60 protein-coding genes (1 of these 60 running past the window's edge) are annotated in these 55,316 nt (G+C 68.8%); 24 read left to right on the top strand and 36 right to left on the bottom strand.

The window, feature by feature from the left end; translation table 11 throughout:
- The 3 genes from L687_RS29940 to L687_RS43310 form a co-directional block, all read right to left on the bottom strand.
- Positions 1-469, bottom strand: partial view of a peptidoglycan-binding protein gene (locus tag L687_RS29940; RefSeq protein WP_084487301.1) — the 5' portion only. Its footprint begins 752 nt before the window's first position; only the first 469 of its 1,221 coding nucleotides appear in the window; its start codon is at positions 467-469; the stop codon falls past the left edge of the window.
- Between the two features lie 63 nt (positions 470-532).
- Complete coding sequence (locus tag L687_RS29935; protein ID WP_021199483.1) at positions 533-1,405, bottom strand: hypothetical protein; 873 nt, start codon at positions 1,403-1,405, stop codon at positions 533-535.
- 29 nt (positions 1,406-1,434) lie between these two features.
- On the bottom strand, positions 1,435-1,884 hold the full coding sequence (locus tag L687_RS43310; protein WP_084487299.1) for a peptidase inhibitor family I36 protein: 450 nt from the start codon (positions 1,882-1,884) through the stop codon (positions 1,435-1,437).
- Positions 1,885-2,119: 235 nt separating this feature from the next.
- Here L687_RS43310 and L687_RS29925 point away from each other — a divergent pair, with 235 nt between their 5' ends.
- Both L687_RS29925 and pnuC read left to right on the top strand, forming a co-directional pair.
- Positions 2,120-2,647 (top strand): GNAT family N-acetyltransferase, encoded by a 528-nt coding sequence (locus tag L687_RS29925; RefSeq protein WP_021199481.1) that lies wholly within the window; start codon positions 2,120-2,122, stop codon positions 2,645-2,647.
- A 2-nt stretch (positions 2,648-2,649) separates the two neighbouring features.
- Positions 2,650-3,363, top strand: a complete 714-nt coding sequence (pnuC, locus tag L687_RS29920; RefSeq protein ID WP_021199480.1) for a nicotinamide riboside transporter PnuC — start codon at positions 2,650-2,652, stop codon at positions 3,361-3,363.
- 67 nt (positions 3,364-3,430) lie between these two features.
- On the opposite strand, the gene L687_RS29915 is transcribed toward pnuC, so the two are convergent.
- The 7 genes from L687_RS29915 to L687_RS29885 all read right to left on the bottom strand — a co-directional run bounded on the left by L687_RS29915 (position 3,431) and on the right by L687_RS29885 (position 10,629).
- Positions 3,431-4,798, bottom strand: coding sequence for a heparan-alpha-glucosaminide N-acetyltransferase domain-containing protein (locus L687_RS29915; RefSeq protein ID WP_021199479.1), 1,368 nt, complete (start codon positions 4,796-4,798; stop codon positions 3,431-3,433).
- 130 nt (positions 4,799-4,928) lie between these two features.
- The gene (locus L687_RS29910; protein WP_021199478.1) at positions 4,929-5,666 is read right to left on the bottom strand and encodes an amino acid ABC transporter ATP-binding protein; all 738 of its coding nucleotides are present in this window, start codon (positions 5,664-5,666) and stop codon (positions 4,929-4,931) included.
- A complete protein-coding gene (locus L687_RS29905; protein WP_021199477.1) occupies positions 5,663-6,529 on the bottom strand; it encodes an amino acid ABC transporter permease in 867 nt (288 codons plus the stop codon). The genes L687_RS29910 and L687_RS29905 overlap by 4 nt, the downstream gene beginning before the upstream one ends.
- Positions 6,526-7,377 (bottom strand): ABC transporter substrate-binding protein, encoded by an 852-nt coding sequence (locus L687_RS29900; RefSeq protein WP_021199476.1) that lies wholly within the window; start codon positions 7,375-7,377, stop codon positions 6,526-6,528. Before L687_RS29900 ends, L687_RS29905 begins: the two co-directional genes overlap by 4 nt.
- Positions 7,378-7,454: 77 nt before the next feature.
- The gene (locus L687_RS29895) at positions 7,455-7,883 is read right to left on the bottom strand and encodes a cupin domain-containing protein (RefSeq protein WP_021199475.1); all 429 of its coding nucleotides are present in this window, start codon (positions 7,881-7,883) and stop codon (positions 7,455-7,457) included.
- Positions 7,880-9,175, bottom strand: coding sequence for an amidohydrolase family protein (locus L687_RS29890; protein WP_021199474.1), 1,296 nt, complete (start codon positions 9,173-9,175; stop codon positions 7,880-7,882). Before L687_RS29890 ends, L687_RS29895 begins: the two co-directional genes overlap by 4 nt.
- Positions 9,172-10,629 carry an adenosylhomocysteinase gene (locus tag L687_RS29885; RefSeq protein WP_021199473.1) on the bottom strand — a complete coding sequence of 486 codons (1,458 nt, stop codon included), beginning with the start codon at positions 10,627-10,629 and terminating at the stop codon, positions 9,172-9,174. Before L687_RS29885 ends, L687_RS29890 begins: the two co-directional genes overlap by 4 nt.
- 121 nt (positions 10,630-10,750) lie before the next feature.
- Between L687_RS29885 and L687_RS29880 the strand changes: the two genes are divergently transcribed.
- Entirely contained in the window at positions 10,751-12,133 is a 1,383-nt protein-coding gene (locus tag L687_RS29880) for an LLM class flavin-dependent oxidoreductase (protein ID WP_021199472.1), read from the top strand.
- 73 nt (positions 12,134-12,206) lie between these two features.
- Here L687_RS29880 and L687_RS42770 read toward each other — a convergent pair whose 3' ends face one another.
- Positions 12,207-12,383: a hypothetical protein gene (locus L687_RS42770; RefSeq protein WP_021199471.1), complete on the bottom strand. Its 177-nt coding sequence runs from the start codon at positions 12,381-12,383 to the stop codon at positions 12,207-12,209.
- 17 nt (positions 12,384-12,400) lie between these two features.
- Entirely contained in the window at positions 12,401-12,769 is a 369-nt protein-coding gene (locus L687_RS29870) for a hypothetical protein (protein ID WP_021199470.1), read from the bottom strand.
- Between the two features lie 54 nt (positions 12,770-12,823).
- Between L687_RS29870 and L687_RS29865 the strand changes: the two genes are divergently transcribed.
- Positions 12,824-13,573 (top strand): DeoR/GlpR family DNA-binding transcription regulator, encoded by a 750-nt coding sequence (locus L687_RS29865; protein WP_021199469.1) that lies wholly within the window; start codon positions 12,824-12,826, stop codon positions 13,571-13,573.
- On the opposite strand, the gene L687_RS29860 is transcribed toward L687_RS29865, so the two are convergent.
- Positions 13,557-14,303: a MerR family transcriptional regulator gene (locus L687_RS29860; RefSeq protein ID WP_031207160.1), complete on the bottom strand. Its 747-nt coding sequence runs from the start codon at positions 14,301-14,303 to the stop codon at positions 13,557-13,559. The two genes, L687_RS29865 and L687_RS29860, sit on opposite strands and share 17 nt — an antisense overlap.
- Positions 14,304-14,364: 61 nt before the next feature.
- On the opposite strand from L687_RS29860, the gene L687_RS29855 reads away from it, so the two are divergent.
- The 5 genes from L687_RS29855 to L687_RS29835 all read left to right on the top strand — a co-directional run bounded on the left by L687_RS29855 (position 14,365) and on the right by L687_RS29835 (position 18,310).
- Positions 14,365-14,805 carry a DUF6194 family protein gene (locus L687_RS29855; protein ID WP_031207158.1) on the top strand — a complete coding sequence of 147 codons (441 nt, stop codon included), beginning with the start codon at positions 14,365-14,367 and terminating at the stop codon, positions 14,803-14,805.
- 2 nt (positions 14,806-14,807) lie between these two features.
- On the top strand, positions 14,808-15,341 hold the full coding sequence (locus L687_RS29850) for a putative immunity protein (RefSeq protein ID WP_031207156.1): 534 nt from the start codon (positions 14,808-14,810) through the stop codon (positions 15,339-15,341).
- 72 nt (positions 15,342-15,413) lie between these two features.
- The gene (locus tag L687_RS29845; protein WP_021199465.1) at positions 15,414-16,091 is read left to right on the top strand and encodes a response regulator transcription factor; all 678 of its coding nucleotides are present in this window, start codon (positions 15,414-15,416) and stop codon (positions 16,089-16,091) included.
- Positions 16,084-17,400 (top strand): sensor histidine kinase, encoded by a 1,317-nt coding sequence (locus L687_RS29840; protein ID WP_031207154.1) that lies wholly within the window; start codon positions 16,084-16,086, stop codon positions 17,398-17,400. Before L687_RS29845 ends, L687_RS29840 begins: the two co-directional genes overlap by 8 nt.
- A 79-nt stretch (positions 17,401-17,479) precedes the next feature.
- Entirely contained in the window at positions 17,480-18,310 is an 831-nt protein-coding gene (locus L687_RS29835; protein WP_021199463.1) for a hypothetical protein, read from the top strand.
- A 58-nt stretch (positions 18,311-18,368) separates the two neighbouring features.
- On the opposite strand, the gene L687_RS29830 is transcribed toward L687_RS29835, so the two are convergent.
- Together L687_RS29830 and dgoD are read right to left on the bottom strand one after the other, a co-directional pair.
- A complete protein-coding gene (locus tag L687_RS29830) occupies positions 18,369-19,010 on the bottom strand; it encodes a bifunctional 4-hydroxy-2-oxoglutarate aldolase/2-dehydro-3-deoxy-phosphogluconate aldolase (protein ID WP_021199462.1) in 642 nt (213 codons plus the stop codon).
- The gene (gene dgoD / locus L687_RS29825; protein WP_021199461.1) at positions 19,004-20,146 is read right to left on the bottom strand and encodes a galactonate dehydratase; all 1,143 of its coding nucleotides are present in this window, start codon (positions 20,144-20,146) and stop codon (positions 19,004-19,006) included. The genes L687_RS29830 and dgoD overlap by 7 nt, the downstream gene beginning before the upstream one ends.
- A gap of 151 nt (positions 20,147-20,297) precedes the next feature.
- Here dgoD and L687_RS29820 point away from each other — a divergent pair, with 151 nt between their 5' ends.
- The 3 genes from L687_RS29820 to L687_RS29810 are packed head-to-tail and all read left to right on the top strand — an operon-like array spanning position 20,298 to position 22,530.
- A complete protein-coding gene (locus L687_RS29820; RefSeq protein WP_021199460.1) occupies positions 20,298-21,068 on the top strand; it encodes an SDR family NAD(P)-dependent oxidoreductase in 771 nt (256 codons plus the stop codon).
- Positions 21,068-21,751 carry a FadR/GntR family transcriptional regulator gene (locus tag L687_RS29815; RefSeq protein ID WP_021199459.1) on the top strand — a complete coding sequence of 228 codons (684 nt, stop codon included), beginning with the start codon at positions 21,068-21,070 and terminating at the stop codon, positions 21,749-21,751. The genes L687_RS29820 and L687_RS29815 overlap by 1 nt, the downstream gene beginning before the upstream one ends.
- On the top strand, positions 21,748-22,530 hold the full coding sequence (locus tag L687_RS29810) for a hypothetical protein (protein WP_021199458.1): 783 nt from the start codon (positions 21,748-21,750) through the stop codon (positions 22,528-22,530). The genes L687_RS29815 and L687_RS29810 overlap by 4 nt, the downstream gene beginning before the upstream one ends.
- 50 nt (positions 22,531-22,580) lie before the next feature.
- On the opposite strand, the gene L687_RS29805 is transcribed toward L687_RS29810, so the two are convergent.
- The 3 genes from L687_RS29805 to L687_RS29795 all read right to left on the bottom strand — a co-directional run bounded on the left by L687_RS29805 (position 22,581) and on the right by L687_RS29795 (position 26,242).
- Complete coding sequence (locus L687_RS29805; protein WP_046398922.1) at positions 22,581-23,600, bottom strand: ABC transporter permease; 1,020 nt, start codon at positions 23,598-23,600, stop codon at positions 22,581-22,583.
- Positions 23,601-23,629: 29 nt separating this feature from the next.
- Positions 23,630-25,129 (bottom strand): sugar ABC transporter ATP-binding protein, encoded by a 1,500-nt coding sequence (locus L687_RS29800; RefSeq protein ID WP_021199456.1) that lies wholly within the window; start codon positions 25,127-25,129, stop codon positions 23,630-23,632.
- Between the two features lie 75 nt (positions 25,130-25,204).
- The gene (locus tag L687_RS29795) at positions 25,205-26,242 is read right to left on the bottom strand and encodes a substrate-binding domain-containing protein (protein WP_021199455.1); all 1,038 of its coding nucleotides are present in this window, start codon (positions 26,240-26,242) and stop codon (positions 25,205-25,207) included.
- A 202-nt stretch (positions 26,243-26,444) separates the two neighbouring features.
- Between L687_RS29795 and L687_RS29790 the strand changes: the two genes are divergently transcribed.
- Genes L687_RS29790 through L687_RS29780 form a run of 3 tightly spaced genes read left to right on the top strand, consistent with a single transcriptional unit; the run spans position 26,445 to position 29,365 of the window.
- Positions 26,445-28,181 (top strand): IlvD/Edd family dehydratase, encoded by a 1,737-nt coding sequence (locus L687_RS29790; RefSeq protein ID WP_031207145.1) that lies wholly within the window; start codon positions 26,445-26,447, stop codon positions 28,179-28,181.
- Between the two features lie 24 nt (positions 28,182-28,205).
- Positions 28,206-29,141 carry a dihydrodipicolinate synthase family protein gene (locus L687_RS29785; RefSeq protein ID WP_021199453.1) on the top strand — a complete coding sequence of 312 codons (936 nt, stop codon included), beginning with the start codon at positions 28,206-28,208 and terminating at the stop codon, positions 29,139-29,141.
- On the top strand, positions 29,138-29,365 hold the full coding sequence (locus L687_RS29780) for an RNA-binding S4 domain-containing protein (RefSeq protein ID WP_021199452.1): 228 nt from the start codon (positions 29,138-29,140) through the stop codon (positions 29,363-29,365). The genes L687_RS29785 and L687_RS29780 overlap by 4 nt, the downstream gene beginning before the upstream one ends.
- Before the next feature lie 57 nt (positions 29,366-29,422).
- On the opposite strand, the gene L687_RS29775 is transcribed toward L687_RS29780, so the two are convergent.
- From L687_RS29775 to L687_RS29765, 3 genes are all read right to left on the bottom strand, one after another.
- Positions 29,423-30,016, bottom strand: coding sequence for a hypothetical protein (locus tag L687_RS29775; protein ID WP_021199451.1), 594 nt, complete (start codon positions 30,014-30,016; stop codon positions 29,423-29,425).
- A gap of 145 nt (positions 30,017-30,161) precedes the next feature.
- Positions 30,162-30,623 carry a hypothetical protein gene (locus L687_RS29770; protein WP_031207144.1) on the bottom strand — a complete coding sequence of 154 codons (462 nt, stop codon included), beginning with the start codon at positions 30,621-30,623 and terminating at the stop codon, positions 30,162-30,164.
- Between the two features lie 118 nt (positions 30,624-30,741).
- Positions 30,742-31,365 carry a LysE family translocator gene (locus tag L687_RS29765; RefSeq protein WP_021199449.1) on the bottom strand — a complete coding sequence of 208 codons (624 nt, stop codon included), beginning with the start codon at positions 31,363-31,365 and terminating at the stop codon, positions 30,742-30,744.
- Positions 31,366-31,463: 98 nt separating this feature from the next.
- Between L687_RS29765 and L687_RS29760 the strand changes: the two genes are divergently transcribed.
- Complete coding sequence (locus L687_RS29760) at positions 31,464-31,919, top strand: Lrp/AsnC family transcriptional regulator (RefSeq protein WP_021199448.1); 456 nt, start codon at positions 31,464-31,466, stop codon at positions 31,917-31,919.
- An 11-nt stretch (positions 31,920-31,930) separates the two neighbouring features.
- On the opposite strand, the gene L687_RS29755 is transcribed toward L687_RS29760, so the two are convergent.
- Genes L687_RS29755 through L687_RS29715 form a run of 9 tightly spaced genes read right to left on the bottom strand, consistent with a single transcriptional unit; the run spans position 31,931 to position 40,896 of the window.
- Positions 31,931-32,425 (bottom strand): gluconokinase, encoded by a 495-nt coding sequence (locus tag L687_RS29755; RefSeq protein ID WP_021199447.1) that lies wholly within the window; start codon positions 32,423-32,425, stop codon positions 31,931-31,933.
- Positions 32,422-33,660 carry a D-mannonate dehydratase ManD gene (gene manD, locus L687_RS29750; protein ID WP_021199446.1) on the bottom strand — a complete coding sequence of 413 codons (1,239 nt, stop codon included), beginning with the start codon at positions 33,658-33,660 and terminating at the stop codon, positions 32,422-32,424. Before manD ends, L687_RS29755 begins: the two co-directional genes overlap by 4 nt.
- Entirely contained in the window at positions 33,657-34,883 is a 1,227-nt protein-coding gene (locus L687_RS29745) for a mannitol dehydrogenase family protein (protein ID WP_046398918.1), read from the bottom strand. The genes manD and L687_RS29745 overlap by 4 nt, the downstream gene beginning before the upstream one ends.
- Positions 34,880-35,740 carry a sugar phosphate isomerase/epimerase family protein gene (locus tag L687_RS29740; protein WP_021199444.1) on the bottom strand — a complete coding sequence of 287 codons (861 nt, stop codon included), beginning with the start codon at positions 35,738-35,740 and terminating at the stop codon, positions 34,880-34,882. Before L687_RS29740 ends, L687_RS29745 begins: the two co-directional genes overlap by 4 nt.
- Positions 35,737-36,855 (bottom strand): Gfo/Idh/MocA family protein, encoded by a 1,119-nt coding sequence (locus L687_RS29735; protein ID WP_021199443.1) that lies wholly within the window; start codon positions 36,853-36,855, stop codon positions 35,737-35,739. Before L687_RS29735 ends, L687_RS29740 begins: the two co-directional genes overlap by 4 nt.
- Entirely contained in the window at positions 36,852-37,685 is an 834-nt protein-coding gene (locus tag L687_RS29730) for a sugar phosphate isomerase/epimerase family protein (protein ID WP_021199442.1), read from the bottom strand. Before L687_RS29730 ends, L687_RS29735 begins: the two co-directional genes overlap by 4 nt.
- A complete protein-coding gene (locus tag L687_RS29725) occupies positions 37,682-38,593 on the bottom strand; it encodes a carbohydrate ABC transporter permease (protein ID WP_021199441.1) in 912 nt (303 codons plus the stop codon). Before L687_RS29725 ends, L687_RS29730 begins: the two co-directional genes overlap by 4 nt.
- Positions 38,590-39,519 (bottom strand): carbohydrate ABC transporter permease, encoded by a 930-nt coding sequence (locus tag L687_RS29720; protein WP_021199440.1) that lies wholly within the window; start codon positions 39,517-39,519, stop codon positions 38,590-38,592. Before L687_RS29720 ends, L687_RS29725 begins: the two co-directional genes overlap by 4 nt.
- Positions 39,520-39,537: 18 nt before the next feature.
- Positions 39,538-40,896: an ABC transporter substrate-binding protein gene (locus L687_RS29715; protein ID WP_021199439.1), complete on the bottom strand. Its 1,359-nt coding sequence runs from the start codon at positions 40,894-40,896 to the stop codon at positions 39,538-39,540.
- Positions 40,897-41,012: 116 nt separating this feature from the next.
- Between L687_RS29715 and L687_RS29710 the strand changes: the two genes are divergently transcribed.
- Both L687_RS29710 and uxaC read left to right on the top strand, forming a co-directional pair.
- Positions 41,013-42,059, top strand: a complete 1,047-nt coding sequence (locus L687_RS29710; protein WP_021199438.1) for a LacI family DNA-binding transcriptional regulator — start codon at positions 41,013-41,015, stop codon at positions 42,057-42,059.
- Complete coding sequence (gene uxaC / locus L687_RS29705; protein WP_021199437.1) at positions 42,056-43,474, top strand: glucuronate isomerase; 1,419 nt, start codon at positions 42,056-42,058, stop codon at positions 43,472-43,474. Before L687_RS29710 ends, uxaC begins: the two co-directional genes overlap by 4 nt.
- A gap of 3 nt (positions 43,475-43,477) precedes the next feature.
- On the opposite strand, the gene L687_RS29700 is transcribed toward uxaC, so the two are convergent.
- The gene (locus L687_RS29700) at positions 43,478-44,188 is read right to left on the bottom strand and encodes a helix-turn-helix transcriptional regulator (protein ID WP_031207137.1); all 711 of its coding nucleotides are present in this window, start codon (positions 44,186-44,188) and stop codon (positions 43,478-43,480) included.
- Between the two features lie 61 nt (positions 44,189-44,249).
- Between L687_RS29700 and L687_RS29695 the strand changes: the two genes are divergently transcribed.
- Entirely contained in the window at positions 44,250-45,386 is a 1,137-nt protein-coding gene (locus tag L687_RS29695; RefSeq protein ID WP_021199435.1) for an epoxide hydrolase family protein, read from the top strand.
- Between the two features lie 27 nt (positions 45,387-45,413).
- Here the strand turns inward: L687_RS29695 and L687_RS29690 are convergent, their stop codons facing one another.
- A complete protein-coding gene (locus tag L687_RS29690) occupies positions 45,414-46,028 on the bottom strand; it encodes a class I SAM-dependent methyltransferase (protein WP_021199434.1) in 615 nt (204 codons plus the stop codon).
- 93 nt (positions 46,029-46,121) lie between these two features.
- Here L687_RS29690 and L687_RS29685 point away from each other — a divergent pair, with 93 nt between their 5' ends.
- The 3 genes from L687_RS29685 to L687_RS29675 are packed head-to-tail and all read left to right on the top strand — an operon-like array spanning position 46,122 to position 48,485.
- Positions 46,122-46,658 (top strand): Chromate resistance protein ChrB, encoded by a 537-nt coding sequence (locus L687_RS29685; protein WP_021199433.1) that lies wholly within the window; start codon positions 46,122-46,124, stop codon positions 46,656-46,658.
- On the top strand, positions 46,655-47,851 hold the full coding sequence (locus L687_RS29680; protein WP_021199432.1) for an MFS transporter: 1,197 nt from the start codon (positions 46,655-46,657) through the stop codon (positions 47,849-47,851). The genes L687_RS29685 and L687_RS29680 overlap by 4 nt, the downstream gene beginning before the upstream one ends.
- Positions 47,852-47,894: 43 nt before the next feature.
- A complete protein-coding gene (locus L687_RS29675) occupies positions 47,895-48,485 on the top strand; it encodes a DUF2165 domain-containing protein (RefSeq protein WP_021199431.1) in 591 nt (196 codons plus the stop codon).
- A 21-nt stretch (positions 48,486-48,506) separates the two neighbouring features.
- On the opposite strand, the gene L687_RS29670 is transcribed toward L687_RS29675, so the two are convergent.
- Positions 48,507-48,950 (bottom strand): VanZ family protein, encoded by a 444-nt coding sequence (locus L687_RS29670; RefSeq protein ID WP_021199430.1) that lies wholly within the window; start codon positions 48,948-48,950, stop codon positions 48,507-48,509.
- 492 nt (positions 48,951-49,442) lie between these two features.
- A complete protein-coding gene (gene dnaB / locus L687_RS29665) occupies positions 49,443-50,816 on the bottom strand; it encodes a replicative DNA helicase (RefSeq protein ID WP_017829839.1) in 1,374 nt (457 codons plus the stop codon).
- Between the two features lie 531 nt (positions 50,817-51,347).
- Here dnaB and L687_RS29660 point away from each other — a divergent pair.
- Both L687_RS29660 and L687_RS29655 read left to right on the top strand, forming a co-directional pair.
- Complete coding sequence (locus L687_RS29660) at positions 51,348-52,337, top strand: hypothetical protein (protein WP_021199428.1); 990 nt, start codon at positions 51,348-51,350, stop codon at positions 52,335-52,337.
- Positions 52,338-52,438: 101 nt separating this feature from the next.
- The gene (locus L687_RS29655) at positions 52,439-53,974 is read left to right on the top strand and encodes a hypothetical protein (RefSeq protein ID WP_021199427.1); all 1,536 of its coding nucleotides are present in this window, start codon (positions 52,439-52,441) and stop codon (positions 53,972-53,974) included.
- Between the two features lie 199 nt (positions 53,975-54,173).
- Here L687_RS29655 and L687_RS41845 read toward each other — a convergent pair whose 3' ends face one another.
- Positions 54,174-54,521, bottom strand: coding sequence for a hypothetical protein (locus L687_RS41845; RefSeq protein ID WP_021199426.1), 348 nt, complete (start codon positions 54,519-54,521; stop codon positions 54,174-54,176).
- Positions 54,518-55,316 (bottom strand): hypothetical protein (locus L687_RS0121490; RefSeq protein ID WP_021199425.1); only part of this gene is annotated, 799 nt, incomplete at its 5' end. The genes L687_RS0121490 and L687_RS41845, both read right to left, overlap by 4 nt.

Below are 55,316 nucleotides of genomic sequence, written 5' to 3'. Positions count from 1 at the left end.
GCTGGTACGACCGCGCCACGAGTGCAGCCTGCAATGCCTCGACATCCGGGCCACGATCCCCGACGCCCATGTCGCGGTAGAAGGAGAAGGCCGACTGCACACCGAAGAGAGGGCGCCCGTTGACCTCGGTGAGAACCTGCCCCGAAGAAGCGGTCGCACCCGTCGCCAGTGGGCGTTCGGTGACGACGGTGAGCGACGCTTCCGCGACAGGGAGCACCGTCACCGGAGTCTGCGTCGACGGCCCCGCCTGCCCGGTGAAGCCGACCTCGCCAGCCAGCGCCCCCTGCGTGACCTCTGCGAAGACCGGCCCGGGGGCGGGCGCCTTGGCGTTGGCCTCCTGCTGCGCCGACGACTGGAACTGCGCCGCAAACCAAAACCCGGCACCGATCAGCGCCACAATCAGCACCACGGCGATCACGGCCATCCAACGGGACCGTCTCGCCGTCTCCGGCACACCTACGTCATCCATCGGACTCTCATCACTCACTGATCGGCCAAGGCTCGTTACCGAGCCAACTCTCGCGCCGCCTCTCTAGGGCGCGGCTGGCGCGTTCTCCGCCACGATCGTCAGCAGCTTCTTCTTCCGTTCGATCGCTTCCGCACGAATCCGATCGAGCTTGTCCCTGTTCTCCGCGACGAACTTCTCCTGCTCCTCCCAATTCCGCTCATACCAGAGCGAGGCCCACCCACTCGACTCCTGGCACTCCGCATCAGCAACAGCCGCAGCAAGCTCCTCCGCCGAAGGCGCGGACGACGACCCGGTCACCGCACCCCACACCTCTGCCACCTCATAAGGAGCTCCTTCCCAAGGTTGCTCTTGAGTCACCGCGTAATCCACCCGTGGGGTCAGACACTCCCGCCAGGCTTTCACCGCCTTGACCACATCCGGATCCTGCTCCACGATGTCCCAAGCCTGGGCGGATAGCTCAGCGTTGTAGTTCAGCCCGTCGGCGGTGGATGCGAAGTCCTTGTCTTTCGCGCGGATCTTGTCAGTGCAGGCCACGAGCGCGTCATCCAGTTCCTGATTCGGAAAGTACGAATCCACTGTCTCTGTGTATGTCAACCACAGCTCAGCGCTCTCCGGATCATCCAGCCGCGCGAAATGGTAACCCCACTTCTTTGCCAGTTCCAGATTGAACAGCCGCAGACCTACCCGGTTGAAGTCTTCCGCACGGGGGAAGTCGGTATCCTGCCACGGCACCGGCCACTCATACCCCTGCGCACCCAGACAATCCGAGATCAACAACTGCTCCGCATAGTTGTCCAGGTCCGGGGAATACACGACGAACTCATCAAGAGGCATCTTCCAAGCCGCTTGATTCCTCACCCCCGCATCCGCCTCACTGTCGGACGCGGTACACCCCACCAGACCCCCGGCAACCGTGACCGCAAGGACGGTCGCCATGACCAGGCGGCCACCTACGCGCGGAGAAGTCACCGGCATAGAGCCGAACCAACGCTACTGAGGGTGCCGCTGAAGTATCCCGACTCGATCTCGTCGTTATAGCTACCCACATTGCCGAAGCCCTGCCCCCGGAGGATAAGGAGGCCCTTCCCTCCTGTCTGGTTCTGTCCTTTGTAGAGGTAGGAGTTCTGGGAGCGCCCGTTGTTGAAGGTGGAGGAGATGACGTCGCCGTAGGACCTCCAGCCGATGGCCATGACATCCACGCAGTTCGCGAACTTGTGCGTAGACGGCTGCTGCCAAGCATCATTCCCATAGTTGTAACCCGAGTAACTGCACGTGTACCCGGATGGGCAATCACTCGGCGCGGCTGCGGCAGGGCCCGCCAAGGCGAGAACTCCCACCCCGGACAGGACGAGTGCGATCAGCGCGCTGGCCGCTCTTGTGCGCCAGGTTGCGCGACGCGCGTGTTCCAAAGACATGAGATCCTCCGATGCACCCGTCAACTAAAACAATACGTTCTACACAGTAGACATGGTTCGTGTGCGCGTCTGTAGGCCGTTCGGGGGACAAGCGCGGTGCCCGCACGTCGCCCCCGTAACTGTTCGGCCGCAGCACGCCCAGCGCCCGTTCCTCCTGCTAGCGTCGGCGATGCGCACCCGAAGCGCCGAAGAAGGATGCGCACCCGAAGCGCAGAAGAAGAGAGAACGCCCGCCGATGACAGCCGTGCGAATCAGGGACGCCGAGACCGCCGATCTCGAGACCATCACCGCGATCCACAACCATGCCGTGCTGCACACCACCGCGATCTGGAACGAAGAGGCGGTCGACCTCGCCGACCGCGTCGCCTGGCTCGCCGATCGCACCGCCCGCGGCTACCCGGTCATCGTCGCCGTCGACGACACGGGGGTGCTGGGCTACGCGTCGTACGCGCAATGGCGTCCGCACAGCGGCTATCGCCACACGGTCGAGCACTCGGTCTACGTCCTCGACGGCCAGCACGGTCGCGGCATCGGCACCGCCCTCATGTCGGCGCTCGTCGATCGTGCGCGGGACGCGGGGATGCACGTGATGATCGCCGGGATCGAAAGCGGGAACGCCGCCTCCATCGCCCTGCACGAGCGCCTGGGCTTCGTCGAGGTCGGACGCATGCCGCAGGTCGGTGCCAAGTTCGGACGCTGGCTCGATTTGAACATGCTGCAGCTGGTGCTCGACGACCGCCCCGAACCCGACGCCGGATCCTGACGATGAACCTGCTGCAGTGGTTCGTCGACGCCTTCAACTCGCAGTGGATGCTGCCCGGCGGGCAGACGCTCCTGGTCCGGGAGGTCGTGGGCAACGCGTTCGGTCTCGCCAGCGCGCTCGGCGGCATGCGACGCAAGGTGTGGGCATGGCCGGTCGGCATCATCGGCAACCTGCTGCTGCTCACCGTCTTCCTCGGCTCCGCTCTCAGCCCCGATCCGTCACTGCCGCACCTGCTCGGCCAGGCCGGGCGGCAGATCATGTTCATCGCGGTCGCCATCTACGGATGGGTGCGCTGGCGGAACCTCGACGGCGGACGCGTGGTCCCCCGCTGGGCGCCGACGAGCGCCCGCATCGGCATGGTGCTGGTGATGATCGTCGGCACGGTCGCCCTGACCCCGCTGTTCCGCCTGCTGGGATCGTGGGAGCCGGTGTGGGCCGACGCCTGGACGTTCGTCGGCTCGCTGCTGGCCACCTACGGCATGGCGAAGGGCTGGACCGAGTTCTGGCTGGTCTGGATCGCTGTCGACGTCGTCGGGGTGCCGCTGCTGTTCAGCTCCGGCTACTACGCCACCGGCTTCATGTACGTCTTCTACGGCGTCTTCACCGCGATCGGCTTCGTGATCTGGTGGCGGGCGCAGCGCACCGCCGCGCATCCGATCGAGATCCTGCCGCCCGACCCGAGCCCGCGACGGCCGGAGGAGGAAGAGCTCGCCTGAGCTCCCCTCCCCCCGGACGCCCCCCTCCGCCGCCTCGATGTCGCCCCTCCTCGACACGAGGCCGTCTTCAGTCCCGGCGCTTCGCCGTGCGCGTCGTCTTCACTGTCAGCGCCATGGCGTCGGCCGCCCACGCCGTGAGTCGTTCGAGCGGCCCCTTGCCGACCGTGCGCGTCCAGATGAGCGCGCCGGCCATCATGAGCAGTGAGAGCGCGATCCACGGCAGCACCGGGTTGGGCAGCCAGGTCGCCGCCCCCGCCAGGATGAGGATCGCCTGGACGACGTAACCGGTGAGCGGAACCGCGCCGTAGGCCGCCAGCGGGAGAACGGCCCACCGCGCATACCGGGTCACCAGCAGGCACAGGCCGAGGACGGCCACCGCGAAGCCGCCGGATGCCAGCACCTCCAGCACGCCGCCGGAGTGGGCCGAGACGCTGATGACCGCTTCGAGCATCTTCGCGGGCGGGTCCTCCGAAGCCACGCGATCGATGTACGACTGCCCCTCTTCGATGCCGCCGCCGTCGTCCGTGAACAGCGAGGCCTTCTCCGGCGGGAAGCAGACGACGACGCCGTCACTGGTCTGGCACGCCAGTCCGGAGACGTCGACCTCGTCCCCGGGGATCATGCTGATCGAACCCGAACCCGAACCCGAACCGGACGTGGAGCTCGACGACGCGACTTCCTGCGGCGGCGACGTGAGGAGCGCACCCAGCGCGTAACCGCCGATCGCGATCAGTCCTCCGCAGACGAGCATGACGACTGCCGTCTTCACCCGGGTCAGGTCGAGGCGTCCGATCACGAGACCGGCGCAGAGCAGCGCAGCCCAGACCGTGATCGGGTAGGTGCCGAACAGCACCAGCGACAGCCCCGGGCCGCCCAGATCCGGCGAGAGCGTGCCGATCAGGGCGAGCAGCGGCGGACCGAGGATGCCGAGTGCCGCCCCCGCGATCACCAGCACCCTGGTGCGCAGGTGCACCGTGAACGCCGCCAGGATGTACAGCACGCCGTAGAGCGTGAGGATCACGGCGATTCCCGAGCCCAGCAGCTCGACCACGAGCCCGATCACGAAGATCGCCGCCCCGCGACCGACCAGGCGCAACCGGATCTTCCGGAGCTCGTCCGGTGACGCGGTACGGGCACCGCCCGTCATCAGCGCGAGCGAGACCCCGGCCAGCAGGGCGAACAGGATCGAGGAGCGACCGTTGACGATGTCCAGCCATGTCGACGGGTCGGTCAGGGTCAGGTCGGGACCGCTCGCGACCATCAGATGTGCGCCGAACATCCCCACCAGGGCGAGTCCGCGCGCGACGTCGACGCCGACGATGCGGCGCCGACGTGTGGAGGCGCCTCCGCCGCGGCGTGGGCCGTCGCCGGAGTCGGCCGCGGAGGCGTCGGCCGTCGGCGCGGCGGAAGACGGGATGATGTGGGGCGTGCTCACGTGGGACCTCTCGAGGAATCGGCGGAGACCTCAAGCTCAGCACGCGCCTCCGAGGGCGCGCATCCACCCTCAGTACCGCTTCGATCCGTCGAGCGGATGAGCGTCGACGCCGCGCGCTTCCCGCCGGGCGTCAGTGCTGCACGCGCGCCAGGAACTCCGCGGTGGCCGCCTGCTGCGGGGCATCGAACACCTGGGAGGGCGGTCCCTGCTCGACGACGACACCGTGCTCGAGGAACACGATGCGGTCGGCGACCTCACGCGCGAACGACATCTCGTGGGTCGCCATCACGATCGTGGCGCCCTGCTGCTTCAGCTGTCGCACCAGATCGAGCACCTCGCCCACCAGTTGCGGGTCGAGGGCGCTGGTGATCTCGTCGAGCAGCAGCACCTCGGGCTGCGTGAGCACCGCGCGCACGATCGCCACGCGCTGCTGCTGTCCGCCGGAGAGCCGGTCGGGGTACTCGTCGGCCTTGGCGCCGAGGCCGAGCGTGTCGAGCAACGCGCGTGCCTGGGCGCGCGCCTCCGTCTTGCGCATGCCGTGCACGCGCACGGCGGCGAGCGTGACGTTGTCGAGCACGGTCAGGTGCGGGAACAGGTTGAAGTGCTGGAACACGACCCCGATCCGGGCCCGCACCGCGTCGGCGTCCACCCGCGGGTCGGTGATGTCCTCGCCGGAGAGGAAGATCTGCCCGTCGTCGATGCCCTCGATGAGGTTCATGGTCTTGAGGAGGGTCGACTTGCCCGAGCCGGACGCGCCGATCAGCACGACCACCTCGTGCGTGCCGACCGCGAGGTCGATGCCGCGCAGCACGTCATGATCGCCGAAGCGCTTGCGCACACCCCTGGCCTCGATCACGGGCACGCTCATACGACTCCTCCGGCTTGCTCGCGCTTGTTCAGACGCGCGGTGACGACATCGGTCAGGCGGATCATCGGCCAGCTGAGCACGATGAACATGAGGCCGGCGACGACGTACGGTGTGAAGTTGTAGGTCTCGGCGACCATCAGCTGTGCCGCACGGACCGCATCGACGGCGCCGAGCACCGAGATCAGCCCCACGTCCTTCTGCATCGAGACGAAGTCGTTCATGAGGGCGGGGACGACCTTGCGCACGCCCTGCGGGATCACGACGATCCGGAGCGTCTGCCCGTGGGTCAGCCCGAGCGACCGCGCGGCGATGCGCTGCGAGGGATGCACGGCCTCCATGCCTGCACGGAGCACCTCGGCGACATAGGCGGAGTAGGTGAGGACCAGCGCGATCGTGCCCCAGAACATCGGGGGCATGCGCGGGAAGATCATCAGCGCGGGGATGCCGAACCCCACGAGGTACAGCACGATCAGCAGCGGGATGCCACGGAAGAAGTCGGTGTAGGCCGCGGCGATCGCGCGCAGAGGGAAGAACACCGGGCCGCGCAGCGAGCGCATGGTGGCCAGGAGCGTGCCGAGGATCGCGACGCACACCACGGCGATGACGAGCACCAGGAGGTTGACGAGCAGTCCCTGGAAGATCGGACCGATGCTCTCCAGCGCGACCTGCGGATCGAAGAACGTCTGGCTGACGATCGCCCAGCCGGGGGTGTTGACGACGACGACGACGAGCACCGCCAACAGGGTGATGCTGCTGCCGAACGCGATCAGGATGGATCGGGTGGTCGCCCGACGCCGCAGAGCGCGGCGTGACAGCTCGAGTTCGCTCGGCTGCCACTCCGCGTCGACGGAGGTCGAGGTCATTTCAGGACGGGGACGTCGACCGCGTCGCTGAGCCACTTCTGCTGCAGCTCGTCGAGCGTGCCATCGTCGCGCAGGGCGTCGACGGCCTTGGTGACGTCGGCCGTGAGCGCGGAGCCCTTGGGAAGGACGATGCCGAAGTCGTCGCCGCCGTTCGCGTCGGCGAACTGACCGGTCACCACGCCGTCGTCGAGCTGGGCACCGACGACGTAGAAGGCGCCGGGGAGGTCGGTGATCATGGCGTCGATCTGCCCGCCCTTGAGCGCGAGCACCACGTCGTCGACCGAGTTGAAGACGTTGAGGTTCGCTTCGCCGAGCTGGGCCTTGGCGACCGTGTAGCTGGTGGTCCCGCTGGCCACGCCGACCTTGGTGGCCTTGAGCTCGTCGATCGTGGTCGCCGATGCCGCGGGCGAGCCGCCGACCGCGACGACGGCCTGCGTGGTCGTGTAGTACGGCGACGAGAAGTCGACGGCCTTCTTGCGGTCATCCGTGATGGAGAACTGCTGCAGGTTGATGTCCCAGTCCTTGGGGCCCGGTGCGATGGCGCCGTCGAAGGTGGTGCGCACCCAGACGATGTCGTCGGCCGTGTAGCCGAGCTGCTCGGCGACGGCGTTGGCGACCGCGCCTTCGAAGCCCTCACCGTTGGAGGGGTCGTCGTCGACGAACCACGGCTCGTAGTTGGGCTCGCCGGTCGCGATCGTGAGCTTGCCCTCGGTCACGGTCGGAAGGCCCGAGCCGTCTCCGCTGCCGGAGCCCGTGGACGGCGAGCTGCAGGCGGAGAGGATGAGGGCGACGGCGGCGGCAGCAGCGGCGACGGCTGCAGCGCGGCGGAGGGCGGGAGCGAAGGGCACGATGACTCCAGGGCGAGGAAGGGTATGGAGAAGACGGCGAGGCAGGACGGGTCTGCTTCTGCAGACACGGTCTGCCTCTACAGAGTAGGCGATGCGGCGAGTCGCCAATCGGCGAAGTCGAAACCTGGGGACACGAAGCACGACACCAGCACCTCGTCGGCGTCGAGCGGCCTCGCGGCCTGCCAAACACCGGCCGGCACACGCACCTGCGCCGCCTCTTCGGGGCCGAGCACGATCGCCGTCCCCTCGCCCGGTTCCGCACCGTCTCCGCCGAGGCGGAGTTCGAGTCGGCCCGGCCCGTGCCACAGCCACAGCTCGTCGCTGGTCACGACGTGCCATTCGCTCTTCTCCGATGGCAGGAGGAGGTAGTGGATGCAGGTGGCCGCCGGCCGCTGACCGTTCGGCGTCTCGACGGGAAGCGGGCTCGTCCAGGTGCGGCGGAACCAGCCGCCTTCCGGATGCGGGGCGAGGTCGAGCCGCTCGGCGGTCGCGGGGCGCTGCGTCATGCGGGTGCTCCGGTTTCGGGGAAGGAGTCGACGGCGTAGCGCACCTCGCCGGAGACGATCGTGGCAGCTGTACGGCCGGCACCGTGCTCGACGAGTTCGACCACCGCATCGGGGCCCGCCGGGACGTCGAAAAAGGTGAGGTCGGCGAGGGCCCCCACGGCGAGGTAGCCGGTGCGGTCCGGGCCCACGTCGATCCCCATGGCGTGCGCACCGCCGAGGGTCGCGGCACCGAGCAGGCGCGCGTGCAGGTCGCGGTCGGTGTACCCCTGCGAGCGGGCGATGCGCGCGAGCTCCGCGACGTCGGCCAGCACGTCGAGCGACGGGCTCGACGACAGCGAGTCGGTGCCGACGGCGATCGGGCTGCCCTCGCGCAGGTACGCGGCGATCGGCGGCTCCTCGAGTCCGATGACGGCGTTCGACCGCGGGCACAGGGCCACCGTCGTGCGACGCTCCCGCAGGATGGCGCGGTCCCTGGCGCTCATGTAGACGCCGTGCGCGATATGGCAGTCGGGCCCGAGCACGCCGAGCTGATCGACGAACTCGGTGGCGCTGGTGCCGAATCCGGCCTGGCGCAGTTCTTGGAAGCTGGCGAGCCCGGCCGTGTGCCACGCCTGCGGATGCTCGTGAGCGAACTCGCTCTCGAACGCGGCCTCGCCGAGGTGGATGTGGATGCGTCCGCCGCGCTCGCGCACGATGTCGGGGATCTCCAGCAGCGGCTCGATGTCGAGCGAGTAGGGGGCGTGGGGTGAAAGGCCCGTCCCCGGCGGGGTCGGCAGGGCGTCGAGCGCCTGCTCCACCTGCGCGCGCCCGGTACGGGCCCAGTCGGCGTTGGTCCAGCTCATCACCTCCCAGTAGGTGATGCCGTGCAGCCGGGCATCGTGCAGCGCGGTCGCCGCCGCACGATCGGTCACGACATCGGCCACGGCCGTCGTGCCGGAACGCAGCGCCTGCATCGCACCGTCGGCCGCATCCGCCGCCCAGTCGCGACCGCCTTCGTACACCGGGTCGAAAGCGCGCACCCAGTCGTCGAAGCCGTCGTACTGCCCGCGCCCGACCGAGGCCATGCCGGTGTACTGCAGGTGCGTGTGCGCGTTCACGAGCCCGGGGGTCAGGACCCCGGGCCAGTGCACCTCGTCGGCGGCGATGCCCCGTTCGGACAGCGACCGCAGCACCCACTCGCGCTCTCCGACGTGCATGATGCGGCCGTCGCGCACCGCGACCGCGCCGTCGACGATCGGCGGCGCGGTGATCGGCACGACGAGCCCTGCGGAGTAGACGGTCACGGCAGTCATGCGGATTCTCCTCGGAATCGCGGCGAGCGCCATTCGCGCTGCGCTTCGACCTGCGCCGGGCTGCGCTGGTCGATGTGCGCGCCGCGCAGGGCGAGAGCGGCCGTCCCGATGACGGTGTCGGTCTCGTGCGGCAGCGCATGCACGCCGGCGGGCAGATCGTGCGCGAGGAGGTGCTCGACGGCGAAGAGCTGCACCGAGAACGAGAGGTCCATGATCTCGATCGGGTTGCCTTCGCCGGCAGACAGGTTCACGCACCCGCCTCGGGCGATCACGAGTGCACCTTCGCCGGCGCGCTCCACGAACGGAGAGGCTGCGCCGCTCGCACCCGCGAACGGTCGCAGCGTCGCAGGGTCGAGGTCGACCTCGTGTGGAACCCCGCCCGCGACCGCGACGATCGCCGCCGCTCGCAGCACCACGGCGTCGACCGTGTGCGGCGCCCCGGTGGCCGAGACGACGAGCGCTCCCGGGGCGAGGTCGTGCAGTCGTCCGATCCGATAGCCGTCGTGCGCGGCTCGGAGAGCACGCACCGGATCGGTCTCAGCGACGCCGACCTGCACGCCGAGGGCCCGCAGGTGCGCGGCGACACCCTCACCCACCGGGCCGTAGCCGACGACGACGGCAGGCTGGTCGCGGAGGTCGATGCCCACTTCGTCCAGCGCATCGGCGATCGCGAACACGCACGACTGGCCGGTGCCGTAGCGGTTGTCGAAGGAGGTCTTGGTCAGGGCGTCGTTCACCGCGATCACGGGGATCTCGAGCAGCCCCTCGCGCTCCATGAGCCGCAGCGGCGTGAGTCCGCTCGTCGTCTCCTCCGCCGCACCCCGCAGCTGCCGTGCGAGACCCTCTTCATGAGCGAGGCGGATCAGGTGCGAGCCGTCGTCGAGCAGCAGGTCGAAGCCGCGGCGCAGGAACGACACCGCGGCAGCGCGCTCCGCAGCACCGGAGAGCGAAGGATCACCGTCGACGGGGATGCCGCGGGAGCGCAGCACCTGGGCGACCTCGACGTCGATCTCATCGGGGTGGGCGTACACGGCGACCGCAGCACCGGCATCCCGCAGCAGCAGGGCGAGCTGGGCGGTCTTGGGCTCGAGCACCATCGCGATGCCGATCCGCACACCCTTCACCGTGCCGGCCTCGCGCAGGCGTCGCGCGCGATCGGTGGCGACGGGCATGTGACGTCCGGCCGCATCGACACGGTCGTGAGCCGTCTCACGCGCCGGGAGAGCCTTGCCGTCGAGCAGGATCTCGGGCGTCGCACCCGGTGCGAAGACGACTCCGTGGCCGACCGTGCCGGTGCTTCCGAGATGCGCACCGAAAGCGGGCAGCAGTCGACGCAGCTCGTCGGCCACGGCATCCGTTCCCACGACGGAGAAGTCGCGACCGGCCACGAGCAGGTTGGTCTCGCGGGCGAAGCGCCGCACCAGACGCTGGGCTGTCGCGGTCTCGTCGGTCACCAGTCAAGGGTAGAGCCCGCCGGGTGTGCCGACTGCCAGAGCGGAGGCTGTCGCACCCGAATGTGTCGGCGCGTGTCGGCGACCCTGGATTCCCCGGCGCCCTTCGCCTTTCATGGAGCCCATGACCCGTCAGATCCGCTTCAACGCCTTCGACATGAACTGCGTCGCCCACCAGTCGTCCGGCCTGTGGCGGCACCCCGACGACCGGTCGCGGCAGTACAACACCATCTCGTACTGGACCGATCTGGCGAAGCTGCTGGAGAGCGCGACCTTCGACGGCATCTTCATCGCCGACGTGCTCGGCACCTACGACGTGTACGGCGGCACGAACGAGGCCGCGATCCGCAACGGCGCGCAGGTGCCGGTGAACGACCCGATCCTGCTGGTGAGCGCGATGGCGGCCGTCACCGAGAACCTGGGCTTCGGCATCACGGCCGGCACCGCGTTCGAGCACCCCTATCCGTTCGCGCGCCGGCTGAGCACGCTCGACCACCTCACGCAGGGCCGCGTCGGCTGGAACGTCGTGACCGGCTATCTGCCCAGCGCCGCGCGCAACATGGGTCAGGAAGACCAGCTCGCCCACGACGACCGCTACGACCACGCGGACGAGTACGTCGAGGTGCTCTATAAGCTCTGGGAGGGCTCGTGGGAAGACGATGCCGTGGTCGAGGACCGCGAGCGCGGCATCTTCACCGACCCGGGCAAGGTGCACCCGATCGGGCATGAGGGCATGCACTTCAGCGTTCCCGGCATCCACATCTCCGAGCCGTCGCCGCAGCGCACGCCGGTGATCTACCAGGCCGGCGCGAGCCCGCGGGGCGTGAAGTTCGCGGCCGAGAACGCCGAGGCCATCTTCGTCGCCGCGCCCTCGAAGGAGGTGCTCGCCGGCACCGTGAAGCGCATCCGCGATGCCCTCGAAGCGGCGGGCCGCGACCGGTACGACGCCCGCATCTACACGCTTCTCACCGTGATCACCGCCGCGACGAGCGAGGAGGCGACGGCGAAGCACGCCGAGTACCTCTCCTACGCGAGCCCCGAGGGTGCGCTCACGTTCATGTCGGGATGGATGGGCGTCGACCTGTCGCAGTACGCCGAGGACGAGCCGGTCGGCAACGTCGAGTCCAACGCGATCCAGTCCGTGCTGCAGCATCTGAAGGAGGAGGCCGACCTCGGCCGCGAGTGGACGGTCGGCGACTTCGGACGCCACAACGCGATCGGCGGCCTCGGGCCCACGATCGTCGGATCCGGCACTGAGATCGCCGACGAGCTGCAGTCCTGGGTCGACGAGACCGACATCGACGGCTTCAATCTCGCCTACGCGGTCACCCCCGGCACCTGGCAGGACATCATCGAGCACGTGATCCCGGTGCTGCGCGAGCGCGGCGCCTACCCCGAGGAGTACGCGCCGGGCACACTCCGCAACAAGCTCCACGGCCGTGGCGACCGCGTGCAGGACACGCACCGCGCCGCGAAGTACCGGGTCGGCGCGTTCGCCAAGGCGTAGCCGCTCTCGAATCGCGCACGTGGTCGCTTCCGCGGCGAATCGGCGACCAGGTGCGCGATTCGACGGCCGTGGGTCAGTCGTCGCTGCGGGCGAAGATCCCACGCAGGACGAGGAAGACCACCACGGCCACGACCGCGACGATCGCGAGCTTGAAGATGAACGCGAGGACCGAGAACAGGGCGCTCACGATCCACCACGCGATCACGACGGCGAGGATGACGCCGAGGATGGTCCAGAGGTTCTTGGTCATGCCTCCAGCCTACGGAATCACCGCCGGGGGATCTCCTCGAGGGAGCGGTAGACCGGCAGCCCGCGCTGCTGCGCGATCTCGACGTCCTTGTCGGCACCGGACGACTCCCCCGGCAGGCGCAGCACGGCGTCGCAGTGCTGCAGCAGGCGGTGCGCAGTCTCGTACATGACGTCACCGGCATCGGCATCGGCATCGGAGTCGGCCGGCTCGAGCGTGCGCAGGATCGGCAGCGCGACCCACTCCCCGATCATCGGCACGTGGCCGAGGCGGAAGATCGGGCCCGAGACCTCCTCCAGGCGCGCGAGGTTCCGGGCGATGAGGTCGGGGTCGCCGTTCGTCCCGGAGCGATAGGGGCCGGCGATGAGGATCAGGAGTGGCTTCGTCATGGAGATGACTGTAGTCTGAATCATGCACAATCGTGCAACTTCGTGAGGAAACAAATGCTCGCTGCGCAACGCAAGGACCACCTGCTCGACCTTCTCGCCCGCGACGGACGCGTCGTCGCGAAAGCGGTGGCCGACGAGCTCGGAGTGTCGGAAGACGCCATCCGCCGAGATCTCCGCGAACTCGCCGAGGAGGGGAAGCTCCAGCGGGTGTACGGCGGCGCCCTGCCGATCCCCGAGCCCGAACGACCGGTGCGCGACCGGCACGGCCTCGCGACCGAGAGCAAGGAGCGGGTGGCACGTGCGGCCGTCGCGCGCATCCGTCCCGGAGCGACGATCGTGCTGGACGCCGGGACCACGACCCTCGCGATGGCTCGGCTGCTCCCCTCCGGCGCCGGCATCACGGTCATCACCCCGAGTCCCGTCGTCGCGCTCTCCGTGGCCGAACACTCCGACGCCCGTGTGGTCATGATCGGCGGGGAGCTCACCCGGCACTCCCTGGTCACCGGCGGAGGACTCGCGATGGAGGCCATCCAGCACCTCGCCGCCGATGTGTTCTTCCTCGGCGTGACCGGCGTCGATCCCCTGCACGGTCTCACGACGGGTGAGCTCGACGACGCGGTGACGAAGCGGGCACTCGCTTCGCGGTGCACGGAGACCGTGGTGCTGGCCAGCGAAGAGAAGGTCGGTGCCGCCGCTCGCTTTCCTGTCCTCCCGTTCGAGGCGATCACCGCGATCATCACCGATCCGCTCGACGCGAATCCGATCGTCGAGCGGCTCGCCGCACTGATCAGCGCTCGGGAGTGACCGACGATCCCGCCCCGGGGAGACGGTCGGCGAGCAGGTCGTGCAGGTGCCCCGCGGTACCGAGCAGGGCGACGCTACGGCGCGTGAGGTCGGCCAGCCTCTCCGTGAGGATCCGCTGAACTTCGGAGGTGCGACCGTGCGTGCGCACCTCGTCGAGGATGCGGGCGATCGCCGGAATGCGGTAGCCGCCGGAGCGGAGAGCCGCTGCCACCCGCGCCTCGGTGATCGCGGCGGAACCGTAGGAACGGGTCGACGCCGCACCCCGCAGCGGATGCACGAGCTCCTCGCGCTCCCAGTGACGCAAGGCCGACGGACGGATGCCCAGCGCCTGGGCGAGTTCGCCGATCGTCATCGCGTCCTCCTCGGCGAACACGTCGTCGGCCTCGGCCACGGCGACATCGAGTCCGCTCAGCGCCTCCCGCACCCGAGAACGCTCACGGGAGAGGTTCGCGTGCAGATCGTCGATCCGCTCGGCGGCTCGCTCGAGCGTCCCCTCGATCAGGTCCGGCATGAGCCGGCGGGCGGGCACCGGGCCGAGCGCGGCTGCCATCGCGCGGTACGCCTGCAGGGCCGTGACATGCGGCATCCGATACCGGCGATACCCGTTCGCACCGCGCTCTGCCGCGGGGATGACGCCGAGACTCTCGAGGTCGCGCACCTGCTGAGTCGAGTATCCGGCGAGCCGTCCGAGCTGCATCGTCGTGAATGTCGCCTCTTGAGGGTTTTGCACCTTCTCCCCCTTCGTTTACGGACAGAAGTCCAGATAAGCACTTCCACCTCACCATTGAAGGATGGAAATGCAGAAGATCATCGAGACGGTCCGCGGGCTCGACGGTGTCCTGATCGTCGAGCCCGAAGCAGGCAGCGACTTTCCGGAGCTGTCATGGGGAGACGCCTACCTCTACTACGCACCCGATGGGCGGATGCCGGAGCGCACCCAGCCGTACGGGACGATCATCACGAAGGACTACCCAGACGACACCTCGTCCGCCTTGAACGCTCCAGGACGCTTCCGGGTGAACATCCACGTCGGGCGCGCACAGACCGAGTCGATCGTGGATGCTGACGCTGATCCGACCGAGGCCGACGTGTTCCACCGGCATCCGCTCTACGGCATGTCCGGTTGGGTGTGCGTGATCAACCCTGCGGAACGGACGGCGGATGCGGTGCTCACCCTTCTTCGCGAGGCGCACGAGGCCGCACGATCACGCATCGAACGCCGAGCGAGGTGAGCATGACGACCCCACAGGGCATGACCGACGCAGACCGCCGCACCGTCGCGGTGTGGGCCGCTGACTGCGCAGAGCGGGTGCTGCCCTTGTTCGAGGCCGAGGCGCCCGACGACGCTCGGGCCCGGGACGCCATCGCCAGGGCACGGGCGTTCGCGCGGGACGAGCTCACGGCTGCGGGCGAGATCCGTCGACGTTTCGTCGCCGGCCGGGCTGCCCACAGCGCCACATCGCCCGCCGGAGTCGCCGCAGCCCGCTCGGCAGCCCAGGCCGCAGGAGTCGCACACATGGGCGCGCACGCGCTCGGAGCAGCCGCCTACGCCGCGAAGGCCGTCGAGCTGGCCCACCCGAATGCTCGCGGAGCACGTGTCGAAGAGGTGCGATGGCAGCTCCGCATGCTCTCCGTCGACGCCGCCACCGCACTCAGACGCCTGCCGCCCCTCGGCACCGACTCCGCCGGCCCGCTCGGCCCCGGGCTGCTCGACTCCGGCACCCTCGGCGAAGTGATCCGTGAGATCCAGGCTGCTCTCGCCGACTGACTTCTTCGAGTCGGAGTATGGCGAGGCGACCGCTTCAGCCCGGATTCAGCGTGGAGCCACCACACTGGAGGGATGCGGATCCTGGTGGTGGACGACGAGGTGCGTCTCGCCGAGGGCGTACGCCGCGGCCTCGAGGCCGAGGGCTTCGCCGTCGACGTGGCGCACAACGGCGTCGACGGACTCTGGCGCGCACGCGAGACACGGTACGACGCGATCGTGCTCGACCTCATGATGCCCGGCATGAGCGGCTGGAAGGTGTGCGAGGCGCTTCGGGCCGAGGAGAACTGGACGCCCGTGCTGATGCTCACGGCGAAGGACGGCGAGTGGGATCAGGTGGAGGCGCTCGAGACCGGCGCCGACGACTACGTCACCAAGCCGTTCTCGTTCGCGATCCTCGTCGCACGCCTGCGGGCCCTCGTGCGCCGCGGTGCCGTCGCCCGTCCGGCCGTTCTGGAAGCCGGCGATCTCCGACTCGACCCCGCCGCGCACCGCGTCTGGCGCGGGGAGACGCCCGTGACCCTGACCGCACGGGAGTTCTCGGTGCTCGAGTACCTCATGCGTCATCGCGGCCAGGTGCTGTCGAAGCGGGCTCTCATCGACGGCGTCTGGGACGACGACTTCGACGGCGACCCCAACATCGTCGAGGTCTACGTCGGACACCTGCGCCGCAAGCTCGACAAGCCCTTCGGACGCGAGGCCATCGAGACCATCCGCGGTGCGGGCTACCGGCTGGCGGCGAACGGTGGCTAGCCGCGGCTGGCGCTCGGTGCGCGGCAGGACCACGCTCGGAGCGACCGTCGTCGTGGCCGTCGCACTCCTCATCGGCGCCTTCTCGTTCTACGGCGTCCTCAGCGCCAGCATCCACGACAGCACCGAACGCGCCGCGGAGCAGCGGCTCAGCGAGCTCGCCGAACGTGCCGGTGGGCCGGGCGGCAAGGGCGTGGACGCGCTCGACGACGAGATCCTGCAGATCCTCGGTCCGGACGGGTCGGTACGCGCGGCGAGCGAGGAGGCTCGCGACAAGCTGGGTTCGACGCCGCTCCCCGCCGATGACGACCCGCAGACGACCACCGTCGACGGCGACACCGTCGTAGTGGTCTCGGAAGACATCGACGGCGATCAGACGCTGGTGCTCGCCGTCTCGATGGATGACGATGCCGAGACCCTCGCGACGGTCGCGACGCTGCTCGCCGTCGCGGTCCCCCTGCTGCTGCTGCTCGTGGCCGTGACCACCTGGCTCGTGGTCGGTCGCGCGCTCCGCCCGGTCGAGCGCATCCGCGAAGAGGTCGACGGCATCACCGCCGAGCGCCTGCACCAGCGGGTGCCGGTGCCGGAGACCGCGGATGAGATCGCCGCACTCGCGACCACCATGAACGGCATGCTCGACCGACTCGACGCGGCGGCCACCGCGCAACGGCGCTTCGTCTCGGATGCCTCGCACGAACTGCGATCCCCGCTCGCGACGATCCGTCAACACGCCGAGCTCGCCCAGGCCCACCCCGACGTGACGAGCATCGGCGAACTCGCCGAGGTCGTGTCGGAGGAAGGGCTGCGTCTGCAGGGGATCGTCGAATCGCTGCTGCTGCTCGCCCGTCTCGACGAGGGCGCGAGCACGCTGGACGAAGCGGTCGACCTCGACGACATCGCGCTCAGGGAAGTGCGTCGGCTCCGCGCAGCGGGGATCGACGTCGACGGCTCGGGCATCCACGCCGCGCGCGTGCACGGCGACCCGCGGCTGCTCGGCCAACTGATGCGCAACCTCGCCGACAACGCTGCGCGCCACAGCCGAGGACGCATCGCGATCGGGGTGATCCCGTCCGACGGCCACGTGTTCGTCACGGTCGAGGACGACGGCACCGGGGTGCCGGCCGAGGAACGCGACCGCATCTTCGAGCGCTTCGTGCGCCTCGACGAAGCCCGCAGCCGCGACGCCGGAGGCAGCGGACTGGGGCTCGCGATCGCCCGCGGCATCGCCACCCGCAGTCGGGGAACCCTCACGGTCGACGACTCCCGCTGGGGCGGCGCACGCTTCGTCCTCGCCCTCCCCCTCAGCACCTGACCGGCCGGAAGTCCGGTTCCTGAAGAGGTCTTCAGGACGCTTCAGGGAGGCTTCAGCGCCTGCGCGGCACCATCGAGACATGGACGACAAGACACCCACTCCCGACCAGACGCCGACTCCCGACCAGACCGCACAGGGCACCCCGGATGCGCAGACCGTACCGGTGACCCCGACTCCGGATGCGGCTGCTACGGCAGCAGGTTCCGGGCAGCACCCGACGTTCCCCACCGCCGAGCCCGCTCCCGCGGCTCCCGCGCCGAAGCCCGGGCGCAAGCGCGCACTGCTCATCGGCGGGGGCATCGCGGCAGCCGTGGTCCTGGCGGGCGGCGGCATCGCGGTCGGTGCCGCGATCGGCGACGAGTTCGGCGACGACGACCGCTCCTCCATGTCCGACGGTCCCCGCCACGACGACGCGGATGACCACGCCCCGCGTGAGGGCAACCGCGGCGACGACCGCGGCGACGCCCCCTCGAACGGCCGCGGCCCGGTGACAGGCATCGGCACGGCATCCGCCGACGAACTCATCACGATCGCGGATGCCGCACGCGGAGCCGCCGACGGCGAGGTCACCTCGATCGATGCGAAGCGCGACGGTACGTGGGAGGTGCAGCTCACGACGACCGCGGGCGATGAGACCGAGGTCCGTGTCGACAAGGACCTCGCCGCATCCGTCATCTCGACCGATGTGGCCGACGGCGATGACACCGGCCCCGCGCTCACGCTCGACGACGAGACGATCCGCGCCCTCGTCTCGGCGGCACTCGCCGAGGCCGAAGGCATGATCACCGACCTCGATGTCGACGGCGACGACGTGAGCCCCTACGACGCCTCCGTCCTCACGTCGGACAACCGTTCGATCGACATCGACTTCGGCGTCGACTTCGCGGTCGTCGGAACCGACACCGACTGAGCCGAGCCGGCCGGGCCGATTAGCAGCACCCTCGTTTCGCCGGGGGTGCTGTCGTCGTTCAGGGCGTGGCCTCGCGCACCGCGGCGAGCGCGGCCTCGGCTCGTACCCGGAGACCTTTCAGGTCGCCGCTCGCGACGGCATCACCAAGCAGGGGCGACCCCATCCCGACGGCGAGCGCACCTGTGGCCAGATAGTCGGCGATGTCGTCGATGCGGACACCCCCGGTGGGGATCAGCGGGATGTCGTCGAGCGGCGCGCGCACCTCGCGGATGAAGCGCACACCCCCGAGGACGCCGGCCGGGAAGACCTTCACGGCCGTGGCACCGGCGGTCCACGCCGTCTCGATCTCGGTCGGGGTGGCAGCGCCGGGGTACCAACGCATACCCGCTTCCTGCGCGGCGAGCCCGACCGGCAGCGAGACCGTTGGGGTGACGATGAAGGATGCTCCGGCGTCGGCGGCCTGGCGCACGTGCTCGACGGTGCGCACCGTTCCCATGCCCACCTCGGTCGCGCCCGCAGCGATGAGATCCGCCACGACCCCTGCGGCACCGGGAGTGTTGGTCGTCACCTCGAGCACGGACACCCCGGCTTCGAGGAGCGTGTCGCACGCTGCGCGGAGGTGCACCCCGGTGCGGTCTCGCACGATCGCCACGATCCGGGTGCTGCGGACGCGGTCGCCGGGTTCGAGTCTGGTCACCATTCGGCGAAGCTCCCATCATCGTGACGCCACAACGGCGAGCGCCAGAGTCCCACACCGGCAGCCCTGCGTACGGCGGCCTCGTCGACCTCGATGCCCAGGCCCGGACGCATCGGACGCTCGAACCAGCCTTCCTTCACCGTGAGCGGTTCGGGGTCGATGAGGTAGTCGAGCAGGTCGGCACCCTCGTTGTAGTGGACGCCGAGACTGGATTCCTGCAGCACCGCGTTCGGGCTGGCGATGTCGACCTGGAGGCAGGCGGCCAGGGCGATCGGTCCGAGCGGAGAGTGCGGTGCGAGCCCCACCCCGTGCAGCTCTGCGAGCGCGGCGATGCGTCGGGTCTCGGAGATGCCACCGGCGTGTGAGACATCGGGCTGGGCGAGCGCGATACCGGCTTCGAGCGCCGACCGGAAGTCCCACCGTGAGTACAGGCGCTCTCCGGTCGCGATCGCCACCGACGTGCCGCCGCACAGCCCGTCGAGGCGGTAGGTGAGTTCGGGGACGAGCGGCTCTTCGAGGAACAGCGGTGCGACGTGGGCCTCGAGCGCCCGGCACATGGTCTTTGCGACGCTGACCGACCACCGACCGTGTGCGTCGATCGCGACATCGCCACCATCCATCGCCGCCGTGGCTGACTCGACGCGGTCGACCACGCCCTGCACGGCGGCTCGCGACTCGAGGTGGCGCATCCGACCGGAGGCGTTCATCTTGACAGCGGTGTAGCCCTCGGCGGCGCGGGCGGCCGCCTGCGCGGCGACCTCGGCCGGATCGTCTCCGCCGACCCACACGTAGGCCCTGATCCGGTCGCGGACCGGTCCGCCCAGCAGGTCGTACACCGGCACGCCCAGCGCTTTGCCGCGGATGTCCCACAGCGCCTGGTCGATGCCGGAGATCGCGGAGGAGCGCTCAGGACCGCCGCGGTAGAAGCCGCCGCGGGTCATCGTCTGCCACAGATCTTCGATGCGGGTCGGGTCGGAACCGATGAGGATCTCGGACAGGGAATCGACCGCCGCAGCCACGACGTCTGCGCTTCCCTCCACGATAGGCTCGCCCCAACCGACCACTCCGTCGTCGGTCTCCACGCGAAGGAACTGCCAGCGCGGGGCCACGCTGAACGTCTCGATCCGACTGATGCGCATCCGGCTCCCTCGCTGAGATGTCTCCGGCGCCGGGCAATCGACGCGAGATAATACTATTATCATAGTATGCGCACCGACGGGTGTCGGCGATGCGAGGAAGCAGAGGGTTGAGCATGACGACAGTGGCACCTTCCCGAGAAGGGGCGGCGGCATGAACGGTGCCGATCTTCTCCGAGGAGAAGTGATCCTCGTCACCGGGGGCGCCCAGGGCATCGGCAACGCCGTCGTCCGCACCGCACGCGAGCAGGGAGCGACCGTGTCGTTCTGCGACCTCGACCCCGCACGCGTCGAAGCCGCGGTCGCCGCCCTCGCCGCAGACGGCCTCGACGTGCACGGCACCGTCGCCGACGTGACCGACGAAGCCGCAGTCGCCCACTGGGTGGAGGAGGCGACGACGGCCCTCGGCGCACCGAGCGGTCTCGTGAACAACGCCGGCCGCAACGCCTACAGCGACCCCACGACCATGAGCGTCGCCGAATGGGACGACTTCTTCGACCTCGACCTGAAGGCGTCCTGGCTGTGTGCGCGGGCTGTCCTTCCGGTCATGCTCACCGCCGAGCACGGATCCATCGTCTCGATCTCCAGCATCCACTCCAAGATGACCATGGCGGGGATGTTCCCCTACGCCGCAGCCAAGGCGGGGCAGCTGGGGTTCACCCGCTCGCTCGCCCTCGACGTCGCCGGTCGGGGCGTCCGCGTGAACGCCGTCTCCCCCGGACTCGTCTGGACCCCTCTCTCCGAGACCCACTTCGCCGAGCGTCCGGAAGAGCTCGCCGCCACGCTCGCGGTCCAGCCGACCGGGCGTCCGGCGCAGCCGTCGGAGATCGCGGCCGTCGTGTGCTTCCTGCTCTCGAGAGCCGCGTCCTACGTCAACGGCGCCGACTGGGCCGTCGACGGCGCCTACAGCGCGAGGTTCGCGTGATGGCCGCCCGGCGCGGGCTGCACGGCGTGCTCGTCGACGACCTCGGCCGCCGCATCGTGCACCATGAGATCGCCCCCGGCGCGCAACTGCCGCTCGATGAGCTCGGCGAGCAGTACGGGGTGTCGCGCACAGTGGTCAGGGAGACCATGCGCGTGCTCGAGGCGAAGGGGCTCATCGTCGCTCGACAGAACGTCGGCACGCGCGTGCTCGCCGATGACGCCTGGCACGCCCTCGACGTCGACGTGCTCCGCTGGCGACTCTCCGGACCGGACGCCAAGGATGCCAGGCAGGATCTGCTGGAGCTGCGCTCGGCCGTGGAACCGACGGCCTCTCGACTTGCGGCCCTTCGCCGCAATGACGCGACCGCCGAACGTCTCGTCGCCGCCTCTCAACGGATGCGCGATGCGCTCGAGCCGGAAGATGTCGACGCCTTCACGGCCGCAGATGTCGACTTCCACGCGACGCTGTTCGAAGCGGCGGGCAACCCCCTGATCGCCGAGTTGCTCTCGCTGGTCGGCGCGGCACTCGACGACCGCATCCAGGTGGTCGCGAGTCACGGCATCTCGGCCGTCGCCGTCGATCTGCACTGCGAGCTCGCCGCAGCCGTCGCCGCGGGCGATGCCGACCAGGCCGCCCGCACCGCCGGCGACCTCATCGTCCGCTCCTACGAAGACTCTCTGTGACCGCACTCTCGTTCGGCGCCATCGACCTGGCGGACGGTGCGAGAGCGAACAGCCTGCGCGGCGCCGAGGAGTGGCTGCACCAGCCGGTCGGTGAGCGCACGCCCACGGACTTCACCGCCACCTCGCTGGGCGGCTGGGACGAGATGCTGCCGACCATCGACGCCTGCCGCGTCCCGCGAGGCAACGGCTTCGAGGAGTGGGGCGATCACGGCGAAGCCTGGAACCGGCGCTGGGCGGGCGACGGCGGATCGCACGCGGTCGAGGTCGACGGCATGACGCTTCGCCGACGCATCCACCACGACTCCACAGGTGCGCGCCTCGACTACTCCCTCACGTCCGACGAGGTGCGCCCGGTGCAGTGGGCCGCGCATCCGCAGTTCATCTGGACCCCGGGCACGATCATCGAACTCGGTGCGGCGGCTCCATGGCGGCGCGTCTATCCGACGGACATGACACGGGTCATCGAGGCGGACAACGACCCGGCAGCGCTCCTCGACTCGCTCGCCGGAGCGAAGTGGTGGTCGACCACCCCGATCGATCGCATCGTGCTGCGTCGACCCGACCGAACCGGTCTGCGCGTCAGCTGGGATGCAGAGTCCCTCCCCTGCGTCGCCCTCTGGATCGACCCCGGCACCTTCGCCTCCGCGCCGGTGATCGCGATCGAGCCGGCGCTGACGCCGTACGACTCTCTCGCAGATGCCGTCGAGGCAGGCGCGGCGCCGACTGTCGGCCCCGGTCGGCCGCTCTCCTGGTGGTTGCATCTGGAGGAGATCGGCTGATCTCCCGAAGCCGTGGTGCGGAGCAGACTCGCCGCCCCGCACCACGCGCATCATCCGGGGATGCCGATGCGCCGCTCGCCGGAGCGGAGCTGCTGGATCACGACCGCGATCACGAGCAGTGCGCCCTGGGCGACGTTCTGCCAGAACGTGTTCACCCCGAGCAGGGTCATGCCGTTGGTCAGCACGCCGAGGAGCACGACCGCGAGAATCGTCCCGGCGATGGTTCCCTTGCCGCCCTTCAGCGCCGCGCCACCGAGCGCCGCGGCCGTGATGGCCTGCAGCTCGAGCCCCTCGGAACCGGAGATCGGCTGCCCCGATCCCGTGCGCGCGGTGATGAGGATGCCGGCTACCGCGGCGATCGCCCCGGTGACCATGTAGACGCCGATGATGTAGCGGTTGATGTTGATGCCGGCCAGGCGGGAGGCGATGTTGTTGCCGCCGACAGCGTAGATGTTCCGGCCGATCGAGGTGTACCGCAGCACGATGTGCGCGAGCACCGCGACGATCACGAGCACCCAGATGAGGGTCGGGATGCCGATGATCGCCCCTCGCGCCAGGAAGATGAAGAACGGGTCGGCGCCCGTGTAGCCCTGCGCACGTCCGTCGGAGAGCAGCTGCGAGATCCCCTTGAAGGCCGCGAGCGTCGCCAGTGTCGCGATCACCGGGTTCACCCGGCCGAACACGATGATGCAGCCGTTGATCAGACCGCACAGCACGCCGATGGCGACGGCGCCGACCACCCCGATCGCGGGTCCTGCGACGGTGAAGATCATCGCCGAGGTGACGGAGGTGAGACCGGCGATCGACCCGACCGAGATGTCGAGCGCGCCGAGGATGATCACGATGGTCTGCACCACGGCGAGCAGACCCATGATCGAGATCGCCGTTCCGATGACCTTGAGGTTCTGCACCCCGAAGAACAATGGGTTCTGGATGCCGATGATCGCGACGACGACGGCGATCGCGAGGATGAGGGAGAGGTTCTGCACACCGATCGCGGCGATGACGCGCCGGACCGGTGAGAGGGGCTGCGTCTCCACTGATGTGGTGTTCGCGGCGGTGGTGGTCACGGTCGATGTTTCCTTTCGGGAATCGATGCTCATGCGGCGGCCTCTTCGTCCATCGCGAGCGCCAGGATGTTCTCTTCAGTGGCCTCGGCGCGCGACAGCTCACCGCTGATGCGCCCGCCCGCCATGACGTAGATGCGGTCGGAGACGCCCAGGATCTCGGGGAGCTCGCTGGAGACGACGATCACTGCGACGCCTTCGTGGGCGAGGCGGTCGATGATCGCGTAGATCTCGGACTTCGCTCCGACGTCGATGCCACGGGTGGGCTCGTCGAGGAGGAGCAGCTTGGGCTTGGTCGCCAGCCAGCGCGCCAGCACCACCTTCTGCTGATTGCCGCCGGAGAGCTTCCCGACGAGCTGATCGGTGGAGGGCGTGCGGATGCGAAGCGCATCCACGTACTCCTGCGCGAGCGCGCGCTCGGCGCGATCCTTCACGAAGATCCAGCGCGAGAGTTGACGGAGCACGACGAGCGCCGCATTGTCCCGCACCGAACGTTCGAGCAGCAGGGCCTCGGCCTTGCGCTCCTCGGGTGCGAATCCGATGCCGGCCCTGATGCTGTCGGCGGGCTGGCGGATGCGACGGCGCTTGCCCTGCACGCGGATCTCGCCCGAGTGCACGACGAAGTCGCCCGCGATCGTCTTCATCAACTCGCTGCGTCCCGCACCGACCAGCCCCGCTATGCCCACCACCTCGCCCTCACGGACGGTGAGGGAGATGTCGCTGACGTGCTGATTGGAGACGCCGGCGAGTTCGAGGACGACATCGCCGAGGGCTGCGGGCTCGCGGTGGAAGAACTGGGTGAGGTCACGCCCCACCATCATCCGCACGAGTTCGTCGTGGTCGGTCTCGCCGACCAGCTTCGTGCCGACGAACGCGCCGTCACGCAGGACGGTGATCCGGTCGGCGAGCTGGAAGATCTCGCCCATCCGATGCGAGACGTAGGCGATCGCGACGCCCTCGCTCTGCAGCTTCTTGATCAGCGCGAACAGCAGCGACACCTCCTCGTCACCGAGGGACGATGTGGGCTCGTCGAAGCACATGATCTTCGGGCGCGTGATCACCGCGCGCATGATCTCCACGATCTGCCGCTGTGCCGGCGAGAGCTCCGATCCGAGCGTCTCCGCCTTGATCACACGATGGAAACCCCAGCGGGTCAGCTCTTCGCGCGCCCGCTTCAGCACGTCGCCACGACGATACGCGAGACCGCCGAGAGCGCCGACGTAGATGTTCTCGGCGACCGAGACCCACGGGATGATCTCCGGTTCCTGCGCGATGACGCGCAGACCGGCAGCACGCGCATCGGCCGGATCCGAGAAGTGCACGGCTTCTCCGTCGATGCGCAGCTCGCCCTCGTCGGGGCGGTAGTCCCCGTTGAGGATCTTCAGGAGCGTCGACTTGCCCGCCCCGTTCTCGCCCATCAGCGCGGTGACCTCACCAGCGCGCAGTTCCAGCTCGACGCCGCGGAGGGCCCGCACGACGCCGAAGTTCTTCGCGACACCAACGGCCTGCAAAACGATCGACTCTTCCGACACTTCCTCATCACCTTTCTGTCGTCACGGTCATGACGCGGGGGCGATCCGTCGGATCGCCCCCATGTGTTCAGACGATCAGGTGCAGACCACGCCCTTCGCCTCCCAGTTGCTCGCGTCGACGATCTCCGTGTTCGCGACCGTCTTGGGAGGAAGCTCGGTTCCGTCGCGCAGCAGCGCGATCATCGAGCCGACGGCCGCCTTGCCGACCTCGACGCCGGAGATGAACAGTGCCGACTTGTTGCCGGTCTCCTGTCCGGCATTCCAGTCCTTGCAGGTCAGGTAGGCGCCGAGTCCGACGCCGGCGATGTCGGTGGATGCGACGCCCGAGTTCTGCAGCGCCGTCACGACGCCGGTCTCGTTCTCGTCGTTGCAGCCCCAGACGACCCAGTGCTTGACGCCGGCGTTCGCCGTGATCACGGCTCCGGCCTTGTCCTGGGCGTCGGTGGCCGAGTTGTCGGTGCCGATGTCGATGACCTCAGGACCGTCGGGGACGGCGTCGGCGAAGGCGGAAGCGGCACCCTCGATCCGCTCGACGCAGTTCGGCTGGTCCTGGCGGTAGGCCGAGAGGATGCGGGTGTCGGCTGCCGTCCATCCGGCCTCCTGGTACAGGCGTGCGGCTTCAGCGCCGACCTTCTCGCCCATCGATGCGCCGTCGAACCCGGTGAACGCGGCGGCGACACCGGCAGCGTCCTCGATCGGGTCGTCGGCCGCCATGATCGGGATGCCGGCCTCGTTCGCGAGCTGGATCACCTGCGGGCCGATCTTCCCGTCGGGAACGACGATGATGATGCCGTCGACCTGCTGCGCGATGGCGGCCTCCACCTCGGAGATCGCCTTGTTGGCATCGGTGCCCAGATCGACGACGTTGATCGTGACATCGCCGGCATCTTTCGCCGCGTCCTTCGCGCCGGTGGCCTCGTCGATGAAGTACTGCTGGTCGCCCTGCTTCTGCAACAGGGCGATCGTGAGCGTGCCGTCCTTGGTTCCGCCCGAATCTGCGGGTCCGGCCGTCTCCTGGCCGGAGGAACAGGCGGCGAGCGCCGCGATGGTGAATGCCGTGACCCCGACGGCGGCGAGCCGGAACCAAGTGGGGCGAGCTGCATGCTGCTTCATCAGCGATCCTTATCTTCTTCGATACTCCGGCGGCTGTGCCGGGGGATGTGATCCGCTCTCGGGCGGGTAAACATATAATATGCCTAATCAACGACAACGCAACGAATGTTGCGTTTTCGAGATTCCCGATGGCGCCAGGCACACGCCAGCACCCCGACATCGATCAATGGAGAACGACTGTGCGGCCGAGACGAGTGACAGCATGAACGCCGAGAACATCGGACGCAGCCCGCTGCGGTCTCGATCCTGGCTGGGCGAGAGGGGCAAGAACGGCTTCATCGCTCGCCATCATCTCCGACAGTCCGGCCTGTCCGGCCGGCAATTCGACGGGCGCCCTGTCATCGGTATCGCGAACACCTGGTCGGAGCTCACGCCCTGCAACATCCACCTGAAGGGGCTCGCCGACGCGGCCCGCCGCGGCATCCAGCAGGCAGGCGGCACGGCACTCGAGTTTCCCGTGCTCTCGCTCGGCGAATCGTTCATGCGCCCGTCGTCGATGATCTACCGCAACATGATGGCGATGGAGCTCGAAGAGCTCTGCCGCGCGAACCCCCTCGACGCCGTCGTGGTCCTCACCGGCTGCGACAAGACGACCCCGGCAGCCCTGATGGCCCTCGCGAGCGTCGACATCCCCTCGATCGTGCTCACCGGCGGCCCGATGCTGAACGGCCGGTTCCGCGGGCGCCCGGTAGGCAGCGGCACCGACATCTGGCGGATGACCGAGGCGCTGCGAGCAGGCGACGTGACCCAGGAGGAGTTCACCGAGTTCGAGAGCTGCCTGAACCGCTCCGCCGGCCACTGCATGACCATGGGCACGGCCTCGACGATGGCGAGCATCACCGAGGCGCTGGGGATGCAGCTGCCCGGTGGCGCCGCCCTTCCCGCCGTCGACTCGCGGCGGCTGGTCCTCGCCGAGGACACCGGAGCCCGCGCCGTCGAACTCGCCCTCGAAGGCCTGCGTCCCTCGATGATCATGACCCGGGAGGCGATCGAGAACGCCCTCGTCGTCAACGCCGCGTGCGGCGGATCGACGAACGCCGTGCTGCACCTGCTGGCCATCGCCGGACGGCTCGGGGTGCCGCTCTCGCTCGACGACATCGACGAGTTCAGCCACGCCATCCCACTGCTGGTCGACCTCATGCCGAGCGGGCGATTCCTGATGGAGGAGTTCGCGTACGCCGGCGGGGTCCCCGCCTTGATGAAGGAGCTCGGCGACCTGCTCCACACCGGCGCGCCTTCGGTGACGGGTCGGACCCTGGGCGAGAACGTCGCCTCGGCCCGCAACGACGACCCCGAGGTCATCCGTCCACTGTCGAACCCTGTACAGCCCGCGGGGTCGGGCACCGCCGTGCTGCGCGGCAACCTCGCGCCCGACGGCGCCGTGATCAAGGTGAGCGCCGCCGAGCCGCACCTTCTCGACCACACGGGCCCGGCACTCGTCTTCGACGACCTCGAGTCATACCTCGCCGTGGCCGGAGACCCCGACCTCGACGTCACCGCCGACACCGTGCTCGTCGTGCGCGGCTGCGGCCCCCGCGGCTACCCCGGCATGCCCGAGGTCGGCAACCTTCCCCTCCCGAAGAAACTGCTCGACCAGGGAGTGGGCGATCTCGTGCGGATCTCGGATGCGCGCATGAGCGGCACGGCATACGGCGCGTGCGTGCTGCACGTCGCGCCGGAGTCGGCAGCCGGCGGTCCGCTCGCACTGATCCGCACCGGAGACCTCGTGCGGCTGGATGTCGCAGGGAGATCGATCGACATGCTCGTCGACGACGCCGAGCTCGAGCGGCGGCGTGCCGAGCTTCCGGCTCCGGTGGTCGCGAGCACACGCGGCTGGACCCGGCTCTACGCCGACCACGTGCTCCAGGCCGATCAGGGCGTCGACCTCGACTTCCTCGTCGGCTCCAGCGGCGACGAGCCCTCGCGCAGCCCGTTCTGACCCACCCGAAGGAGTCCCGCCGTGATGAACACACGCATCGAGGGCGTCTGCCCCGTCGTCGAAACGCCATTCACCAACGATGGGCGGATCGACGTCGAGTCGCTCCGCCACCTCGTGCGCTCGCTTGCGGATGCGGGAGTGCGAAGCGTGATGTACCCCGGCTTCGCGAGCGAGTTCTACAAGCTGACCGACCTCGAGCGCGATGAACTCACCGGGGCACTCCTCGACGAGGCGCACCGGCACGGCATCGTCGTGGTGGTCTCGGTGCCCGACCACGCCACTGTGGTCGCAGTGGAGCGTGCTCGCCGCGCCGTCGAGCAGGGCGCCGACATGATCAACATCCTTCCGCCCCACACCCAGAGCCCCAGTCGCACGGCCGTTCGCGCGCATATCGGTGCGATCCTCGACACGACCGGATCGACCCCGGCGATCCTCCAATACGCTCCGGCTCAGACAGGCACGGCGCTCGATGCGGCCGTCATCGCCGAGCTGGCAGCAGCCCACCCGAACCTCGTGCAAGTGAAGGTGGAATCCGTTCCACCCGGCCAGCTCATCTCGGCGCTGCGCGAGGCGGCCCCCGGTCTCTCCTGCCTCGTCGGCTACGCCGGCGTCCAGCTCATCGATGCGCTGCGCCGCGGGGCGGTCGGTGTGCAACCCGGTTCGTCGTTCCCCGAGATCTACCTCGCCATCTGCGACGCATGGGAGAACGGTGATCGCCAGCGGGCGGCGGCACTGCACGCGCGGCTCCTCCCTTACATCTCGTATTGGATGCAGTCGGTCGAACTCATCATCGCGGCGGAGAAGGAGATCTCCGCACAGCGCGGCCTCCTTCGATCGGCGACCTGCCGCGCGCCCTCGCGCGAGCTCGACAGCGAGGAGCAGGAGATGATCACCCGCTTCCTGGTCGACTTCGACGAGTTCCTCCGGCCCGCGCCTCGTGCGATTAGCATTCAAGGATGACGAACTCCGCACCGATCGACGACATCTCCATCGGCGGTGAGGTGATCCGCCTCGGGCAGTTCCTCAAATTCGCCGGCCTCCTCGATTCCGGCGGCGACGCCAAAGAGGTGATCATCGACGGATACGTCACCGTGAACGGCGAGGTCGATCGCCGACGCGGGCGTCAGCTGCGCGACGGCGACCTGGTGACCTTCGAGGGACGCACGGTCCGCGTCCGCCCCTGACCGAACAGCGAAATGCGGTGGATTCCGAAGAACCCACCGCACGTGTCAGCGGCCGATTCAGCCGATGACGGTGTTCGTGTCGCTGATCTGCGACATCGGACCCGAGAGGTCCTGATAGACGTAGGCGCGGGTCTGCAGAGTGGTTCCGGGGGCGACGTCACCGACCTCGGCCGTGATGACCGCCGTGCCGGTCTCGCCCGGCTCCAGCTCGCCGAAGGAGGCGAAGACATGGCTGCTGCTGACGATTGGCTCGCCGAGGGACGATTCGGCACCGGTCACGGTCAGACCGTAGGCCGTCGGGATCGCCGTGGAGATCAGGCGAGTGAAGCTGGAGCGGTTGGTCGCGGTGACCGTGATGCGCACCTTCTCTCCGGCCTGGACCACATCGACGTTGTCGTCGAGAGTGACCTTCGCGGCCGATCCGAAGGTCTGCTCGGACTCCTGGCCCAGCGTGCCGTCGGCAAGTCGCACCCAGCCGATTCCCGCCTGGCCGACGCTCGTGTCATCGCTCGGCGCGAAGGGGTAGTTCACGGCTCCGTAGTTGTCGACCTGGGCTTCGGCAGCGTTGGCGGCCGGTGCGCCGATGAGCGCGACACCCGCGGCCACGGCGATGGTGATGCCGGTAGCGGCGATTCGGTTCTTCAGTTTCATGGTGTTCCTCCGGTTGATGTCCGGCCAGGATCCGGCCGGCAACATTCAACATTTCACTGCCGTGATGGAGGTGGCCGCGTTCAGGGAATCTGTATGCCGATAGATCGGAATGCGTGGGCTTTCGGAAGAGGTGCGGAGCGGTCGACTATCGCGCTTCCGACGGCAGGACCCGCCGCACGGTGACGACGACCAATGCGATGAGGAGCCCGATGATCGCCACGTCGGCGGCGATGTACGCATAGTGCGCCCAATTCGTGCCCGGCGCCTCGGCCCCGGCGATCACCAGATCGCTGCGCCGGTTGAGCACCGGGCGGATGACGGCGATCTCGAGAAGGAACACCAGCCAGATCACACCGAGGATCACCAGGGTCGTGCGTCCGGCCTTCGCCCGGGCACTCACGGCTGTGAGCACGACCAGGACGACACCCGCGAGCACGTTCAGCGCGGTGAAGACGAGTCGACCGATGCCGAGACCGATCGGGATCGTGACGCCGGGCGCGAGGAACTTCAACGGGGCTTCGAGGAAGGAGATCGCGATGATCGCCCCGAGCAGGAACGCCGGCAGCAGCAATTGCAGAGCCGCGTTCGTCCGTCCATTGGAAGTCATGAAGCCCCTCTTCTCCCGCCGATCGCCGCCCTCCCTCCGACGCTACTGCGGCAGGTCGAGATCGCAGACGGTATCGACCAGAGAAAAGACGGCATCGACGGGAGAGAGACGTAGGCGCTCACAGCCACTCGATCACCTGCTCCGCGAGGATGCCGACGCCGATGACGGTCATGGCGATGCCCGCGATCCGGGTGACCACAGAGCTCGCACGCGGCCGGGTGCGCAGGAGACGACGGGCGAGCAGCCCCACTGTCGTGTAGACGATCGCGATGTTGAACAGGTGCAAGCCGCCGAGGGCGAGCATCTGTGTCGTCGACGGCCAGCCGTGCGGGCTCGTGAACTGCGGCAACAGGGCGAGCAGCAGCAGGAGCCCCTTCGGGTTGATCCCGCTCACACCGGATCCCCGCAGGAACTGCCCCCACCCCCCGGTGGCGACCGGTTCGCCGCTCTCCGCGATCGGCGCAGGGCGTGTGGCCAGCGACGTCGCACCGAGGAAGATCAGATAGAGCGCGCCGATCACGGTCAGGGTCGTGAGGGTTACCGGATACGCGGTGACCAGCGCTCCGAGACCGAGCGCGACGGCGACGATCACGACGGTGTACCCGGCGATCATCCCGAGGATGGAAGGCGCGATCGAGCGGGCGCGCAGGCCGGCGGAGATCGCATACGCCCAGTCCGCTCCGGGGGTCAGCGCCAGCATCACGGCGACCACCCAGAACTGCATGACCAGAGCGATATCCATCGGTCCTCCTCAATCCGAGGAAGAGACTACGAAGGATCACGCGAAAGGTGCTCCGATTCTTCGGGTGATCGCGCCCTTCACCTGCAAGAATTGTCACCATGGACGCACTTGACCGGGAGATCCTCTCCCTGCTGCAGGATGACGGACGGATGAGTGCGACGCACCTCGCCTCCCAGGTCGGGTTGAGCCTGTCCGCGTGCCATCGCCGACTCAAGGAACTGGAGCAGTCCGGAGCGATCGAGCGATACCGCGCGGTCGTCGCGCCCGCAGCCGTCGGCCTCACGTTCGAGGCCATCGTGTTCGTGACGATCGGACGCACCGACAAGGACACGATCGTGGCGTTCGAGGAGGCGGTCGTGGCGATCCCCGCGGTGGTCGAGGCCCAGCGCCTGTTCGGCGACCCCGACTACATGCTGCGCATCCTCACCCGCGACATGAGTGCCTACCAGGAGCTCTACGACAACACCCTCGGGGCCCTGCCGGGCGTGCAGCGGCTCACTTCGACCATGGTCATGAAGCGCCTCGGAGCGGACCGGGCGGTGCCGATCCCCTGAGGCGGGTGCGGTCAGACGGGGGCCTGGCAGATGCGTTCCACGAGCTCTTCGGGCGCGGCATCCACGGTCACCGCGATCCCCTGCTCGTCCGGCCCGAGGGGCTCCAGCGTCTGCAGCTGCGACGCCAGCAGCGCCGGCGGCATGAAGTGGTCCCGGCGCGCGGTGGTCTGCGCGACCACCCGTTCTCGGGGCGCGTCGAGGTGCACGAAGAAGACGGTCGGGGCCGAGGCGCGCAGCCGGTCACGGTAGCTGCGCTTCAGGGCCGAGCAGGCGACGACGACCACCGGATCTGCGGCGAGCGCCGCCCCCACCCGGTCGAGCCACGGCCATCGGTCGTCGTCGTCGAGCGGAGCACCGGCTGCCATCTTCGCGATGTTCTCCGGCCCGTGCAGATCATCCGCATCGATGAACGCGACACCCATCCGGCGCGCGAGTTCCCGACCCACCGTGGTCTTGCCCACCCCGGACACCCCCATGACGACGATCGGCCGAGACTCGCTGGTCACCAGTCGTGCACCGTTCCATCCGCCAGACGGTTGTACGGCAGATAGGCCCGCTCATACGGGTACTTTCCCGCCTCGTCGACGTCGAGCTCGACGCCCAGGCCCGGCTTGTCGCCCGGGTGCAGCAGGCCTTCGCGCCAGGTGAAGGACTGCTGGAACACCCTGTCGGTGCGCGAGCCGTGCTGCATATACTCCTGGATGCCGAAGTTGTGGATGGCGAGGCCGAGGTGCATCGCCGCCGCCATGCCGACCGGCGAGATGTCGGTGGGCCCGTGCATGCCGGACTTGATCTGATACATCGCCGCGTAGTCGAGCGTCTTCTTCAGCGGGCTGATGCCGCCCATGTGCGTCACGGCGCCGCGCACGTAGTCGATGAGCTGATCGCGGATGATGTCCTTGAAGTCCCAGACGGTGTTGAAGATCTCGCCGATCGCGAGGGGTGTCGTCGTGTGCTGACGCACGAGCCGCAGCGCCTCCTGGTTCTCGGCGGGGGTGCAGTCCTCGAGCCAGAAGAGGTCGTACGGTTCGAGTGCCTTGCCGAGCTTCGCCGCCTGGATGGGCGTCATCCGGTGGTGGCCGTCGTGTAGCAGGGGGATGTCGGGGCCGAACTCGTTGCGCACCGCCTCGAAGACGCCCGGCAGGTGGTTCAGATAGGCGCGGGTGTCCCAATCCTCCTCGACCGGCTTCGCACCCCGCCGGGCCGGCTCGTGGTCGTAGCGGGCTTCCCCACCACCGGTGTCTGCAGCCTGCGAGGCGATGCCGTAGATGGCCTTGAGCCCGGGAACACCCGTCTGGATACGGATCGCCCGATACCCCTGGTCGAGGTGCGCGCGCACGGAGTCGAAGAGTTCGGGCAGCTCTTTTCCCGAGGCATGACCGTAGGCGAGCAGGCCGGAACGCGATGCCCCGCCCAGCAACTGGTAGACCGGCATCCCCGCCTTCTTGCCCTTGATGTCCCAGAGTGCCATGTCGACCGCGGCGACGGCGGCCATCGTGACGGGGCCTCGCCGCCAGTACGCGCTCCGATAGAGGAACTGCCAGGTGTCCTCGATGCGGTCTTCGTCGGCGCCGATCAGCAGCGGGACGACGTGTTCGGTGAGGTACGCGACGACGGCGAGCTCACGCCCGTTGAGGGTCGCGTCGCCGAGGCCCGAGACGCCGTCGGCGGTCGTGAGCTTGAGGGTGACGAAGTTCCGGTCCGGGCTGGTGACGATGACCTCAGCCTTGTCGATGCTCATGCGAGGGTCCCTTCGGGAGTGAGGTGGTCGATGACGGTGCGCGTGCGGTCGCTCTCGGGCACGGCGCCGATGGTGCGCGCGACGGCGGCCGTCGCGGTGTCGGTCGGGTCGAGTTCGAGGAGCGAGCGGATCCAGGTCTCCAGGGCGTGCACCTGTGCGTCGTCGACGGCGAGTCCGTCCTCACGCCGCCGGCGCACGGGAGCCACGAGCCGTAGCGCCACCTTGATCGGGCTGTCGCGGCGGATCTGGTCGAGTCGATGGGCGATGCGCGGGTTCGCGAAGCGGACGCGCAGGTCGTCGAGCCATCCGTCGAGCTCTGCGGCAGGCAGATCGACCGCGGTCCGCTGGGCGGCCCAGAGCGCTTCGGTGTCGCCACGGAGGTCGCGGTCGTCGAACGCCTCGGCGATCGTCTCGTATCCCCGCAGACGACCGGCGGCCGCGAGGAAGCTGTGGCCGGCGTTGAGCAGGTAGAGCTTTCGCGATTCGTACGGACCCACGTCGGCCACGAATCGTCCACCGCCCTGCGCCCAGTCCGGTGCGCCGCCGGGGAACTCTCCGGCGAGGATCCACTCCGTGAACGGCTCGGTCACGACGGTGGACGGATCGTCGAGGCCGGTGAGCTTCCGCACGGCATCGATGTCGACTGCCGTGACCGCCGGGGTGATCCGGTCGACCACGGTGTCGACGAACGACGCGGTGTCCGAGATGCGCGCAGCCTCGGTGCCGGCGGCCTTGAGTACCGCGTCGCGCAGCACCCGTCCGTTCCGCGGCAGGTTGTCGCAGCTCACGACCGCGAGGGGTCCTGCGTCGGTGTCCGCCCGAGCGACGAGGCCGTCGGCGATACGTCCGGGCACCGCGGAACCGGCGGAGTACCCCGCCTCGGTGACGGTGACGGTCAGCACGGCGACCTGCGGATCGGCGAGCACGGCGAGCCAGGACGCCTCATCCGATCCGGGGACCGCGCGCACGATCGACTGCACGGTCGTCGCCCGATCCCCCTCGGCCGAACGCTCCAGCACGGTATAGACGCCGTCGTTCCGTGACAGCAGTTCCGCGGCCTCGGGGGTGCGTCCGGTGAAAGCGGCGATGCCCCAGCCGTCGTCCGCGCCTGCGCGGTCGTTCGCCTGCTGGGTGTACCAGGCCTGATGGGCGCGGTGAAAGGCGCCCATCCCCAGATGAGCGGCACGGACCGGGGGATGCTGCGTGCGCGCCGGCCCGGTCACGATCCGATGCCCGCGGCACCGGCGCACGCGCGGAGGAAGGCGAGGTCGTCGACCAGTCGCTCTTCCAGCGGAGCATCCGTCGAGAAGTCCTCCAGCGTAACCCAGCCGTCGTACCCGACCTCGGCGAGAGCACGGAAGTAGTCCGGCACACTGGCGATGCCCTCGCGCAGCGGCGCCCACACCGACTCCCAGCGCACATCTCCATCGAGCCCGGTCTGCCCGGTGCGCTGCCAGACCGCGTTCTTCACGTGCACGTGAGCGAGGTACTCGCCCAGAAGCTGGAGCCCGGCACGAGTATCCTCCTGACCTTCGATCACGAGATTGCCGAGGTCGTGGATCACGCCGATGGTGCGCGGATCGATGCCGTCGACCAGCCGGAGGGCGGCCGACGCCGACGACGAGATCGTCTGGTGGTGCAGCTCGACCAGCACCTTCACGCCGAGTGTCCCCGCCTGTTCCGCGGCCCACGCCAGGTCGTCCCTGGTCTGCGCGAACACCGAGCGATAGTCCTCGGCGTCGTTGAAGGGGATGCGCACTCGCACCTGACGCGCACCGAGGTCTGCGGTCGCCCGGAGCGTCCGCAGCACGTCGTCCCGGTCCGGCGCGAGCGCATAGCCGCCGATGCCGCTGAACTCCAGCCCGGCCTCGCGGGTGATGCGGGCGATCTCGGCGACCGCCCCCTCGAGCCCGGTGAGCGGCCAGGTCGCACGGTTCCCGGCCCAGAACCCGGGCGGATCCGCCTCGTCCTGGTCGGTGATGCGCCACTCGATGCCGTCGTAGCCGATCGCGGCGATGCGGCGGGCCGCTTCCGCGGGCTCCCAGTCGGGGGTCGCCGCGGTGAACACGGAGAACTTCATGCGATGCCTCCTGTCCGCACGTTCGTGTCGTCGACGGTGCCGTCGATCAGGTCGGCGATGCGCACCGGCGAGCCGGTGGTCGCCGAGACGTAGATGCCGCGCACGACGGCGAGCGCCCGCAGCGCCTCGGGCACCCCGACGCGGGAAGCCCGCCCGTCGCGGATGCTCTCGACGATGTCGGCGTACTGACGGGCGTGGCCCTCGGCGAATGCCTGCGGGTTGCGGTCGTCGCCGAGTCGATGCCCCTCCGGCACCCAGTCGGCGCTGCGGTCGGTCGGCTCGCCGTCGATCCACAGCCGGGCGAGCTGGTCGTTCTCGATGATGCCGGTCCCCTGCGCACCGTGCACGGCCAGCCGCACCGGCTGCTCGGGGAAGGCCGCGGTCGTGGCGTGCAGCACGGCGAGCGCCCCCGATTCGAAGCGCACCGTGACCACGGCGACGTCTTCGACCTCGACCCGCTCGTGTGCGAGCAGCGCGGTGTGGGCGAACACCTCGACCGGCATGCCGAGGAACCACAGCAGCAGATCGACGGTGTGCACGCCCTGGTTCATGACGGCGCCTCCGCCGTCGAGCTCCCAGGTGCCTCGCCAGGCGCCCGAGTCGTAGTACTCCTGAGAGCGCCACCAGGGCACCGAGGCCACCGCGCTCGTGATCCGTCCCAGGCGTCCGGAGTGGGCGGCGTCGGCGACGGCCACGGCACCGGGGTCGAAGCGGTGCTGGCTGATCACCGAGATCCGGATGCCGCGCGTCTCCGCGTCCCTGGCGATCTCCGCTAATCGGCGGCCGCGCTCCATCGACACGTCGAGGGGTTTCTCCAGCACGACGTGCATCCCGCGGGCGACCGCCCGTTCGGCGAGCTCGACATGGGAGCCGCTCGGGGTGCAGATCACGACCATATCGACATCGGCGGGGATCGACTCGATCTCGGCGTGGGCCGACGGTCGCGCGCCGCCCAGCTCGTCGACGACGAGGTCGGCCAGCCGTGCGGTCGCCGCCGGCACCTCGTCGACGACGGCGACGATGCGCAGGCCGGGAGTGCTCGCGATCGCTCGGGCATGATTGACGCCGATGATGCCGCATCCGACGATCGCGACGTCGAGGATTGCGTCGGTCATGAGAGGGTCACTCCGATCTCGTCCGTGAGGGTGCGCAGGGCCCGACCGGCGCGGCCGAAGGCCTCGGGGCCGGAGAACCCGCCGAGGGCGTTCACGTCGGCGAGGTGCGGTTCGAGCGAGGCGAACCCCGCATAGCCGTCGTCGCGCAGGGCGGTGAGGGTCTCGCGCAGCTCGCCGTCGCCCTCGCCCACCGGGACCACCTCGCCGGTCGCTGCGAGCGCATCCTTCAGCTGCAGATACTCGAGGTGCGGTCGCAGCATCGCGTAGCCGTCGGTGAACGGACGGACGCCGACCTGCACGAAGTTGGCGTTGTCCCAGGCGATGCGCAGCCGGTCCGAACCGACCGACTCGATCACGTCGAGCACGCGTGCGGGGATGTCGCCGTAGATGTCCTTCTCGTTCTCGTGCACGAGGGTGACCCCGGCCGCCTCGGCGGTGCGCGCCAGCGCCGCCATGCGCACGAGCACGTCGTCGCGGATGTCTTCGGCCGAAAGGTTCTCGTCGCGGAAGAACGAGAAGATGCGGATATACGGGGTCTCCAGGACGTCGGCGGCACGGATCGCCCGCTGCAGTCGACCGACCTCGTGCTCCACCGGTAGGGACACGTCGACCTTGCCGATCGGCGAGGCGACCGCCGAGACCGACATGCCGCGTTCGCGCACGACGGCCGCGAGCTGCGTCAGCTGAGACTCATCGAGATCGACGATGTTCACCCCCCACGCGCTGCGCACCTCGATGTGCCGCGCGCCGAGCGCCTGGAGCACGGCGATCTGCACGGCCGGATCGGGATCGATCTCGTCACCGAATCCTGAGAGCTTCCACGGGGTCATTTCACTCCTCCTGCGGTGAGACCGCCTACGAGATAACGCTGGAACACGAGGTACAACACGACGACGGGGATGGCGCAGATGAGCGAGGCCGCCATCATCTGTCCGTACAGCGGCACCGCCCCCGTCTCCTGCGTCGCGCCGAAGATCTGCAGGGCCACCGCGGCGGTCCGGCTGTCGCGGTTGGTCATGACCGAGGCGAACAGCACGTCGTTCCACCCCTGCAGGAAAGCGAAGATCGCGGAGACCACGATCCCGGGCCAGCTCAGCGGCAGCACGATGCGGGTGAGGACGCGGAAGTTGGAGGCGCCGTCGATGCGGGCGGCTTCTTCGAGCTCGCGCGGCAGCCCGCGGATGTACGTCACCATCACCCAGGTCGAGAACGGCAGCGCGAAGGTGAGGTAGGTGACGAACACCGACCAGTGCGTGCCGATGGTGGGGATGCGCAGCACCGACGACAGCGTCGAGAACATCACGAACACCGGCAGCAGCATGAGGGTTCCCGGAACCGACTGCAGGCCGAGCAGACCCCGAAGGATCGTGACGCGTCCGATGAAGGTGAACCGCACCAGCACCCAGGCCATCGACACGGCCACGGCCGCGCAGACGACCGCGACCGCCCCGCAGATCAGCAGGCTGTTGGCCAGACCTCCGGCGAGATCGACACTGCGCCAGACCTTGATGTAGTTGTCGAGACGCAGCTCGGTCGGCCAGTACGCGCCGCCGGCGACCGCGACATCGGCGTTGATCGAGGCGAACAGCATGTACGAGACCGGCCCGAAGACCAGCAGACACAGGACGACGTTCGCGGCGACGAGAAGCGGACGCGGCAGCAGGCGGTCGACCTGGCTGTGACCGCCCGGGCGGCTCCGGCGCGGGTTGACCTGCGCGATCGTGGTGGTGACGCTCATCGCTTCGCGTCCTCTCCGGTGTCGAGGCGCACAGCGCGCAGGTAGACGAACAGGGGGATCGCGACGATCGCGAGAGAGGCGACCGCCATCGCCGCGGAGAGCCCGAACCGGAAGCTCTGGAACGCCGTGACGTAGGTGAGGACCGGCAGGACCTCGACATCGACGGGGGCCGGGATCCCGAAGAGCACGAACGGCATCGTGAAGGCGTTGATGCTGTGCAGGAACGTGAGGATGAAGGCCAGCAGGATCGATCCGCGCAGGTACGGCAGGATCACCTTGCGCAGCTTGATCCCCCAGCCGGCGCCGTCGAGCGCCGCCGCCTCGTGCACCTCCGCATCCACCGCCTGGAGACCGGCGAGGGTCAGCAGATACACGAACGGCCAGCTCACCCAGAGCTGCGTGATCACCAGGGTCCAATAGCTCTGCGGTCCGTTCAACCACAGCCCCGGATCGACGCCGAAGACGCCGAAGGCCTCGTCCACGACGCCCTCGGGCTGGAACATCGCCCGGAAGACGGTCGCCACGACGAACGCGGGGAGGATGTACGGGATCAAGTACACCGAGCGCACCAGCCCACGGCCGCGGAAGGCGTTCTGCGTGGCCAGCGCCGCCGTGACGCCGAGGGGGATCGCCGCGACCGACACGATCAGTGCGTAGCTGACGCTCAGCCAGATCCCCCGCACCAGCGGAGAAGTGGAGAACGCCTCGACGAAGTTTCCCAGGCCGACGAACGGCGCCTGCAGCCACTGCCTGATCGTGTACTGGTCGAGATCGAGCATCGAGATCCAGAAGGCCAGCAGCAGCGGCACCAGGATCAGCAGCGTCATCAGCACCCCGCCGGGGAGCAGCATCCACAGCGGGCGGGGCCGCTCGCTCGGCGGCGTGTCGTCGGTGCGTTTCCGACGCGTATCGGTCGCGATCGCCATGTGCGCGTCCTCGCGTCGCTACTTGGACTTGTCCAGCGCGGACTGCGAACTCGCCTGGGCCTCGGCGATCGCCGCGGCGATGTCGCTCTGGCTGAGCGTTCCCCCCTGCAACGCGGGCAGCGACTGCACGACGACGTTGGTCAGCGCGAGCTGCGTGTCACCCCAGGCGCCCGTGAACGGAGTGGCGACCGACTGCGAGGCCGCCTGCACGTTGGCGCTCAGATCGGGGTTGTCCTTCTCGACCTGTGCGGCCGCCTCCACCCCCGTCGGCAGCTCGCCGAACGTGTCGAAGTAGTCGAGCTGCGACTCGGTGCTGGTGAGCATCTCGATGAACGCGAACGCGAGGTCCTGGTTCGGCGAGTACTGGGCGACCACGAGGTTGTCTCCCGAGAGGATGCTGGCCGCTTCCTCGCCGCCCTTGGGGAGTTCGGTCTCCCCCGGCGGGATGGTCGGGAGGAGGGCGTAGGCGTAGGAGTCGGCGACGGGGGAACCCGCGAACGTGGGCTTCGAATTCGCCGAGGTCATCGGAAGGAAGGCGGCCTTGCCCTCGGCGAAGGCGGCGACGGCCTGGGCGTTCTTCCAGCCGATGGCTGCCGGGTCGACGAGTCCGTCCTGGTACCAGCCGAAGTAGGTGTCGTAGGCGGCGGCCACGGCGGGATCGTCGATCTCCGCCTTCTTGGCCTCGACATCGATCAGCGGATTGCCCGCCTGCACGCTCATGCCCCAGACGAACTTCCAGGGGTCGAAGCTGTCGGCGTATCCGATCGCGAGACCGTGCACGTCTCCGGATTCGATCTTCTCGGCGGCGGCCGTCAGCTCGTCCCACGTCGTGGGCGGTTCGTCGATGCCGGCAGCGGCGAGCAGCTCGGTGTTGTAGGCCATCACGAACGGGCGACTCACGAACGGGACGGCGATCTCGTCGTCCTCGCTGGGGCCGGAGATACCGAGGGTGGACGGTACGAAGCGGTCGCGGCCTCCCACCTTGTCCCAGTCGGCCTCGGTGAGTTTCACGAAGGCGCCCGTCGCGTACGCGGTCGGGGTGAACGTGGTGCCGAGTCCGTAGACGTCGGGGCCCTGTCCGGAGAGCACAGAAGTCTGGATCTTCGTCAGCTCGTCGTTGGCGCTCGCGAAGGTCTCGAACTCGACCTTCGCTCCGGTCTTCTCCTCGAAGGCATCGGAGACCTTCCCGAACCACTCCTTCTGCTGCTCGGGGTAGAGACCGTTCGCGGCCATCATCACCGTGAGCGTCTGGCCGGTCCCGTCGACGGTGCCACCGGCGTCGCCGTCGTCCGTGCCGGCGGTGGATCCCGAGCATGCGGTCAACGCGATCGCTGCTGCGGCCATCGCCCCGAGGGCGATCAGGGGTCGAGACTTCATTGAACTCTCCTTCGAGACAGTGAGTGGACGTGACTGCGTCTTCGCCAAGGTAGGCAAGCGTGGCAATTGTTAGCAATTCATTGCCAGTAATTGCCATCTTGTGATTCTGTTGCCCCATGTCGTCCCCCACACCGCCTTCGCACCGGCCGACGCTCGCCGATGTGGCCGATGCCGCCGGCGTCGCGATCTCCACGGCGTCGCGCGCCCTCGCCGTCCCCGGCCGTGGCAACCCCGGCACCCGCGACCGCATCATCCGCGTCGCGAAGGACCTCGGCTACACGCCCACCGCCGCCTCCGGCACGGCATCGACGCCGTCGACCCGCATGGTCGCCGTGCTGGTCTCCGACGTCACGAACCCGTTCTACTTCGGGATCATCCGCGGTACCCAGCAGGCCCTGCGGGTGGCGGGCTACTCGCAGATCCTGGTGCACACCGAGGAGTCGCCCGAGATGGAGGAGAGCACCCTCGAAGAACTGCGCAGCTCCTACGACGGCGCGATCCTGACCGCGTCCCGCCTGTCCGACGAGCGGCTGGCCGAGCTCAGCACCGAGCTCCCCCTCGTGGCCCTGAACCGTGCCGTGCCCGGAGTGCCGTCGGTGTTCATCGACACGCCGCTCGGCTTCGACCAGGCCGTCGAGCACCTCGCCTCCCTGGGGCATCGACGCATCTGCTACGTGGCCGGTCCCCCGACCAGCTGGGCGAGCAATCTCCGCTGGCGGGCCGTGGCGGCCGCGTGCGAGCGCCTCGGGATCGAGCACACGAAGGTGGGGCCGTACCAGCCCCGCACGAAGGCGGGAGCGGCGGCGGCGGATGCCGCGCTGAACACCGGTGCGACCGCCTGCGTGGCTTTCAACGACCTCCTCGCGATCGGCATGCTGATCCGGCTCAAGGAACGCGGCGTGCGCGTTCCGGAGGACATGAGCATCGTCGGCTGCGACGACATCTTCGGCGCCGACTTCTGCAACCCGCCACTCACGACCCTCACCGCTCCGATCGAGCAGGCCGCACGCCTGTCCGTGTCGATGCTGCTCGACCGCCTGCAGAGCGAGCGCATCGGAGCGGGCGCGCTCAACCGACGGCACATCGCCGCACTGCCCACCCACCTGACCGTGCGGGAGTCGACCGGCTCCGCACCCCGCCGCACCCCTGGAGGAGACTCATGAACACTGCGCTCAGCCCGCACGCCGACCGACTCCTCCCCGCCGATCCCGGCGTGCGCGAGCTCGCCCGCCGGCTGTACGACGCGGTCGCTGCGGCACCGATCCTGTCGCCGCACGGGCACGTCGACGCCGCGCTGCTCGCGGACGACGAACCGTTCTCCGATCCTGCGACGCTGTTGATCACTCCCGACCACTATGTGCTGCGCCTGCTCCACGCCGTCGGTGTGCCCCTCGGCGCGCTGGGTCGCGGAGCCGCACCCGCCGATCCGCAGGAGGTGTGGCGGGCGTTCTGCGCGAACTGGGACGTCTTCCTCGGAACGCCGGTGCGCTACTGGTTCGAGTCGTCGCTGTCCGAGGTGTTCGGGGTGACCGAGCAGCCGAGCGCGGGCAATGCCGATGAGCTGTACGCACACATCGACGCGCAACTGCGAATCCCCGCATTCCACCCACGGGCGCTGTTCGAGCGCTTCCGCATCGAGGTGCTCGCGACGACCGACGACCCCGCCGACGACCTCGCCGCGCATGCACGACTGCGCGACGATCCGTCCTTCCGCGGGCACGTGCTTCCGACGTTCCGCGCCGACCGCTACATGGATCCGTCGGCTGAGGGATGGTCGGCTGCACTCTCGGAGCTGTCGGAAGCTGCCGGCACCGATGCCGCGAGCTACGCCGGGCTGCTCGACGCCCTGCGCCTCCGACGGACCGCATTCCGGGCGGCGGGCGGCACGGCCACCGACACCGGTGTGCTCGACGCCGGCTCGCAGCCGCTGACGAGTGCCGACGCAGAGCGCATCCACGCCGCCGGGCTCCGGGGGGACGTCACCGCGGAAGCCGCGACGGCATACCGCCGCAACATGCTGTACCGACTGGCCGAGATGTCGTCTGAGGACGGACTGGTCATGCAGCTGCACCCCGGCGTGATCCGCAACCACCACCGCGACACGCTCGCGCAGTTCGGCCCGGACAGCGGACACGACCTGCCGGATGTCGCCTCATTCACGCGGCCGCTCACCCCGATCCTCAACGACTTCGGCACCGACGAGACGTTCCGGATGGTGCTGTTCACGGTCGACGAGACCGCGTTCAGCCGGGAGATCGGACCGCTCGCCGGCTTCTACCCCTCTGTGTACGCCGGTGCACCGTGGTGGTTCCTCGACACCCCCGACGCCATCTCCCGCTACCGGAGGTCGGTGACGGACAGCGCCGGTTTCACGAAGACCAGCGGGTTCGTCGACGACACCCGGGCCTTCTGCTCCATTCCCGCGCGCCATGACATGTCCCGGCGGCTCGATGCGGGCTACCTGTCCACTCTCGTCGCAGAGCACCGCCTCACCGAGGAGCAGGCCTTCGCGCTGGCGCACCGCTTCGTCGACGGCATCCCGCGGACGACCTTCCGACTGCCCAGTGCTCCCGCCTGAGCCTCACGAAGTGGAGGTCTCCGTGACACGACGCACGACGTACTCGACGACATCGCCCTCCGGGATCGCGCGGGGACGGAAGCGTGCCCCGGTAGGCCCGCGCGGCACCATGCGATCGACGCGGAAGATGCGCCAGTCGTCTCGATCCAGGTCCCAGGCGAGCAGGTACCAGACCGGCCCCCAGCTCACCAGCCGCTGTGGTTCGGTGTGTCGCGGCTCTTCGCTGCCACCCGGCTTCGTGTAGCCGAAGCGGAGCCGTTCATGACCGCGGATCGCCGCGGCGACCGTGCTGAGTGCTGCGAGATCGAGTGGGGGTTCGGCTCCGGGAACCACGCTGGTCGCCTTCCGGATCGCGTCGACACGGCGGCGGAGGCGGGCGGGCATCACCTGCTCCAGCTTGGCGAGGGCGGTGAGCGAGGTCTCTTCGACGCCGAGCCGCCAGGTTGCCGCCGCCCCCAGCCCGACCGCGACGGCGACGGCTTCGTCATCGTCGAGCAGCAGTGGAGGCATCGCCGCCCCCGCGGCCAGCCGGTACCCGCCGGCGACTCCGGGTCGCGCGTCCACGGGATAGCCGAGCGAGCGGAGCTTGCCGATGTCGGCGCGCACGGTCCTCGTGCTCACACCCAGTCGGTCGGCGAGTGCGGAACTCGTCCAGTCCCGTCTGAGCTGAAGCAACGACAGCAGTTCCAGCAGACGGGCCGAGGTCTCGAGCATGTCTGATCCTCTCAGCAAATGCGGAAGCTGGTCTTCCGCATTGCCTGCGAGCGTGAACAGCATGACCCAGCACACCTCTCTCACCCCTTTTCGCATCGACATCCCGCAGGGCGCCGTCGATGACCTTCACGATCGCCTGACCCGTACACGGTGGCCGCTTGCCGTGCCCGGTCGAGACGATCGCGCCGACTTCCGTCGGGGCACCCCGCTTCCGTATCTGAAGGAGCTCGCCGAGTACTGGCGCGACGGCTTCGACTGGCGGGCGCAGGAGGCGACCCTCAACATGCACGAGCAGTTCACGACGGTCATCGACGGCCAGACGTTCCACGTGCTCCACGCGCGGTCGGCGAACCCGCAGGCCACGCCGCTGCTCCTCAGCGACAGTTGGCCGGCGTCGTTCGTCGAGTACCTGCGACTGATCCCGTTGCTGACCGACGAGTTCCACGTGGTCATCCCGTCGTTGCCCGGCCTGGGCTTCTCGAACCCGCTGTCCGGTACCGGGTGGGACCTCGCACGGACGGCGGAGGCCTACGCCGAGATCATGACACGCTTCGGCTACGACCGGTTCGCGACCCATGGCACCGACGTCGGCACGGGCATCACCGGACGACTTGCGGGGATCCACCCCGACCGCGTCATCGGCACCCACTTCGGCAGCGACCGCGTATGGCTCGGGCTGGTCGGCAACATGTTCCCCGCCCCCGATGGCCTGTCAGAGGAAGAGCTCGCCCAGCTCGAGGCCGCACACGTCGCGAGTGCGGCAGAGCGCGGCTACATCGGCATGCACAACCATCGACCGGACACGATCGGACCGGCGCTCACGGACTCGCCCGTCGGTCAGCTCGCGTGGATCGTCGAGAAGTTCAAGCGCAGGACCGATGAGGGGTTCCTGGCACCGGAGGTAGACCGCGACCAGCTCCTGACGAACGTGAGCCTGTACTGGTTCACTCGCAGTGGCGCTTCCGTCGCGCAGTTCTTCTACGAGTCGGAGCACGCCGAGCTCGACTTCGCCATGCCCTCCGGGGTACCGGCCGGCTGGGCCGTGTTCGACACCCATCCGCTGATTCGGCGCACGATGGATCCGACCGGTGCGATCAGCCATTGGAGCGAGTTCACCGAGGGCGGGCACTTCCCGGCGATGGAGGAGCCGGAGCTTCTCGCCGAGGACATCCGGAAGTTCTTCCGCAGTCTCGCCTGATCGACACCGCACGTCCGCACGCTGCGATCAGAACGCGACGGCGCTGATCGACGCGTGCGGACGCCGTCCGTCCTGTACCCGCGCATCGCTGTCGAGCACGGAGAACCCCGCGCATTCGAGCAGCGCCGACATCCCGTCCACCGACCAGTAGTGCGCCGTGGTGACCGCGTGCGGGAACGGTTCGCCGTCCGTCCCGTCGAAGAACCCGATCAGCAGGTGACCGCCCTCGCGGATCGCGCGCCGCGCGGCCGCGAGCAGGGACGGCAACTCATCCGGAGCCGCATGGATCAGCGAGTACCAGGCGAGCACGCCACCGAGTGAGCCCGCCGGGACGTCGGCGTCGGTCAGTGACGCCACCCGATACGGCACCTGCGGGAACCGTGCGGAGGCATCGTCGACGAATTCCGGCACGAGGTCGATGCCCTCGGCGTCAGCGCCTCGATCGACGAGGAAGGCGGTCCAGTGCCCGGGTCCGCAGCCGACATCGAGAATGCGCCCGTCGATGCCATCCGCCCAGCGTCCGATGCGCTCCCGGTCGATGTCATCCATCTGCCCGATGTCACCGAACAGCTCCGTGTACTCGGTGGCACGCGCGGCATAGCCGTCGCGGATGCGCACGTCGCTCCCGGAGTCATTCGCCAAGGCTCGCCCCTCCCTGTCTGCTCGCGATCGCTTCCCTCCACGGTATCCGGCAACTCTTCGCCGAAGGGATGTAACGACTGTTACATTCTCACTGTGACGAATCTCGATCGTTGGCTCGTGCTCCTGGTACAGGTGCCCGCAACTCCCTCGAGGCACCGTGTCGCGGTCTGGCGAGAGCTGCGCCAGTTCGGAGCGGTCCCTGCGGGGCAGGGAACCTGGGTGGTCCCGGAGGTTCCGGCGTGTGTCGCGGGAGTCGAGCGCGCCCGCGCCCTCGCTCAGCGCGGCGACGGCGCCATCCTCGTACTCCGCACCCAGGCAGACGGGGGCGACACCGCCGCGCTTCGAGAACTCTTCGATGCTGCGCGGGCCGATGACTGGACGGAGTTCATCGCCGACTGCAGGAAGTACGAGGCCGAGATCGCGCGCGAGATCGACAAGAAGAAGTTCACTCTTGCCGAGCTCGAAGAGGAGGAGCAGAGCCTCGATCGCCTGCAGCGGTGGCATCGCACCATTCGCAGCCGCGACGTGTTCGGATCCCCTTCATCCAAGGAGGCCGACCGTGAACTCGCCACATGCGTCGCCGAGCTCGCGCGGTTCACCGACCTCGTCTACCAGGCCGTTCACGCGTGAGCGAGCCGGCGGTCGCCGCGCGGACGATCGCCCCGCTCTACGCCGCGGGGTTCGTCACTGCTTTCGGCGCCCACAGCATCGCGGCCGGCATCGGGGCGACGGGGCAGGACATTGGTCTCGACCTCCTGCGGATGGGCGCGCTCCTGGCTGTCTACGACCTCGCCGAGGTGTTCCTCAAGCCGGTTTTCGGTTCGCTGGCCGACCGCATCGGCGCCAAACCCGTGATCGTCTTCGGGCTCCTCGCCTTCGGGATCGTGTCGCTCGTGGGGCTGTGGTCGTCGAACACCATCGCCCTCGCCGTCGCGCGGCTCGGGCAGGGCGCGGCGGCGTCGGCATTCTCCCCGGCCTCTTCTGCAACGGTCGCGCGGCTCGCAGCCCCGGGCGCGAAGGGGCGATACTTCGGCAGATACGGTTCCTGGAAGGGACTCGGCTACACGCTGGGTCCACTCATCGGCGCCGCACTGATCTTCACGGGTGGCTTCGCGCTCCTCTTCACCATTCTGAGCGCCGTCGCGATCCTGACCGCGTTCTGGGTGGCGGTCACCCTCCCCCGCCTCGATCCCCTCCCGCGCCCGCGTTACACCGTCGCAGACCTCGTCCGCCAGACGACCGAGCGGGGGTTCCTCGTGCCTACCCTGGCCCTGGCAGCCTCCACAGGGGCACTCGGCGCATCGATCGGCTTCCTCCCCGCCATGGCGAGCGGCCAGGACGCGCCATTGCTCGCGAGCATCGCGCTCGCGTCCGTCCTGGCACTGAGTTCGACGCTCACTCAACCCTGGGCGGGAAGACTGCGCGACAGCGCCCATATGAGCGATCGAGCGGGGATGGCGCTGGGCCTTGCGACCATCACCACCGGCACCATGACGGCCGCACTCGTCCCCGCACTGCCCGGGCTCTACGTCGCCGCGGGACTTCTCGGAATCGGGATCGGCTTCGCCACACCATTCGCGTTCGCACACCTCGCCGACACGACACCGCACGAGCGTATGGGCCGCACGATGGGCACGGCGGAGCTCGGGCGCGAACTCGGGGATGCCGGCGGGCCCGTGCTCGTCGGCGGCATCGCGATCGCTGCGACACTGCCGATCGGACTCGCCGCGCTCGCACTCGTCGTCGCGGCGGCCGGAGTGTCGACGCGGATGCTCCCACGCTTCCCGGAAACGACCCGGGATCCCCGTCGACCGCGTGACTGAGGCCATCCTCGACGCGAGGACAGCCGACCGATACTGTCTGGTCATGACTACGACCGACGCACCGCTGCGCTCACCTCGTTGGCACCTGCTCGGCTCGCTGCCCTTCGCCGCAGCCGCGCTCGTCCTCGTGAACGGGCTCTACATCTTCCTCGTCGCCCTCGGCAACATCACCGACTACGGCACGAACTTCGACTTCGTGCAGCATGTGCTGGCGATGGACACCACGAACTTCGGTCAGGATGCCGGAAAAGGTCTCGACCCTGACGTGATGTGGCGGGCGATCGACAATCCCGTGCTGTGGAACATCGCGTACATCGGCGTGATCATCTGGGAGTCGCTGAGCGCGATCGTCCTGATCGTCGCGGTCGTGTTCTTCGTGCGCGGATTCCTCGGCCACGGCTTCCACGCCGCCCGCGTGTGGTCGTCGATCGGACTCGTGATGATCATCCTGCTCTTCGTGGGCGGATTCATCTCCATCGGCGGCGAGTGGTTCCAGATGTGGCGCTCCACGTCGTGGAACGGGCTCGACCCCGCCTTCCGCAACTCCGTGATCGCCGGCATCGGTCTGGTGCTGCTGCACCTCCCGTCACCCCGATGGGATGACGCTCCGCCTCGGCGCGACGCCGCCCGATAGGCGCGTGGGCCCACGGCGTCCTCACGAACGCCGTCGCCCCAGGGCCCAGAGCCCTCGCACGATTCCCACCGCGACGGCGCCGATGATCCCGCCGATCGTGTTCCACACGATGTCCTGCACGTCAGGGACACGCCCAGGGATCGCGGCCTGGACACTCTCGATCGCGAACGACGCACAGAAGACGAGCACGGGCGCGAGCATCCAGAGCCGCCGGCTGAGCGCAAGCGCCACCGCGGCTCCGAGAGGGACGAAGAGCAGTGCGTTGAGGGTGCTCTCCACCTCGATGAAGGTCATCGGCTCGACCAGAGGCGCCGCGAAGACATGGGCGAGGTCCATGAAGAGCGCACGAGCAGGGCTCGCGAACCGGCGCGGCGTCAGCGTGACGGCGACGACCGCCAGAGCCGCGAGGCCCGCGACGAGGAACCGCGGGCCGGACGACGGGCGAGAGTGAGCGGAGTGAGCCATACGCCCACCTCACCGCATCCGATGTTGCGTGAGCGTATGCGTTTCGGTCGGTAGCATTCGGGGGTGGAGAGCGAACCGCGATGGAATCTGACCGTCGGGCTCTGGCTCATCTACACGCCGGTCCCCTCCGGATTCGGCGACGGCGTGGTGGGTCGGGGCTGATACCTGACCGGGGCGCTGCACCGTGACTTCCGGGAAGGGCGGGCCGAAGGATACGACTGGAAGATCGAACCCGACGGCTCCTGGAGCATCGCAGAGCGCCTCGTCGTCTTCGCGATGAGCGAGAACGGCGACTACCTCGCCTGGGACACCGGTGCCCGAGACGACGACGGCGAACTGCCGATCTTCCACACGTCTCGCTTCAACTCACTGACGCGCATAGGTGACGACCTCTATGAAGCGATCGATTGGCTTCGTCGAGGCAACCGCGAACCGGATCCCCTCGACTTCACTCCCCTCGCTCCCACCCGCTGTGAGCGACGGAGCCGACGCTCAGTTGAAGTCGCCGCCGGGAGCCATGTCCATGAAGCGCGAGTAGTGCCCCTGGAACGCGACGGTGATCGTCGCGGTAGGTCCGTTACGGTGCTTGGCGACGATGAGGTCGGCCTCGCCCGGACGCACGTCCTTGTCGTACACCGAGTCGCGGTGCAGCAGGATGACCATGTCGGCGTCCTGCTCGATCGAGCCCGACTCTCGCAGGTCGCTGATCGCGGGCTTCTTGTCGGTGCGCTGCTCGGGACCACGGTTCAGTTGCGAGAGGGCGATGACCGGAACCTGCAGCTCCTTGGCGATGAGCTTGAGGCTTCGGGAGAACTCCGAGACCTCCTGCTGACGCGACTCGACGCGCTTGCCCGAGGTCATCAGCTGCAGATAGTCGATGATGACCATGCGCAGTCCTTCGCGCTGCTTGAGTCGACGGCACTTCGCGCGGATCTCGACGAGCGTCATGTTCGGGCTGTCGTCGATGTAGAGCGGGGCGTCGTTGATGCGCCCTCGGGTCGCGGCGACGGTGGTCCAGTCGCGCGGGTCGAGGTTTCCCTTTCGCATGTTCTGCAGCGGGATCGCACCCTCGGCGCTGAGCAGACGCATGGCGATCTCGCTCTTGCCCATCTCGAGGGAGAAGAAGACGGAGGGGAGGTTGTGGCCGATGGATGCGGCGCGCGCGAAGTCGAGCGCGAGCGTGGACTTACCCATGGCGGGTCGAGCAGCGACGACGATCATCTGCCCGCCGTGGAGGCCGTTCGTCAGTTCGTCGAGCTCTTTGAAGCCGGTCGGCACTCCGGTCATCGATCCGTCGCGGCCGCTGGCGGCCTCGATCTCCTCGAGCGCGGCGTCGACGGCGATCTGCAGCGGGACGTAGTCCTCGGCGGTCTCGGATCCGGTGATCGAGTAGATCTCGGCCTGCGCGTTGTTGACGATGTCGGTCGCATCGCCCTCACCGGCGTACCCGAGCTGCACGATGCGCGTGCCCGCATCGACGAGCCGGCGCAGGATCGCACGCTCGGAGACGATGCCCGCGTAGTAGCCGGCGTTGGCCGCCGTGGGGACGATCGACGTCAGCGTGTGCAGGTAGTCGGCACCGCCGGCGCGGCCGAGCTCGCCTGTCTTGATGAGCTCGTCGGTGACGGCGACGACGTCGGTGGGCTCACCATGGGAGTACAACGAGAGGATGGCCTCGAAGATGAGCTCGTGCTTCGGGATGTAGAAGTCGGCACCCTTGAGCGTCTCGATCACATCGGCGACCGCATCCTTCGACAGGAGCATTCCGCCCAGCGCGCTCTGCTCGGCGAGAAGGTCGTGGGGAGGCGTGCGTTCCGGCGCGCGCTTCGCGCCCATGCGCTCTTCTGAGATGTCAGCGATCGACACAGTCTTCCCTTCGATGCGACGTTTCCGATGCGATGTTCTGATGAGACGCTTCGACGGCGGGGCCCGTGCGGCCTTCGGCCCTCACACCGCTCTGAACAGCAAAACAGCTGCCTCCGACATTCGGTCGCTCGCCCACGCTACGAGCGACTGTTTCCACATGCAAGACGGCCTGTGGATAACTCTGTGGAGAGCGTGCGAACAAACTCGGAGTGTCTGTGCACAACGGGTGTGGATAACCCCGTGGAGGAGCGGGATACGAAACTTTTTTATTCCATTTGAACTGGCCTTTATCGTTTCCCCAGCCTGTGGATGGAAATCAGTTTAAATCGGGCATTGAAGGTTGCCCTCCGCGGGGATGGGATGTGTAGAACTTGGGGAAAGTCAAGCCGAGATTTCTCCGGGCGCGTCACACCCGGACATCCCCGGAAACGCGCGGAGAACCCTCTAGACACGACGTCCGTGCGCGAGTATCGTCAGCCCCAATCGACGCAACGGCGTCGACGTACGTTGCCTTCGGAGGGGGAGGTCGACGTGGACGTTCGGGCCACCCGACGCGGCATACCTGCCGCCGTCTTCTGGGGTGGCATCGGCGTGCTCGCCTGGGCGACGCTCACGGTTCTCCTCGCGGGCGGACCCGCGCACGCGGACGAACAGGACGGCCCGCTCGACGGACTCACCTCGCTCGTCAGCGACACGGTGTCGGCCGTCACGGCCCCCGTGACCCCGGTCGTCACGCAGGTGGTCGCCCCCGTGGTGACACAGGTGGTCGCGCCCGTGCAGCAGGCCGTCCCCGCCGTGGTCGCCACCGTGACCGAGCCGATCGTGAACGCACCCGTCGTCGGTCCGGCGGTCGCACCCGTCGTGAACACCGTGACCGAGACCGCGACCGCGGTCGTCACCCCTGTCACCGATGCCCTGACCGACGCACCGGTCTCTCAGATCACCGATCCGATTCTCGACGCGGTCTCCCGCGTCCCCGTGGTCGGCGGACTCGTCTCCGACCTCGGTCTGATCTCCGCGGTGGGTGACGTCGTCGGCGTCGTCGATGACACCACTGCTCTTCTCGGGAACGTCACGAACGAGACGGTTCCGCCCGTGCTCGAAGCGCTCAACCCGTCGACGACGACGCCTGGATCCGGCGAAGGTCCCGCGAACGTCGCCGAGGCCCCGGTCCCCCCGACGGCCGCACCCGCGACGGAGAGCTCCGCAGCGACGCCGGCGGTCTCGTCGACAGCTGTGCCGTCGACCGTGTCCCCGCCGTCTGGCGCGCTCACCACCGCGATCGGCGCCACCACCGACGACGCCACTTCTGTGCCCACTGCTCCCCCGTCGGGGAGCCCGCCAGGCACCACAGTCCCCGCGTCCTCCTCCGCCGGTTCCGGCGGAGGGAGCGGCGCATCCCCCGCGCGCCTCAGCGACGCGAACTCTTCTCCGCTCCGTGCTGGCGAGCGGACATCCGGCGCCTCCGACGACGAGCTTCCCTCGTCGACGGTCGCCGACACCGACGTCTCTCCTGACTGACGGATCGTCACGTCGTTCCCCCGGGAACGACAGATGCCGTGCTGCGCGCGCATGTGATCGCGCGCACCCATCAGACGATCCATCCAGTCAGGAGAACGATCATGCGTACTTTCATCAAGCGGGCCCTCTGGGGCACGCTCATCGCCGGGGGCATCACGCTCCTCGGCGCGACGGCCGCGAACGCGGCTGAGACGACCGGAGACGACGGACTGCTCTCCGGCACACAGGTGGAGACAGCGATCACCGCACCGATCTCGGTCGTGAACAACGCGATCTCGGTGCTGAGCGACGCCGTGTCCACCGCGCCTGCCCCGGCTCCGGCGCCCGCGCCTGCCCCGGCACCCGCACCCGCACCCGCACCCGCACCCGCACCCGCACCCGCACCCGCACAGACGAGCGGTGACTCGGGCACGGCATCCGGCACTCAGGCCGCGGTGACCGTGAACCTTCCCGTCACCGTGTCGAACAACGCGGTGAGCGTGCTCGACACATCGACGACCAGCGCCCCGGCTGCCACTTCCCCGAGCCCGGCTCCCCAGGCCGAAGCGCCTCTCGTGACCACGAACGGTCTGGACGGTGTGCTCTCGGGCACGCAGGCGCTGCTCGCGGTCAACGCACCGGTCACCGTCACGGGCAACGCCGTGTCGCTGGTCGGCGACACCGAGAGCACCACTCCGAACGCGCAGGGGGCCGCGGCACCGGCCTCCTCCGCTCCCGTGGGTGCGACCACATCCGGTGACGACGGCATCGGCAGCGGCACACAGGTCATCGCGCCCATCACGGCACCGGTGACGGTGTCGGGGAACGCGATCTCGTTGCTCGGTGACACGAGCTCCACGGGAACCGGCACCGCCGGCTCGACCGCTCCCCCCGCTCCCGCCACGTCGGCGGGAACGTCGGGTGACGACGCGGTCCTCGGCGGCACGCAGGCGACGGCGCCCGTCACAGCACCGGTCACGGTGTCGGGGAACGCGATCTCCGTCCTCGACGACGCCACCGTCACCCGCACCGGCACCGGCACCGGCACCGGCACCGGTGGAAACACCACCGCACCGGCAGCCCCCGCCACCGGAGGCAACACCACCACCGGAACCGACAGCGTCCTCGGCGGCACCCAGATCACGGCACCCGTCACCGCCCCCATCGGCGTGACCGGCAACGCGATCTCCGTCCTCGACGACGCCACCGTCACCCGCACCGGCACCGGCAGCAGCACCGGAGGAACCGCCCCCACCACCGGAGGCAACACCACCACCGGAACCGACGGCATCCTCGGCGGCACCCAACTGGCGCTGCCGATCAGCCTTCCGATCACGCTGGGCGGAAACGCCATCTCCGTGATCGGCGAGGCGACGGTGACCGACCCCGGCACGGGAACCGACCCCGGCACCGATCCCGGTACCGACCCCGGAACGGATCCCGGTACCGACCCCGGAACCAACCCGGGAACGACGCCCGGAACGACTCCGGTCTCGACGGCCGGAGCCGCCTTCGCCTCGGGCGCGGCGACGACCGGTCAGGCGTCAGGGCTCGCGATGACCGGCGCTCCGTCGCCGGTCGGACTGCTCGCAATCGCCGCCGTCCTGCTCCTCCTCGGAAGCGCCGGACTCCTGCGACGTCGTCTCGTGACGGCGTAGTGAGGACGCCGGTGGTGCGGCCGTCCTCGGGGGAGGAGACCCGCACCGCCGGTGCGCCGCTGCGTCCACCCCACACGTCGACGGATTCGTAGCCCCCAGCTCACACCGTCGTTCGACGCCGGCGCAGAATGGGCGGATGCCCCGTGGAAACCCCACCCACGGGGCATCCGTCGCGCCTGCGCACAGGCGTTCGACGAGGTCAGGGGATGTCGTCGACCTCGCCGTACGGGATGATCGCGGCGCGGTATCGCTCGACGAGTTCGCGCCATCCGAAGCCCTCGGTGTACTCGTGCTCGTAGACGGCTTCGGTGAAGTGCCACAGCAGATACGGATGCGCGCCGAGACCGTAGAGCGCGCCGTAATCGCGGTTCACGAAGGCGGTGCGCTCCTCGGGGGTCAGCACCCGGTCGTCGGCGACCGCGTCGGGCCCCGCTCCCCCGGCGAGCCACCCGTCGACGAACCCCTCGGTGTCGGCGACGTAGGCGTTCACGTTCGCGGTGCTCATCTCGACGGCGCGGATGAACTTGTTCATCATGTACCGGCTCACGATGCGGCCCTCCAGAGGAAGAACGGACTGGAGGCGAAGCGCGAGGTCGTGGCCTCCGCGAGTTCGGCCGGGTGCCCCTGCATGGCGGCGAGCGCGGCGACGATGTTCACGTACTGATACGTGACGTTGCCGGCGGCCATGATGCGGTCGAACCGGCATCCGGCGATCGCCCCGTCGAGGTCGCCGTCACGCATCCACCCGACGGCCTCGGCGTCGAACTCCGGATCTGGCGAGCCGTTGAAGGTGCGCGGGCCACCCACGTCGGTTGCCATGTGCCCCGAGGTGAGCAGGCCCACTCTGGCGTCGCTGTCCCAGGACTCGACCGCGGTGCGCAGGTGGTGTCCGAGAGCGGCGAAGCGGGCGGCGGTCGGCAGCGGAGGCAGGATCGAGTTCGCGTGGATCGGCACGATCGGCAGGTCGAGCTCCGGACGCACGTATTGCAGCGGCAGCACGAAGCTGTGGTCGAGCCGCCACTCGTGCGAGACCGAGAAGTCGATGGTCTCGGGCAGCACCTCGCGGCCGGTGATCTGCGTCGCCAGCTCCGGGTTGCCGGTCAGTTCGGCGTACTCCATGCCGAAGGTGCGCACCTCGTTCTCGTAGGTGCCGTGGTACGAGGCGGCTTTGCCGACGATGAAGGCAGGTGAGTTGTCGGAGAAGAACTGCCGCACGTGGTCGGTGCCGAGCACGATGAGAGTGTCGACCCCGGCATCCGAGATCGCCTCACGGATGCGACGGAAGTTCGCCTCGACCGTCACGAGATCGTCGGGCATCGGCTCGCGCATCGCCCGCCACAGC

The organism is Microbacterium maritypicum MF109, assembly GCF_000455825.1.
Classification (GTDB): domain Bacteria; phylum Actinomycetota; class Actinomycetes; order Actinomycetales; family Microbacteriaceae; genus Microbacterium; species Microbacterium maritypicum_A.
The sequence above is the reverse complement of the archived record's forward strand: the minus strand, read 5'-3'. Positions and strand labels throughout refer to the sequence as shown.

What these genes read in the sequence shown, in the direction of transcription:
- L687_RS29730 (WP_021199442.1), bottom strand. Translation starts at nt 37,685, where the DNA reads ATGACCCCGTGGAAGCTCTCAGGATTCGGTGACGAGATCGATCCCGAT.
- L687_RS29780 (WP_021199452.1), top strand. Translation starts at nt 29,138, where the DNA reads ATGACGAACTCCGCACCGATCGACGACATCTCCATCGGCGGTGAGGTG.
- L687_RS29740 (WP_021199444.1), bottom strand. Translation starts at nt 35,740, where the DNA reads ATGAAGTTCTCCGTGTTCACCGCGGCGACCCCCGACTGGGAGCCCGCG.
- uxaC (WP_021199437.1), top strand. Translation starts at nt 42,056, where the DNA reads ATGAACACTGCGCTCAGCCCGCACGCCGACCGACTCCTCCCCGCCGAT.
- L687_RS42770 (WP_021199471.1), bottom strand. Translation starts at nt 12,383, where the DNA reads ATGACCAAGAACCTCTGGACCATCCTCGGCGTCATCCTCGCCGTCGTG.
- L687_RS29795 (WP_021199455.1), bottom strand. Translation starts at nt 26,242, where the DNA reads ATGAAGCAGCATGCAGCTCGCCCCACTTGGTTCCGGCTCGCCGCCGTC.
- L687_RS29850 (WP_031207156.1), top strand. Translation starts at nt 14,808, where the DNA reads ATGACGACCCCACAGGGCATGACCGACGCAGACCGCCGCACCGTCGCG.
- L687_RS29935 (WP_021199483.1), bottom strand. Translation starts at nt 1,405, where the DNA reads ATGGCGACCGTCCTTGCGGTCACGGTTGCCGGGGGTCTGGTGGGGTGT.
- L687_RS29735 (WP_021199443.1), bottom strand. Translation starts at nt 36,855, where the DNA reads ATGACCGACGCAATCCTCGACGTCGCGATCGTCGGATGCGGCATCATC.
- dgoD (WP_021199461.1), bottom strand. Translation starts at nt 20,146, where the DNA reads ATGCGCATCAGTCGGATCGAGACGTTCAGCGTGGCCCCGCGCTGGCAG.
- L687_RS29890 (WP_021199474.1), bottom strand. Translation starts at nt 9,175, where the DNA reads ATGACTGCCGTGACCGTCTACTCCGCAGGGCTCGTCGTGCCGATCACC.
- L687_RS29655 (WP_021199427.1), top strand. Translation starts at nt 52,439, where the DNA reads ATGCGTACTTTCATCAAGCGGGCCCTCTGGGGCACGCTCATCGCCGGG.
- L687_RS29695 (WP_021199435.1), top strand. Translation starts at nt 44,250, where the DNA reads ATGACCCAGCACACCTCTCTCACCCCTTTTCGCATCGACATCCCGCAG.
- L687_RS29925 (WP_021199481.1), top strand. Translation starts at nt 2,120, where the DNA reads ATGACAGCCGTGCGAATCAGGGACGCCGAGACCGCCGATCTCGAGACC.
- L687_RS29785 (WP_021199453.1), top strand. Translation starts at nt 28,206, where the DNA reads ATGAACACACGCATCGAGGGCGTCTGCCCCGTCGTCGAAACGCCATTC.
- L687_RS29700 (WP_031207137.1), bottom strand. Translation starts at nt 44,188, where the DNA reads ATGCTCGAGACCTCGGCCCGTCTGCTGGAACTGCTGTCGTTGCTTCAG.
- L687_RS29725 (WP_021199441.1), bottom strand. Translation starts at nt 38,593, where the DNA reads ATGAGCGTCACCACCACGATCGCGCAGGTCAACCCGCGCCGGAGCCGC.
- manD (WP_021199446.1), bottom strand. Translation starts at nt 33,660, where the DNA reads ATGAGCATCGACAAGGCTGAGGTCATCGTCACCAGCCCGGACCGGAAC.
- L687_RS29765 (WP_021199449.1), bottom strand. Translation starts at nt 31,365, where the DNA reads ATGGATATCGCTCTGGTCATGCAGTTCTGGGTGGTCGCCGTGATGCTG.
- L687_RS29720 (WP_021199440.1), bottom strand. Translation starts at nt 39,519, where the DNA reads ATGGCGATCGCGACCGATACGCGTCGGAAACGCACCGACGACACGCCG.
- L687_RS29865 (WP_021199469.1), top strand. Translation starts at nt 12,824, where the DNA reads ATGCTCGCTGCGCAACGCAAGGACCACCTGCTCGACCTTCTCGCCCGC.
- L687_RS29670 (WP_021199430.1), bottom strand. Translation starts at nt 48,950, where the DNA reads ATGGCTCACTCCGCTCACTCTCGCCCGTCGTCCGGCCCGCGGTTCCTC.
- L687_RS29845 (WP_021199465.1), top strand. Translation starts at nt 15,414, where the DNA reads ATGCGGATCCTGGTGGTGGACGACGAGGTGCGTCTCGCCGAGGGCGTA.
- L687_RS29815 (WP_021199459.1), top strand. Translation starts at nt 21,068, where the DNA reads ATGGCCGCCCGGCGCGGGCTGCACGGCGTGCTCGTCGACGACCTCGGC.
- L687_RS29830 (WP_021199462.1), bottom strand. Translation starts at nt 19,010, where the DNA reads ATGGTGACCAGACTCGAACCCGGCGACCGCGTCCGCAGCACCCGGATC.
- L687_RS29790 (WP_031207145.1), top strand. Translation starts at nt 26,445, where the DNA reads ATGAACGCCGAGAACATCGGACGCAGCCCGCTGCGGTCTCGATCCTGG.
- L687_RS29855 (WP_031207158.1), top strand. Translation starts at nt 14,365, where the DNA reads ATGGAAATGCAGAAGATCATCGAGACGGTCCGCGGGCTCGACGGTGTC.
- L687_RS29905 (WP_021199477.1), bottom strand. Translation starts at nt 6,529, where the DNA reads ATGACCTCGACCTCCGTCGACGCGGAGTGGCAGCCGAGCGAACTCGAG.
- L687_RS29775 (WP_021199451.1), bottom strand. Translation starts at nt 30,016, where the DNA reads ATGAAACTGAAGAACCGAATCGCCGCTACCGGCATCACCATCGCCGTG.
- L687_RS29895 (WP_021199475.1), bottom strand. Translation starts at nt 7,883, where the DNA reads ATGACGCAGCGCCCCGCGACCGCCGAGCGGCTCGACCTCGCCCCGCAT.
- L687_RS29820 (WP_021199460.1), top strand. Translation starts at nt 20,298, where the DNA reads ATGAACGGTGCCGATCTTCTCCGAGGAGAAGTGATCCTCGTCACCGGG.
- L687_RS29675 (WP_021199431.1), top strand. Translation starts at nt 47,895, where the DNA reads ATGACTACGACCGACGCACCGCTGCGCTCACCTCGTTGGCACCTGCTC.
- L687_RS43310 (WP_084487299.1), bottom strand. Translation starts at nt 1,884, where the DNA reads ATGTCTTTGGAACACGCGCGTCGCGCAACCTGGCGCACAAGAGCGGCC.
- L687_RS29835 (WP_021199463.1), top strand. Translation starts at nt 17,480, where the DNA reads ATGGACGACAAGACACCCACTCCCGACCAGACGCCGACTCCCGACCAG.
- pnuC (WP_021199480.1), top strand. Translation starts at nt 2,650, where the DNA reads ATGAACCTGCTGCAGTGGTTCGTCGACGCCTTCAACTCGCAGTGGATG.
- L687_RS29910 (WP_021199478.1), bottom strand. Translation starts at nt 5,666, where the DNA reads ATGAGCGTGCCCGTGATCGAGGCCAGGGGTGTGCGCAAGCGCTTCGGC.
- L687_RS29715 (WP_021199439.1), bottom strand. Translation starts at nt 40,896, where the DNA reads ATGAAGTCTCGACCCCTGATCGCCCTCGGGGCGATGGCCGCAGCAGCG.
- L687_RS29770 (WP_031207144.1), bottom strand. Translation starts at nt 30,623, where the DNA reads ATGACTTCCAATGGACGGACGAACGCGGCTCTGCAATTGCTGCTGCCG.
- L687_RS29760 (WP_021199448.1), top strand. Translation starts at nt 31,464, where the DNA reads ATGGACGCACTTGACCGGGAGATCCTCTCCCTGCTGCAGGATGACGGA.
- L687_RS29880 (WP_021199472.1), top strand. Translation starts at nt 10,751, where the DNA reads ATGACCCGTCAGATCCGCTTCAACGCCTTCGACATGAACTGCGTCGCC.
- L687_RS29870 (WP_021199470.1), bottom strand. Translation starts at nt 12,769, where the DNA reads ATGACGAAGCCACTCCTGATCCTCATCGCCGGCCCCTATCGCTCCGGG.
- L687_RS29710 (WP_021199438.1), top strand. Translation starts at nt 41,013, where the DNA reads ATGTCGTCCCCCACACCGCCTTCGCACCGGCCGACGCTCGCCGATGTG.